Consider the following 55,524-nt stretch of genomic DNA (forward strand, 5'->3'; position numbering starts at 1 on the left):
GCGGTTACACCGGCGGCGCGAGCTCGAAGGCGTCGACGTCGCGCAGCAGGGCGACGAAGGCCCGCGCGCCGTGGTCGAGCGCGGCGCGGCCGGCCTCGGCCGTGCCGAGCCGCGCGTCGCCCATGGCGCCCGAAGCCTGGAGGTCGCCGGCCTTCCACGCGAAGGCGGCGGGCCGCCCGGCGCGCAGATGGGTGAACGCGCGGGTCATCGACAGCGTGCGCGGCGGGAAATCCGCGACCCGGTCGGTCCGGACGAGGTCCGGACGCAGGGCCAGCATCAGCGCCGTCTCGATGCCGCCGGCATGGATGCCGTGGGCGATCTCGTCCGCCGGGAACAGGCTCTCGGGATAGCCGAGCCGCGCCCAGGACGTCGTGACCGCGACCATGTCGAACCGGGCGCGCAGCTCGCCCGCCACGAGGTCGATGAGCGCGCTGTTGCCGCCGTGGCTCGTGACGATCACCAGCTTGCGGCAGCCGGCGCGGTGGACGGCCGCGCCGATCCCCGTCCAGGCGGCCAGCGCCGTGCCGGTCTCCAGGGAGAGCGTGCCGGGAAACGCGTCGTGCTCGTCGGACTTGCCCACCGGCTGGACCGGCAGCAGCAGCACGTCGAGATCCGCCGGCACGCCGTCGCGCACCCGGGCGAGGTAGCCCTCGGCGATGAGGGTGTCGGTGGCGAGCGGCAGGTGGGGGCCGTGCTGCTCGATGGCGGCCACCGGCAGGACGGCGATCGCGCGACCCATGTCGCGTCGGGTGAAGTCTTCGGTGGTGAGCTCGGACCAGAACTGCGCCGTCATCGCTGCCGCGGCCTCCGCCCGCCCCGCATCGCGGCGGGTCCGGAAGGCGGTCTAGCCGGTCAGCCGCAGCCGAGTCGACCGCCACCGAGTCGACCGCCACCGTGTCGACCGCCGCGCAGGCGACGATTCCCCCGGCGGCCGAGCCCGCGCCGGTCCGGGTCAGGCGAACAGCGCGTCGATGTCGTCCTGGGAGGGCATGGCGTCCACGGCCTGCGGGCCGTTCAGCATGAGATCCTCGGCCCGGGTCCGCCGGGCGCGCTCGGCGGGATCCATGGAGGCCGCGTCGCGGGCCTTCACGGCGCCGACGAAGCGGGCGAGGCGCTGCTCGAACAGGCGCAGCGATTCCACCACCTTGGCGATGCGCTGGCCGGTGATGTCCTGGAACGCGCAGGCCTCGAAGATCGTGTTGATGCGCTCCTCGACCGCGTCGCGGTAGCCCGGCCCGTCGGGCAGGCCGAGCATCGCCTCGGCGGCCTCCATGATCGTGTTGGTGGCACCGGCCGTCGCCTCCACGACGCTGCCGAGCTCCTCGTGCGCCATGGGAATCCGGTCCCGGCTCATCTCGTTCGCGCGCAGCGCCCCGATCTCCTCGCGGAGATGGGCGATGTAATCCGCGATCTCGATCAGCTCGGAGATCACGGTCTGCGGCTCCCGAAGCCGCAGATCGGGCTGCCGTGCGGCGGCTGACGACATGCTCTCCTCCTCGGATCTGTGGCCGTCCTGGCCGGCCACGCCACGTCTCGGCGTCCGGCGGCGCGGGAGCGATCCGTCCGGACGCGCGGTGGTCGAAGACGCGAGGCCGGTCAGCTGCCGCAGACCGCCTCGATCTTGGACTTCAGCGTGGCCGCGTTGAAGGGCTTGACGATGTAGTTGTTCACGCCGGCCTTCTTGGCCGCGATCACGTTCTCGGTCTTCGATTCGGCCGTCACCATGATGAACGGTGTCGTGCGAAGATTTTCGTCGGCGCGCACGTGGCGGAGCAGCTCGTAGCCGGTCATCGGCTCCATGTTCCAGTCGGAGATGACGAGCCCGTACTTGCGCCCCTTCAGTCGCGCGAGCGCCTCGGTCCCGTCGGAAGCGTCGTCGACCTCTTCGAAGCCGAGCTGCTTCAGTAGATTGCGGATGATGCGGACCATCGTCTGGTAATCGTCGACAACGAGGATCGGCATGCTCAGGTCGAGAGCCATCGAACAACTGCTCCGTATTGCCCGGCGGGAAGCCGCGGCGGCTCCCGGATAGATTAACGCTTCGCTAACGCTGCAATTTAGCTGCGCTGCACAGCATTTCAAATAGGGCACGCGCATTGCGAAGCCGTTAATCGGCGCGGCCCGCGCATGGCCGCCCGCGTGGGCCGCCTCGCTTGACCCTCCGGGCGCCTTTGGGCAGGGTCCGGCCGCGTCGGGCCCCTCGCGGCATGTCAGGCGACCCTATCCGACCCTTCCGAGCACTCGACCCGAACCGATGGCCACAGGCGACGACACGGCCGCGCGACCCTTCACGATCTGCCGCGCCGACGCCCCCGTCCCGCCGGCCCTGGCGGGCGCCGTGGCGGCGATCGGCAACTTCGACGGCGTCCATCTCGGGCACCGGACGCTCGTCGACAGCGTGCGCGCCGCCGCCCGCGCGGCCGGCCGGCCGTCCGCGATCCTGACCTTCGAACCGCACCCGCGGGCCTACTTCATGCCCGACGCGCCGATGTTCCGGCTCACCGGCCTCGCCGCGAAGGAGATCGTGTTCGCGCATCTGGGCCTCGACGGGCTGATCGTGCGCCGCTTCGACGGGGACCTGGCCGAGACCGGCGCCCGCGCCTTCGTGCTCGACTTCCTGAAGGGATCGCTGGGCCTGTCCGGCGTCGTCGTCGGACACGATTTTCATTTCGGCCGTGGCCGTGAGGGCACGCCCGCGATCCTGGCCGACCTCTGCCGGGAGGCGGGGATGAGCTGCCGCATCGTGGCGCCGGTCGCCCTCGGCGACGAGACCGAGCCGGTCTCCTCGAGCGCGATCCGCGCGGCCCTCGCGGCCGGCGACGTCGCCCGCGCCAACGCGCTGCTCGGCTATCGCTGGTTCGTCCTCGGGACGGTCCGCCACGGCGACAAGCGGGGCCGCCAGCTGGGCTTCCCCACCGCCAACGTGATGCTGCCCGATTGCGGGCTCGCGCACGGCATCTACGCGGTGCGGGTCCGCCTGGCCTCGGGCGCGTTCCGCGACGGCGTGGCGAGCTACGGGCGCCGCCCGACCTTCGACGACGGCGCGCCGCTGCTGGAGACCTACCTGTTCGACTTCTCCGGCGATCTCTACGGGCACGACATCGCCGTGGAGTTCGTCGGGTACATCCGCGGCGAGGAGCGGTTCGCCAGCGCCGCGGCCCTGGTCGAGCGGATGCACGTCGACGCGGCCACGGCCCGGACCCTGCTGGCGCGGGACGAGACCCCGTCGATGCTGACCTGAGCCCCGCGGGCATCGCGGCGCGCGCGGATCGTGTAGAAGGCACCATCGAGCAGGAGGCGGACGTGCTGGGTCGTTACGAGCGCGCGAACAACGGCGAGGCGGTCGTCGAGTACGGCGACGGCACCATGCGGGTGGTCAAGCCCGGCAGCTTCGTGCGCTGCGCGGTGACCGGCGAGCCGATCCCGCTCGACTCCCTGCGCTACTGGAGCGCCGCCCGCCAGGAGGCCTACGTCTCCCCCGAGGCGATCCTCAAGCGGCTGAAGGAAACCGGCCGCCCCTGACGGTCGCCACCGGCGGTCACGGGGCGGCGAGCGCGCCGCGGATCTGCCGGCGCAGGGCGTCCGCGTCGTCGAACGCGAGGCGGACGCGCAGCACCCGCACGCCCGCCGCGAAGGCTTGCGGCAGGCGCACCGCGTCCTTCTCGGTGGTCACGAGCTCCGCGTCGAGGCGCCGGGCCGCCTCGGACAGCGCCGTCAGCGCGCGCGCCCGGTAGGGATGGTGGTCCGGGTAGGAGCGCGTCCCGACGATCACCGCCCCCGCCTCGGCCAGGGTCGCGAAGAACTTCTCCGGGCGGCCGATCCCCGCGAAGGCGAGGCAGCGGCGGCCGGCCAGATCGTCCGTCTCCCGGACGAGGCGCGCCCTGTGGACCGGCAGGCCGCGCCGCTCGGCGGCCCGGGCGACCGCGTCGCCCCCGGCCCCGTCGCCGATCACGATCAGACCAGCGACGTGCGGCCATTGCCGGGCGAGCGGCGCGCGCAGCGGACCCGCCGGGAACGGCAGGCCGTTGCCGAGACCGGCGGGTCCGTCGACCACCGCGAGGCTGAGGTCCTTCGCGAGGCTCGGGTTCTGGAGGCCGTCATCCATCACGATGACGTCGGCGCCGAGGCTCCGGCACAGGGCGGCCCCGGCCGGGCGGTCCCGGGCGACGACCGCGGGCGCGAGGCGGGCGAGGAGCAGCGGCTCGTCACCGACATCGGCGGCGGCGTGGTGCGCGGGATCGACCCGCACCNCGCGCCACCGCCCCCTCGAACGGCTCCAGGGCGCGCTGCCCGGCGCGGGCCATGTCGGAGAGGCGCGCCCGGTCACCGAGGAGTTCGGCGGCGACCGCCGCCAGCTCGACGCCGTCGCGCACCGGCATCGCGCCGCCGGCGCGGTCCAGGGCCCGGTAGATCACGCCGAAATTCTCGGTGTGCGGCCCGTGCAGCACCGCCGAATCGAGGCGCAGGGGCTCGATCGGGTTCTGGCCGCCCCGCGGAACGAGGGAACCGCCGAGGAACACCAGGGGGCTGAGGCGGTAGAACAGCCCCAGCTCGCCGATCGTGTCGGCGACGTAGACCTCGATCGAGGGATGGGGGCGACCGCCGCTGGACCGCCGCGCGCTGCGCAGGCCGACGGCGTTCGCGCAGGCGACGGCCTCGCTTCCCCGGGCCGGGTGGCGCGGGGCGACGATTGTCAGGAGCTGGGGGAACTGCGCCTTCAGCATCGCGTGCGCGTAGGCGACCATGGCCTCCTCGCCGGGATGCGTGCTCGCCGCGACCCAGACCGGCCGGCCCGCCATCATGGATCCCAGATAGGCGAGCTGCTGCGCGTCGGCCGGCGGCACCGAGGCGTCGAATTTCAGGTTGCCGGCGATGCTCACGCGCGGCGCGCCGAGCTTGGCGAAGCGCTCGCCGTCCTCCTGGGTCTGCGCGAGGCAGATCGCGATCCGCGACAGGAGCGCCTTGGCGGTGCGCGGGCAGCGCTCCCAGCCCCGGAACGAGCGCTCCGACATGCGCCCGTTGACCAGGATCAGCGGGATCTCGCGCTCGTCGAGCGCCAGGATCGTGTTCGGCCAGATCTCCGACTCGGCGATCACCGCGAGGTCCGGCTGCCAATGATCGAGGAAGCGCCCGACCCAGCGCGGCGCGTCCAGGGGCATGTACTGGTGCACCGCGCCCGGGGGCAGCCGGCCGCCGACCAGCTCGGCGGCCGCGCGCGTGCCCGTGGTGACGAGGACCGAGAAGCCGCGGGCGATCATGCCCTCGACGAGCCCGATCAACGACAGGGCCTCGCCCACGCTCGCGCCGTGCATCCAGGCCAGCGGCCCGACCGGCCGGGCTCGCCCGGGCAGGCCCCGCCGCTCCGGGAGCCGGCGCGGATCCTCCTTGCCGCGCTGCGCGCGCCACGCGAGCAGACCGGTCAGCGCCGGCTCGCCGATGCGCAGGCCGGCCCGGTAGGCCTGCAGCGGCAGGGTCACGGACGGGCGCCTCACGCGAGGTCTCCCACCGGCGCGCGCGCCGTCTCGGGGAGGGGGTCGCGGTAGAGCGCGGCCCGGTCGGCGCGCCCGACGAGCGCGTAGGCACGGGCGTGGACCCGGTTCATCTCGGCCTCGACGAAGCGGCGGAGCGTCTCGAACGCCTCGCCCTCGCTGTCCCGCGGGACGTAGATCGGGTCGCCCAGCACGATCGCGCCGCGGCCGAAGGGCAGCCCGAGGCAGGCCCGGTCCCAGGAGTTGAAGCGCAGGTGCCGGCTCGTCACCACGGCCGCCGGGACGATCGGCCGGCCGGAGAAGCGCGCGAGGGTGAGGATCCCGGCGTCGCATCGGCGCGAGACCTTGGGCACGTCGGCGCTGAAGGCCACGGATTCGCCGGCCTTCAGGGCCCGCAGCATGGCCCGCAGGCCCTCCGCGCCGCCCTTGGCGCGCTGATCGGTGGCGCGCCCGCGGCCGCGGGCGCCGGAGGCCCGCATCACCCGCACGCCGAGGTGCTCCAGCGCGATCGTGTTGATGTTGCCGTCCGGATTCTTGGAGATGATCGTGGCGACCCGATCGCCCGGCCTGCGCATGAAGGGCATCATGATGTGCTGCCCGTGCCACATGCCGGCGATGAGCGGCAGTTGCGCGTCGATCCACCCGTCCGCGGCGCCCGCGGACACCTCGCCCGCCCGGATCTCGAAGCGGTTGGTGAGGCGCACCAGCCGGAGATAGGCCGCCGCGAGTCGGCCGAGGAGGCGCTGAACGGGCGGGCTGCGGAGGAGACGCTTACCGAGGCTCATGTCACGCTTGGGTCGGGCCGGCGCGCCGCCGCCCGAGGAGTTCCGGACCGAATCCGACCGCGCATGGTCTAGCCCCCGCTCCGGAGACGAGACAATCGGCCTCGCCCACAACCACACGGATAGGCCGCCGGGACGGGCCGCCCTTCCGCCGCCGCGGATGCTCCCGCGGCGCGGCGAAAACACGGCGGCGCCTCTTGTTTAGATCAATTCCAGACTGTAGATTGGAATTGGTCAAAAGAAGGAGACTCGCATGGCCGCCGTCCTCGACAGCGCCGCAGAACTGCACGCCGAAGCCCGCCGCACCTTCGTGCTGCGCTACGTGCAGCCTGGCCTCGCCGGCCTGATCGACGGCTCGGTCTCGACCCTCGCGCCGATCTTCGCGGCGGCGTTCGCCACGGGTCACAACGGCGCGACCTTCCTGGTGGGGCTCGCGGCCTCGGTCGGCGCCGGCATCAGCATGGGGTTCACCGAGGCCCTGTCGGACGACGGCGCGGTCACCGGCCGCGGCGATCCGTGGATGCGCGGCCTGGTCTGCGGGGCGATGACGACCCTCGGCGGCCTCGGCCACACGCTGCCCTACGCGATCCCCGACACCCTCCCGGCCGGCTGGCCGAACCCGTTCGTCCTGGCCACCAGCCTCGCGGTCCTGGTGGTGATCGTGGAACTCGTGGTCATCGCGGCGATCCGCACGCGCTTCATGGCGACGCCGTTCTGGCGCGCGGCCCTGCAGGTCATGCTCGGCGGCGCGCTCGTGCTCGTCGTCGGGATGCTGATCGGAAGCGCTTGACGGGACGCGCCGCGCCCGCGATGCGGGACGCCTCTCCCGGTCTCGAGGGTGCCCACCGGCGTTGACCTTCCGCCTCGCCCATCTCAGCGATCCGCATGTCGGCCCCCTCGGGCCGGTGCGTCTCCGCCAGCTCATCGGCAAGCGCGCCACCGGTTACGCCAACTGGCGGCGGGGGCGCTCGCGCAGTCACGACATGACCGTGCTGGAGGCCCTGGTCACCGACCTGAAGGCGCAGGGGGCCGCGCACGTCGCCTGCACGGGCGACCTGTGCAACATCGGCCTGCCCAGCGAGTGGGAGACCGCCCGCACCTTCCTGGAGGCCCTGGGGTCCCCCGACGCGGTGAGCTTCGTGCCGGGCAACCACGACGCCTACGTCCGCGGCTCCCTGGAGGGCCTGCTCGCCGCCTGCGGCCGCTACACGGGGGACGATTCGGGCTCCTGGGGCCATTTCCCGTACCTGCGGCGGCGGGGCCCCCTGGCCCTGGTCGGCCTGTCCAGCGCGATCCCGACGAAGCCCTTCGTGGCGACCGGCCGCCTCGGCGCGTCGCAGCTGGCCGCGGCCGAGACCCTGCTCCGCGCCCTGGCCACCGAGCCCGGCCGGCCGTTCCGGGTGGTGATGATCCACCATCCGCCGCAGCCCGGCGGCGCCTCGCCGGGGCGCGAGCTCAAGGACGCAGCGGCGTTCACCGCGATGATCGGACGGGCCGGCGCGGACCTGATCCTGCACGGTCACAATCACGTCACCAGCACCGCCCGGATCGCGGGGCCGGACGGGCGGACCGTTCCGGTCATCGGGGCGCCCTCCGCGTCGGCGCGCGCGGACGGCCACGGGGCGATCGCGTCGCGCCGGGCCTCCTACCTGCTCTACGAGATCGGCCGGGCGGACCAGGGCTTCACGGTCGCGGCCCGTCGGCGCGGCCTCGACGCGTCGGGCGCCGTGGGCGACCTCGGCACGCTGGACCTCGACGCGCCGAACCGCGCCTGAGGGCGTGAGCCGGCACGGCCGCGACGACGGCGGCGCCGGCCCGGTGTACGGCGACGATGCGGTTCAGATGCCGGCGACCGCGAGGTCGGCGCGCTGCTGTCGGCTGAGACTTGCTTCGTAGCGCTCGGCCTGGAGGCGGGTGAGACCGCATATCAACGCGAGTGTCCCGCGATACACGGTATAGGTGCCGTCGTGAGTCGGCCTGACGCGAATCACCTCTGCCATGGGAGCCTGCCTTATGCTGGAGGGTGCCTGCTTTCGTCTGAGGAAGTCGTCCCTTCTCACTGGTTTGGCCGGTCGAACGCGCGAACGAGGGCGAGGTTATCAGTCGTTCCCAGGGTGGCAAGGGTTGTATACGTCGAAATGCTTAGGCGCTTCCGCTGCAGCGCGGCAAAGCCTTGGCCGGGCTCGCGATCCGCGGATGCGCAAAAAAGCGGCCGCCGTCTTGCATTTTGAATATGCTGCGCGGGCCGGCCGGGAGCCGCCCGGGCGGTGCGAATCGTAGGATGGATCCCGCCCGTCCGGGCGCGAAAGGAACACCCATGCAGCTCTGGCGTCTGACGGCGACCGACCTCGCGGCCCGGATCCGCTCCGGCCAGGTCTCGGCCCGGGAGGTGGCGCGGGACGCCCTCGACCGGCTCGACGCCGTCAACGGGCGGATCAACGCCGTGGTCGAGCACCGCCCCGAGGACGTGCTGGCGCAGGCGGACGCGGTGGACGCCGCCCGGGCGCGGGGCGAGGCCCCCGGTCCGCTGGCGGGCGTGCCGGTCACCGTCAAGGTCAACGCCGACCAGCGCGGCTTCGCGACGACGAACGGCCTGCGCCTCCAGCGCGACCTCGTGGCGACGGACGACAATCCGGTCGTCGCCAACCTGCGCCGGGCCGGCGCCGTGCTGCTCGGGCGGACCAACACGCCGGCCTTCTCGCTGCGCTGGTTCACCACCAACCAGCTCCACGGCGACACCAGGAATCCCCGCGACCCGGCGCTGACGCCCGGCGGCTCGTCGGGGGGCGCCGGCGCCGCGGTGGCGGCCGGGATCGGGGCGATCGCGCACGGCACAGACATCGCCGGCTCGGTGCGCTACCCGGKCTACGCCTGCGGCGTGCACGGGCTGCGCCCGAGCCTGGGCCGGATCCCGGCCTGGAACGCGTCCTCGCCCGAGCGCGGCATCGGCCCCCAGCTGATGGCGGTCTCCGGTCCGCTCGCCCGCAGCATCGCCGACCTGCGCCTCGGCCTCGAGGTCATGGCCGCACCCGACCCGCGCGACCCGTGGTGGGTGCCGGCGCCGCTGGACGGCCCGCCGGTCGCGCGCAAGGTCGCCCTCTGCGTGCGGCCCGGGGGTCTCGCCACAGCACCGGAGGTCGAGGCCGCGCTGCGCGAGGCCGCGCGGCGCCTCGGCGAGGCCGGGTGGGAAGTCACGGAGATCGCCGACACCCCGCCGATCCGGGAGGCGAGCGAGCTGCAGCTCCAGCTCTGGCTCGGCGACGGCTACGCGGCGGTCCGGGCCGCGGCGGAGCGGGAAGGGGATCCGGCGGCGATCGGTCTCCTGGAGAGCTTCCGGCCGCGGGCCGAGGCGATGGCGCCCGATTCCATCGCCCGGGCGCTGACCCGCCGGGCGACGCTGGCGCGGGACTGGGCGGTGTTCCTCGCCGAGACCCCGGTGCTGCTCGTCCCGGTCTCGGGCGAGCTGCCCTTCCCGGACGGTCTCGACCGGACCGGCGATGCCGGGATCGCCCGGGCCTTCGAGGCGAACCTGCTGCAGGTCGGGCTGGCGCCGATCGGCGTCCCGGCGCTCACGGTGACGACCGGCCTCGTCGGGCGCACGCCCGTCGGGGTGCAACTGGTCGCCGCCCGCTACCGGGAGGACCTCTGCCTCGCGGCCGGGGCGGCGATCGAGGCCGGCGGCGTGCCGGAGATGCCGGTCGATCCGGCCTGAGGCGGATCCGTGTCGACCGGGCCCGAACCGTGGCCGCGCCCGAGAGCGGCGCGGCCGGGCTCAGGCCCGGCCGGCGGCGCCGAGATGGGCCAGCAGGGCCGCGAACAGCCGGGCCCGCTGCGGCAGGGTCTCGATCAGCACGTGCTCCTCCAGGGTGTGGTAGCCCTGGCCGAGCGGCCCGAGCCCGTCGAGGGTCGGGATGCCGTTGGCGCCGGTGAAGTTGCCGTCCGAGCCGCCGCCGGCGCTGCGATGGGGCAGGGGCTGGCCAAGCGCCTCGCTCAGCGCGCGCGCCCGCTCGTAGAGCGCCATGCAGCCCGCATCCGGCTCCCAGACGGGCCGGGTCACGCCGCGCGTCACGGTGAAGCGGACGCCGTCCTCCTCGCCCGACAGGGCCAGCATCCGCTCGACGCCGCGGTCGAGGTCGGCCTGCCGCTTGGCCATGCTGAGCGCCTGCCCGCGGCAGACGGTCGGGACGCAGTTCACCCACTGCCCGCCCGAGACGATCCCGGTCGAGACGGTGCAGTCGGCATCCGACAGCGCGTCGATGGCGAGGATCTTCCGCGCCATCGCGCGGATCGCCGAGCGCCCCTCGTGGGGCGAGGCGCCGGCGTGGCTCGGGCGGCCCAGGGCCTCGAGGTCGAAGCGGGCGATGGCGTAGCGCCCGGTGACCACCCCGTTCCCGGGCTGGCCGGGTTCGGGCACCAGCACGACGGCGTGGCGGGCGGCCTCCGCCTCGATCAGGTCGCGGGTGGAGGGGCTGCCGACCTCCTCGTCGCCGGTGAACAGGACGGTCACCGGCAGCGGCGTCCCGATCCCGGCCGCCGCCAGCGCGCGGATCGCCGCCAGCGCGATGACGTTGCCGCCCTTCATGTCGAGGATGCCGGGACCGTAGGCGCGGTCGCCCTCGATCCGCCAGGGCAGGCTCCCGAGGGTGCCGACCGGGTGCACCGTGTCGAGGTGGCCGAGCACCAGGATGCCGGGGGCGCCGCGATCCGGGTGCGGGAACCGGGCGCGGACGCAGTCGCTGAGACCCATGCGGCCCGGGATCGTCTCGACGGTCGCCCCGAGGAGGGCGAGGTCGCGGGCGGCGACGCTCATCATGCGGTTGACCGCCGCCGCGTCGTGGGTCGGGCTCTCGCACAGGACCCAGGGCTGCAGGGTCGCGAGGATGTCGCGCGCGTCGAAGGGCAGGTCCTGGATCGTCTCCGGGATCGTCTCCGGGATCATCGGGCTCTCTCCTCGACGAACGGATCGGCGACGCGCGGCCAGTAGAGGCCGGACCGCTTGGTGTAGGGGATCGCGCCGTAATCCGGGGGCACGGCGCCGGGCGCCGCGACGTAGCGGACCTCGCTCGCGATCGGCGCGAAGGCGGCGTAGAAGTGCTGCATCGACTTCACCACGACGATCCGCTTGTCGTCGAGGCTCAGGCCGAGGCCCGTGAACGCGTCGGGCGCGAAGGCCTGCTGGCGCTTGTGGGTCAGCACCACGTGGATCCCGTCCGCCTCCACCCAGGCCGCGGGGCCGAGATGGGCCCGGCCGCCGCTGAGGCCGGTCTGGCTGTGGTCGTCCGAGAGGCCGCGGACCGTGACGCGCAGGTCCACCGGGTTCCCGGAGGTCACGCCGCACTTGCCGCCGATCCGGAGGGTGAAGGTCGCCCCGAGGCCGGCCTCGTGGCAGATGCCGACGGCGCCGGGATCCCAGATCAGGCCGAGCGCCACGTCCGCGATGCCCCGCTCGGCGAGGCGGGCGAGGATCGCGGTGTTGTCGGAGGGCGCGCCCGCGCCGGCATTGTCGGCGAAGTCGGCGAGCACCATCGGGCGCGGGTCGCCGGAGGCGAGCGCCCGGTCGATGGCCGCGTCGATCGTGTCGCAGTGGCTCGCCGCCTCCTCGCGCATCGCCCAGACGGCACCGGCCAGCTCGTCGGCCAGCGCCTGCGCCTTGCCGGCATCGCCGTCGGCCACGACCAGCATCTTGGCGCCGACATCGGCCACGTCGCCCCAGGGGAAGCCGTGCCCGAAGGAGACCGACAGGATGCCGTCGCGCCCCTCCAACGCCTCCATGCGGCGGACGAAGCCCGCGACCGGCTCGCGGCTGGTGCGCCACATGTTGACGATCCGGCAGTCGGCGTAGGCCATCACCGGCCGGATGTCCTTCGCCACGGTCCGGACGACCAGCGGGTACAGGTCGCGGGCGCGGTCGACGATGTCGGTGTGCGGGTATTCCTTGTAGATCACGATGACGTCGGCGCTGGCCCGCATCGTCTCGGTGAGGTGGCAGTGGAGGTCGAGCTCGACGCCGATCGTTGCCTCCGGGCCGACGATGGCGCGGACCCGCTCCAGAGTGTCGCCCTCGCAGTCGTCGTACCCCTCGGCCACCATGGCGCCGTGCATGAACAGCAGCACCGCGTCGACCGGCATCGCGGCCTCCAGGTCCGCCAGCAGGGCGTCGCGCAGCTCCTCGTAGACGCCCCGCAGGGTGATCCCGCCGGGCTGCGCGAAGGTCGAGAGGCTCTCGACGACCGCGTGCCCGTCCGCCTCGGCCAGCGCGCGCCAGGCCTTGAGGCCGATATTGCTGAGGCTCGGCGGGTTCCGGCTGCCGTCCCGGCGGGCGAAGTCGGCGTGGAACGCCGACCGTCCGGTGGGCAGCGGCGCGAAGGTGTTGGTCTCGGTGGCGAGGCCGGCGATGAAGATCTTCAAGGTCCTGTCCCAATCCGTCCCGGCCGCCGGGTCAGGCGGGGCTCGGGGTCAGCGTGATGAGCGTCTCGGTCGCCGCGTCCACGGCCGCGCGGCCGTAGAGCATCGGCACGTAGTCCTGGCGCCCCCAGACCGGGGCCAGGTCGGCGTAGTGCGGACTGCCCGGGTTCCCCGACTGGCCCGGCACGTTGATGAAGACCGAGCGGTCCCAGTCGCCCACGTCCACGACCATGCGGAACGAGGCGCCGTGGGTGAGCCGGAACGTGTCGGTCCGGTACTCCGCGTGCATGACCGATGCCGCGGCGCCGCCCACGGGCAGCGGGCCGACATCCCAGCCGGATCCGGGCGCCAGGGCCGTCAGCGGGTGCTTGAACAGCGCGTGGTGCAGCCGCCCCCAGGACCAGTCCGCGGGGTCGCTGCCCATCCGGTCCCGGCAGGTGCGAAGGCCGGCGCCGAGGGCGTCGGTGAGCAGGGACGCGCGCGTCGCCGGGTCGAGACCGGTCTCCAGCCGCTCGATCAGGCTCTGCGTATCGCCGGGCGGGAGGAGGCGGCGCGTCCCGGCATCGGGCACGAGCGCCGCGAGCAGGGCCGGGCGGAGGTGCCGGACCCAGACCACCTCGATGAGGGCGGCCGCCGCGGAGCCGTGGTGCAGCGCGCCGTCGAACGCGGCCAGCGCGGTCCGGGCCGCGGCGGCGTCNACCGGTCTCCAGCCGCTCGATCAGGCTCTGCGTATCGCCGGGCGGGAGGAGGCGGCGCGTCCCGGCATCGGGCACGAGCGCCGCGAGCAGGGCCGGGCGGAGGTGCCGGACCCAGACCACCTCGATGAGGGCGGCCGCCGCGGAGCCGTGGTGCAGCGCGCCGTCGACCGCGGCCAGCGCGGTCCGGGCCGCGGCGGCGTCGGGATCGAGCGCCGCCGGCAGGGCCCGCACCAGGTCGGCCAGCCGCCGGGCCGGCTCGGAGACGACGTCGCCCTGGAGTGCCCGCGAATCCGCGAAGCTGTGCCGGTCCTGCCCGCCGAGGACCGCCCGGATGCGGCGGGCGCGCCACGGCTCGGCCCACTCGAACCCGACCCTCCGGTCCTCCACGGGATAGTCCGGCGGCAGGTTCATCTCGTTGGCGGTGGCGAGCCAGCCCGCTTCCGGATCGACGCTCCGGGGCAGTGCGGCGGGATCTTGGAAGCCGGCCCAGTCGTAGCGGCCGTCGCCCGGCACCGGCAGCAGGCCGTCATGGCCGGGCCGCACCGGCGCCTTGCCGGCCATGAACCACGCGATCCGCCCCGCCGTGTCGGCGTAGAGCTGGTTCACCGAGGGCGCCGACCAGTGGCGCAGGGCCTCGCCGAAGGCCTCGGGCGTCGTGGCGCCGAGATAGGCGAGGCTGCCGAGATAGGCGGCAGCGCCGGCCTCCGACCACACGGTCCGCAGCGCGAAGGCGCGGCCCCCGTCCTCGCGGAGGACAGGCCCGTGCCGGGTGAAGCCGAGGATCACGGTCTCGTCCGGCCCGCCGCGCACCGGGATCCGCTCCGCGACGCGCGCGATCGGGGCCCAGCCGTCGCCGGAACGGTAGCGGTCGGGATCGGCCGGGTCGATCGCGCAGACGAACAGGTCCTCCTGATCGATCGGCGCGATGGTGAGGCTGAACGCGGCCCGGCCGTTATGGCCGATGGAGATGCCGGGCAGGGCCGGCTCGCCCGCCCCGATCACGTCGAGCCCCGGCGCGGTGAGGTGGACGGCGTAGCGCAGCGAGGGCTGCAGGTAGACCCGGTGCGGGTCGCTCGCCAGGATCGGCCGCCCGGTGGCGGTGCGGGACGGCCCGACAACCCAGTTGTTCGAGCCCTCGGCCGGCTCCTTCGCCGCGCCGCGGGGGCCGCGCGTGACGGTCCCGTGCGCGTCGACCTTCGACCAGTCCCAGGCCTCCGCGCGGGACGCCGCCATCCGCTCGGGGCTGAACCCGACCGGCGCCGTGGCCAGCCGGAAGGCGTCGAGGAGGTCGTCCGGCCAGTCGGCGGCGTCGAGGCCGTCGGGGATGACCGGGTCGTGCGGCGGGCTGATCCGCTTGCGCAGGTCGTCCGCGGCCAGCCCGTCCGCCGGGCTCCGGCCGCGGGCGAGGACCCGCGCGCGGGCGACCTCGGACAGGACGTTGCGGATCAGCGCGTGGCTGCGGATGCGCACCACGTCCTCCGGCTGCCACAGGGCCGGGCGCGTGTCCGTCACGGCGAATTCCGGCGGGCGCAGGTCGGGCCGCGCCTCGGTGAGCGCGACGAACGCGTTGATCCCCGCCACGAAGGCGGTGACGATGGCCCGCGTGTCCTGCGGCCCGTAGGCCGCCCACTCGGCCGCCATGTCGCCGCGGTAGAGGAACAGCCGGGCGGCCCGGTCCTGCGCGAGGTAGCCCGGCCCGAAATCCGCCGCCAGCAGGCCGAGGCCGCGCTTGCGCCACAGGTCGAGCTGCCAGAGCCGGTCCCGCGCCGCGTTGAACCCCTGCGCCCGGAAGGCGTCGAGCGCGCTGCCGGCACGGATATGCGCCAGTCCCCAGCGGTCGACGCGGATCTCCGCCGGCCCGTCGAGGCCGGGGAGGGCGTACGTTGCCCCGCTCACAGAGCCACTTCGATGAGGTGCGGTCCCTTGTTGGCCAGCCCGTGCTGGAACGCCTCGATGAAGTCGGGCAGGGTCTCGACCCGCCGCCCGGCGACGCCGAAGCCTCGGGCGAGGCTCACCCAATCGACGGCCGGATCGTCGAGGCTCAGCATGCCGAGCGCCTTCGGGCCGGGATTGAGCGCGCCGACATTGGTGAGTTCCGCCCGCAGGATCGCGTAGGAGCGGTTCGACCAGACGAGCGTCACCACGTCGAGATGCTCGCGGGCCTGGGTCCAGAGCGCCTGCACCGTGTAGAGCCCGCTGCCATCGGCCTGCAGGTTGATGACCTTGCGGTCGGGGCAGGCCACGGCGGCGCCGGTCGCCATCGGGATGCCGAGGCCGATCGAGCCGCCGCTGAGCTGGAGCCAGGTGTGGGGCGCCGCGTCCCGGGTCAGGGCGAAGAAGTTGCGGCCCGTGGTAATCGACTCGTCGCAGATCACCGCGCCCTCGGGGATCAGCGCGCCGAGCACCTGCCCGATCGTGTCCTGGTCGAGGGGGCCGGAGGTCGGGAGCTTCGGCCGCGGCCCGACGGCGACCGGCTCGGCCGCCGGGGCCGCGACGGCCTCGGCGAGCCGCTCGAGGGCGTCGATCTGGTCCTCCTCGGGCGTGGCCAGCGAGATCGTGGTGCTGCCCTCCGGCGCCAGCAGGCTCGGCTTGCCCGGATAGGCGAAGAACCCCACCGGCGGGGTCGCGCCGATCAGGATGATGTGGCGGAAGTCCTTGAGCGCCGCGATGCCCTGGTCGATCGGGTAGGGGAGGCGCTCGATCGGCACGGTGCCGGCGCCGCGGTCGATCCGGGCGTTGGAGGTCATCGCCATCAGCCGGGCGCCGGTCTTGCGGGCGATCCGGTCGGCGAGAACCCGGCCCTCGCCGCGCACGGCCCGGTCGCCGAGATGCAGGAGCACCGGCTCGCCGCTCCGCAGGGCCGTCACGGCCGCCGCGACCATCGGCGGCACCGGCGCGGGCCCGGCGCCGGGATCCCAGGCGGTGTTGGCCGGCAGGATCAGGGTCGCGACCTGACCGGGGGCGGTCCGGGCGGCCGCGATGGCGGCGGCGCCGTCGGAGCCGATCTCGGTCGCGCTCATGCCCGTCCGCACCCAGGAGGACATCGGACGGGCCAGCCCCTCGATGTCCGAGGTGAGCGGCGCGTTGTACTCGCGGTGGTAGGTCGCGTGCTCGCCGACGATGTTGACGACGGGGGTGCGCGCCTTCTTGGCGTTGTGGAGGTTGGCCAGCCCGTTGGCGAGGCCGGGCCCGAGATGCAGCAGGGTCGAGGCCGGCTTGTCGGCCATGCGCGCGTAGCCGTCGGCGGCGCCGGTCGCCCCGCCCTCGAACAGGAACAGGACGCAGCGCATGCCCTCGACCCGGTCGAGGGCGGCGACGAAGTGCATCTCGGAGGTGCCGGGATTGGTGAAGCAGACCTCGACCCCGCCCTCCACCAGGGTCCGGACCAAGCTCTCGGCCCCGTTCATGGCGCGCGGCGTCTCGTCGGTCACGGGCGTCTCCTTCACGGGCCGGCCGTCCCGGCTGGCGACTCGCATTTTTTATTATCGTGGCGCAGCCGGCGCCACGCGCAAGGGGCGACGCCCGGCATCTTCTGTTCGCTGGACGCAGGGACTAAGCCTGAGCGTGGCGCGGGAATTGCGCCCGGCGCGCCGCAACTTCGACGATTGGGATCCGGATGACATTTCGCCGCCTGATTGCCGCCGCCCTGGCGGGTACCGTGGCCCTGACGGGGCCGGCCAGCGCCGAGAGCGTCCTGCGCATCGCCATGACGGCGAGCGACATCCCCACCACGACGGGCATGCCCAACAACGGATTCGAGGGGATGCGCTTCCTCGGCTACCCGATCTTCGAGGGGCTGGTGCAGTGGGACCTCAGGAGCACCACCAAGCTCGCCGGCATCGTCCCGGCGCTGGCCGAGCGCTGGGAGCAGGATCCGAACGACAAGGCGGTCTGGACCTTCCACCTGCGCCAGGGCGTGACGTTCCACGACGGGACGCCGTTCAACGCCGACGCGGTGATCTGGAACCTCGACCGCTACTTCAAGAACGACAGCCCGCAATTCGAGCCGCAGGGCGCCGGCATCTCCCGGGCCCGGGCGCCGCTGGTCGGGAGCTACAGGAAGGTCGACGATTCGACCGTGCAGATCACCACCACCCAGGTCGCCTCCTACTTCCCCTACATGGTGGTCTACCTGCTCTTCACCTCGCCCGCCTCCTTCGAGAAGGCCGGGCGTGACTGGAGCAAGGTCGCGGCCCTGCCGGCGGCCGGGACGGGTCCGTTCAGGATCACCCGCGTCGCCCCGCGGGAGGCGGTCGATCTCGCCAGGTTCGACGGGTACTGGGATCCGAACCGGATGGCCAAGGTCGACAAGGTCCGGCTGCTGCCGATCCCGGAGGCCAATGCCCGCGTCGCGGCGCTGCGGGCGGGCCAGGTCGACTGGATCGAGGTGCCGGCGCCCGACGCGATCCCGTCGCTGAAGCAGGCGGGCTTCACCATCACCACGGGCTCGTACCCGCATGTCTGGCCCTACATCTACAACATGGGCGCCAAGGACAGCCCGCTGAAGGACATCCGCGTCCGGCAGGCGCTCAACTACTGCATCGACCGCGCCGGCATCGTCGAGCTCCTCAACGGCACCGCCGAGCCGGCCTCCGGATGGCTCAACGACAAGGATCCGAATTTCGGCGCGCCGAAGAACCGCTACACGTTCGACGCCGCCAAGGGGAAGGCGCTGCTCGCCGAGGCCGGCTACACCGACAAGAAGCCGCTGAACCTCAAGGTGATGATCTCGTCATCGGGCTCCGGCCAGATGCTGCCGATGCCGATGAACGAGTATCTCCAGGAGAATCTGAAGCAGGCCTGCAACGTCGATCTGAGCTTCAACGTGGTCGAGTGGCAGGTGCTGCTGAATTCCAGCCGGGCGCTGCCGGATGCGCCGAGCCTCCAGGGCGCGATGGCGCTCAACGTCTCCTCGCCCTCCTCGGATGCCGCCGTGATGGCGCGCTACTTCGCGGGGGACAGGTTCCCGCCGGCCGGCTTCAACTTCCCCAACTGGAAGGACGACGCGTTCGACGCGGCCCTCAAGGCGCTGGCCGAGACAACCGACGCGAAGGTGATCGACGCCCAGACCAAGGTCGCCCACGAGCGCCTCGTGGACAATCCGCCCTGGCTGTTCGTCGTCCACGACCTCAATCCCCGCGGGATGTCCAAGAAGGTCCAGGGTTTCGTCTCGCCGCAATCCTGGTTCGTCGACCTCACCCTCGTCAGCGTGCAGTAACCCCATGTCCGACATCGATCCCGTACACGCCTCCGCGGCCGAGCTCGCTCGGGCGATCCAGGCGCGGACCCTCTCGCCGGTCGAGGCCGTCGACGCCCTCCTCGGGCGGATCGACCGCCTGGAGCCGAAGCTCCGGGCCTTCACGGAGGTCTTCGCCGCCGACGCCCGCCTCGCCGCCGAGGGGGCTGACCGGGCGATCCGGTCGGGCCACGCCGTCGGGCCGCTCCACGGCGTTCCCGTCGTGCTCAAGGACCTGATCGACCTGGAGGGCCGGATCACCATGGGCGGCTCGGCCGCCCACCGGGCGCGCCGGGCCGAGCGCACCGCGACGATCGCCCGGCGCCTCATCGGTCAGGGCATGATCGTGCTCGGCAAGACCCACACGGTCGAGTTCGCCTACGGCGGCTGGGGCACGAACCAGCATCTCGGCACGCCGTGGAATCCCTGGGATCCGGAGACGCCGCGCACCCCCGGCGGGTCGAGCAGCGGCACCGGCGTGTCGGTGGCGGCCCGCATGGCGCCCTGGGGCATCGGCACCGACACCGGCGGCTCGGTGCGCCTGCCGGCCTCCTTCTGCGGGCTGACCGGCCTCAAGGTGACGGTCGGGCGCGTCTCGACCTGGGGGATCGTGCCGCTCTCGATGACCCTCGACACGCCCGGGCCGCTGGCCCGCACCGTGGAGGACACCGCGCTGCTCTACGAGGCGATCTCCGGCCCCGATCCCCGCGACCCGACGACCCGCGGCGTCGCGCCGGACGCGCCCTGGCCGGCGCTGAACCGCGGGGTCCGCGGCCTGCGCCTGGGCCGGATGCCGGCCTCGGAGCGGGACGGGGTCGCCCCCGACATGCTGGCCGCCTACGACGCGGCCCTCGATCTCCTGGCCGGCCAGGGCGCCGAGATCGTCGACGTCGCCCTGCCGTTCCGCTTCAGCGACTGCGTGGCCATGAGCCAGATCACCAACGCGGAGGCCTATTTCGTCAACGGGGCCCTCGCGGAGGATCCGTCCGCACAGCTCGGCGACGCCGTCCGGGCGCGGATCCTGGCCGGCGCGAACGTCTCGGCCCAGGAGTATCTCGGAACCCTCCACCGCCGGGCCGCGATGAAGCAGCAGTACGACGCCGCGCTCGCGGGCATCGACGCCCTCCTGACGCCGACCACGGAGAGCGCCGCCGTCGCGCTCGACGCCGTCGACGAGGCGCACCTGCCGTCGCGCTTCACCCGGTTCGGCAACCTGCTCGACCTCTGCGCGCTGGCGCTGCCGAACGGCTTCACCGCGTCCGGGCTGCCGCTCTCGCTGCAGATCGTCTGCCGCGGCTACGAGGAGACGACGGCCCTGCGGATCGGACAGGCCTACCAGCGCGCGACCGACTGGCACCTGCGCCGGCCGCCGGCGTGAGACCGGCGGAGTCCCGGCTCCACCGGCATCCGGCAGCGGGCCTGCCGCCGCCCGCGTGACGCAAGTTCCCGCCGACGATCCGGCGACGGGATCCACGACCCCGTCACGCCCGCCAGAAGGTCAGCAGCCACCAGACGCTCGTCAGAATGAACCAGATGAACCTCACGCTTCTGATGAGTTCGTTGATCCCGAGGTACTCCATCAGGTAGCCGACGAGGCAGGCCACGTAGATGAAGGCGATGACCGTGGCCGTGGCCGGCGTGAGGATCCCGAGTCCCCAGACGGCGGCGACGACGGCGAGGCCGAAGGCGCACAGACCGAAGGCGAGAAGGACGGGATGCGCGGCGCACCACTGCGCCAGCCGGTCGTTGTCTGCGGACAAGTCTTGCACGGGCCCACCCCGAATCGATGACTGACATCGATCATACGGGCCGCGGCTTCCGGTCTCCGTGAGGACGCGCACGGGATCGGCGGGCCCGGCGTCGGATCCACATCCTCTGCGCGGCGGCTCCGCGCGGCGGCTGCGTGCGGCGGCGCCGGGTCACCTCGCGCACGGTGCCGGAACGAGGCCGCGTCGGGCTGTACGGTACTGGGAAGGATCGATCAGCCGGCCGGAGCCTGCCCGGCCACCACGACGCCGAGCGTGTCGAGGAGCGACGACCGGGCCCGGCTCACCCGGCTCTTCACGGTGCCGACCTGGCAGCCGAGCATGACCGCGGCCTCCTCGTAGGTGTGTCCCTCGGCGCCCACCAGCAGCAGCGCCTGGCGCTGCGCCGAGGGCAGGCCGCCGAGACGCTCCCAGACGGCCTTGAGGGTGCTGGCATCCTCCTGGTCGGACGGGCTGGTCATCTGACCGGCATGCGTCCCGTCCACGTCCTCCACCTCGCGCCGCGTCTTGCGAAGGTCGGTGTAGAACTGGTTGCGCAGGATCGTGAACAGCCACGCGGTGAAGTTGGTGCCGGGCCGGAACTTCTGCTGGTTCGCCCAGGCCTTCACGAAGGTCTCCTGCACTAGGTCGTCGGCGCGGCTCACGTCACCCACGAGCGACAGGGCGAAGGTGCGCAGCGCCGGCAGGGCCTTGATGATGTCGCCGCGGAAATCGAAGGGGACGGTCTCGCCGTGCGCCGTGACCGCCGCCTCGAAGCGTAAAACCAGGGCGGCGAGCTGCGCCGGCAGGGGCTCGAGCTCGACGACCTTGAAATACTCCCGGATCGGCAGGGCGAGGTGCTGGCCGATCGAAGCGGCGTAGCCGGACCCGTCCCGGGTGCCGGCAGCTGCAACTGACCGGTCCGCAGCGTCCTCAGTCATGAACGTTTCCGCCTCCCACGCTGGTATACTGGAATCGCTCTAACGGCGGTAGCGGGGAAATTCTGAACCGATGCCAAACGCTCCCGAATATGACAGGGAATTTAGGCATGGTGACCGGGGTGACAACGCCGGCCGGGTCCGCGCCCCCGGGCTGGCGGCGACCGGCCGGCCGATGCAGAGTGCGGACAGCCAGGAGAGCGGGATGAGCCACGATCACGCGCAGCACTCGCACGACCGCGACGATCACACCCACGATCACACCCATGATCATCACGCGGATCACCACGGCAGCGACCTGTCGCCGGTCGAGGCCCGGGTGCGCGCGCTGGAATCCCTGCTCACCGAGAAGGGCTACGTCGATCCGGCGGCCCTCGATGCCCTGGTCGAGCTCTACGAGACCAAGGTCGGCCCGCACGCGGGGGCCCGCGTGGTGGCCCGGGCCTGGACCGATCCCGCCTTCCGGGCGCGGCTCCTGGCCGACGCCACGCCGGCCATCGCGGAGCTGGGGATCGGCGGCCGCGGCGGCGAGCACATGGTGGTTGTCGAGAACACGCCGGAGACCCACAATCTCGTCGTCTGCACCCTGTGCTCCTGCTACCCCTGGCCGGTGCTGGGCCTGCCCCCGGTCTGGTACAAGGCGCCGCCCTACCGGGCCCGGGCGGTGATCGACCCGCGCGGCGTGCTCGCCGAGTTCGGGGTGACGCTGCCCGAGACAACCCGCATCACCGTCTGGGACTCGACCGCCGAGACCCGCTACATGGTCCTGCCGATGCGGCCTGCCGAGACCGATGGCTTCTCCGAGGAGGCGCTCGCCGCCCTCGTGACCCGCGATTCCATGATCGGCACGGGGTTGCCCAAGGCGATGCCGGTCGCGCCCGCGGAGATGCCGGTATGAACGGGGCCCAGGATCTCGGCGGCGCGCACGGCTTCGGGCCGGTGGTGCCGGAGCCGGACGAGCCGGTCTTCCACGGCGCGTGGGAACGCCGCGTCTTCGCGCTGGCCATGGCCATGGGCTACACGGGCGCCTGGAACCTCGACGGCAGCCGGGCCAGCCGCGAATCCCTTCCGCCCGCGGAATACCTCGCGTCGAGCTACTACGAGATCTGGCTCAGGGCGCTGGAGAAGCAGGTCGTGGCCACCGGGCTGGTGACGCCGGCCGAGCTCGCGCGCGGCCGATCCGCGGAGCCGGCCAAGCCCGTCGCGCGGGTGCTCGCCCGCGAGGGCCTGGAGCAGCGCTTCCGGGCCGGCTTCCCGAGCNGCGGTGGGCGACGCCGTGCTGGCGCGCAACGCGCACCCGACCGGCCACACGCGGCTGCCCCGCTACGTCCGCGGCAAGCGCGGCCGGATCCTGCGCGTCGACGGGGTCTTCGTCTTCCCCGACACCAACGCCGACGGGTCGGGCGAGAATCCGACCTGGCTCTACACGGTCGCCTTCACGGCGCAGGCGCTGTGGGGCGAGAGCGGCGACCCGGGCGGGATCGTCACGGTGGCGGCCTTCGAACCGTACCTGGACCCCGCGTGACCGCGCCGTCGCCCAGCCCCTTCGCGGCGCCCTGGGAGGCGCAGGTCTTCGCGCTGGTGGTCTCCCTGCGCGAATCCGGGCTGTTCACGTGGTCGGAATGGGCGGACCGCCTCGGCCGGCAGATCCGGCCGGCCGAGTCTCCCGAGCAGGCGGCCGATTACGGCGCGTGGCTCGCGACGCTGGAGGCCCTGCTGGCCGAGCGCGGCGTGGCGGGACCCGAGAGCGTCGCGGCGCGGACCGACGCCTTCCTGCGGGCCGCGGAGGCGACGCCCCACGGCCAGCCGATCCGCCTGGAGAACGACCCGCTCTACCGGCCCTGAACGTTCAGGCTCTCCAGGGGGACCGGGGCCGCGTGCGACCGGCCGCTCATCAGCTGATCGAGGAGCGCCAGGACCTCGGGCCGCCCGCAATTGCGGGCGGGCTCGAACGGCGTCCAGGTCTGGGCGAAGTCGAGGCGCTCGAACACGTCGCGGTAGCGGCGCAGCTCGCTCGGCGTGAGCGGGACCCCGCGCACGAAGGCCTTGTGGGCCGAGATCGTGGTGGCGCGGCGGAAATCCGCGGGGTCGAGCTCGAATTTCAGCGCGTCGCCGCAGAAGCAGATTTTTCGCCCACGGTCGTACAGGATGGCGTGGCCATCGAAATGGCCCGCGGTGCGGTGCAGCTCCAGCCCCGGCAGCGGCTCCAGGAAATCGTCGTAGGGCCAGCTCACCTGGAGCGCGGCGCTCCAGGTGAAGTCGGCCGCCGGCAGGCACAGTTCCGGGTCGAACCGGTCCTGGAGCTGCGGCAGCGCCCCGTAGGAATGCGGGTGCGAGGCCGAGAGGACCGTCATCCCGCCGAGCCGCTCGATCTGGTCGAGGGCGGCCTCGCTGAAGACCGGGCAGCCCTCGAAACCCATGTTCCCGTGCTCGGTCTGGATCAGGTAGGCGGAGGGCCCGATGCCGGAGACCGGCTCGTTCCAGAAGCGCCAGATCCCGGGCTCGAGCTCCTGCCAGTGGCAGGGGAAGGCCTCCTGCGCCTCGCGGGCGGTGCGGAAGCGCCAGCCGTCCTGCGGCACGACGTGCCGGGCGTCGAGGCACATCGGGCAGGCGGCCGGCGCCTCGAAGTGCCGCTGCCAGAACCCGCAATTGTCGCAGGTATAGGCGGGCAGCTTCAGGGCGCCCGCGAAGGGCAGATAGCCGGGCATCGTCTGGGACCTTCCTCGGGAGCGGTGCGTGCGATACGGCCCTAGTCGAACCCGCCGCCCCCGTCATCGCGAGCGCAGCGAAGCGACCCAGGGCAGAGGGCGTTCTCCGGGCGGGGCGTCACCGTGGATTGCTTCCCCCCGCTCGCGAGGACGGTGGCAGGCCTGTCGACGGGATCGGGCTCGGCAGCCGTCAGGTCCGCCCGGGCAGGCGGCGCGCCGACCGGGCGGCGTGGACGGTGCCGGCGAGGCCGACGAGGGCGAGGCCGACGAGGCCGCCGACCACGACGTCGCGGGTGCGGCTCGTGACGAACTCGGCGCGGCCCGCCTTGGTCCGGCCGGAGAAGCGCCCGTCGATCCCGGCCGGGCCGGGCACGGGGGCCTCGAGATTGCCCGCCATCTCGGGGACGGTCTCGTCGGAGAGCTGCGCCGACCACATGGAGGCGGCCTTGCGGTCGGCGAGCGCCGGCGCCAGCGCCTGGGCGGCGGCCATCATCACCGACGACCGGCCGACCCAGACCTCGCGGCGCGGGTGCTCGACCGCGTACAGGATCGCCTCGGCGCAGAGCCGCGGGTCGAAGACCGGATCCGGCGCGTACTGGCGGTGGCCGGTGCGGTTGCGCGCCCAGTTGAACTGCGGCGTGTTGACCGCCGGCAGGTAGATCACGCTGAGGCTGACATTGACCCGGTCGTGCAGCAGCTCGCAGCGCAGGGCGTCGGTGAAGCCCGAGACCGCGAACTTCGCCGCGCAGTAGGGCGCCTGCAGCGGCGCCGCCCGGATCGCGAGGCCCGAGGAGACCTGGATGATCGCGCCGCGGTCGCGCCGCTTCATGTAGCGCAGGGCCGCGAGCGTCCCGTAGACCTGGCTCAGATAGGTGGTCTCGGTCACCCGCCGGTACTCGTCCGGGGTGATTCGGTCGGCCGGATTCACCACCGTCGACATGGCGTTGTTCACCCACGCGCGGATCGGGCCGAGTTCGCGCTCGACCCGCTCGGCGGCCGCGTCCACGGCCTCCGAGTCGGCGACGTCGGCGCCGATCGCCAGCACCGGCTGGCCGTAGGCCGCGAGCGCCCGCTCGGCCGCGGCGAGACGGCCGGGATCCCGCGCGATCACCGCCACCGACCAGCCGCGCGCGGCGAAGGCGTGCGCGGTGGCGAGCCCGATTCCGGCCGTGCCCCCGGTAACGACCGCAACCCGTGCCATACCCACCTCATCCTCGAGAGACCGAACCGGCAACACGGAACGGCGCGCTCGGTTGCGCCGCCGGACCGGGCCCGAACGTCACGGGGATGCCGATCGCGATGCCGATTTCCCGGCCCGAGACGCAACGTCCGACGGTGGCCGCTGTTGACTGCCTGTACCGCGTCATGCCGAACCATCGAGGGTCGCAGCCATGCGCACTGGACGACGCTTCTCCCTGTTCTCGCTGCCGATCGATCCCTGGCCGCAGGCGTCCCTGGCCGAGCGGACCGCCGTCGGGATGGTCCTGACCGGCCTGCTGCTCGTGCCGGCCTGCGCGGTCGGGGCCGCGCTCCTCGTGTTCACGACGCTCGCGGCCCACGTGTACTGGTCCTACGATCTCGGCGCGTCCCTCCGCGCGTTCATCACCCGCCACGCCGGGGCCGCCGTCGCGCGGCGCGGCCGGCTCGTCCACAAGGCCTGACGCGCGGGCGGGCGCGGCGCGCTGGCCGGGCGGCGCCGAGCCGTGCCGGTCCGCACGACCCGGCCGCGCGACCCCCGCGATCCCTGTGCGTTCGCCTCGGTCCGATTTGACCTGACCGTCCCTCGTGGGCCAGTCAGGCTCGGAACCGAGAGATCGCCATGTTCCGTACCCTGATGACTGCGCGGCGCTTCGCGCCGCTGTTCTGGTGCCAGTTCTTCTCGGCGTTCAACGACAATTTCCTGAAGAACGCGCTCGCCTTCCTGATCCTGTTCGGGATCGGCGGCCAGGCGGACGCCCATGCCGGCGTCCTCGTGACGCTCGCGAGCGCGGTGTTCATCGGGCCGTTCTTCATCCTGTCGGGTCTCGGCGGCCAGTGGGCCGACCGCTACGACAAGGCGCTCATGGCGCGGCGGCTCAAGTTCGCCGAGATCTTCGCGGCCGGCACCGCCGTGCTCGGCTTCCTCCTGCACTCGATCCCGGTGCTGTTCGTGGCGCTCGGCCTGTTCGGGACGATCGCGGCGCTGTTCGGCCCGATCAAGTACGGGATCCTGCCGGACCATCTCCGGCGCGAGGAGCTGCCCGCCGGCAACGCCCTCGTGGAGGCGGCGACCTTCCTGGCGATCCTTCTGGGCACGATCGCGGCCGGCGCGGCCTCGGCGATGGGCGGCTCGGGACTCGTGTTCGGCGTCCTGGTGATGGGCTTCGCCGTCCTGTGCTGGCTCTCGGCCCGGATGATCCCGGCGACCGGCGAGGGCGCCCCGGACCTGCGCGTCGACCCGAACGTCGCCCGCTCGACCTACGCGCTGCTGCGCGACCTCTGGGCCGACACGCGGCTGTGGCGCGGCTCGCTCACGGTGAGCTGGTTCTGGCTGGTCGGCGTGGTGGTGCTGTCGCTGCTGCCGGTGCTGGTGCGGGGCGCCTTCAACGGCACCGAGACGGTGATCACGCTGCTGCTGGCGCTGTTCTCGATCGGCATCGCGGTCGGGTCCGGCCTCGCCTCGTGGCTCGCCAGCGGCCGGATCGTGCTGCTGCCGACCCCGGTCGGCGCGGTGCTGATGGGCCTGTTCGGCCTCGACCTCGCCTGGACGGTCGGCCACCTGCCGGCACCGCCGGCCGAGCCGATCGGCCCCCTCGGCTTCCTGCAGACCGGCCACGGCCTGCGCACCGGGATCGACTTCCTCGGACTGGCGATCTCCGGCGGCCTCTACATCGTCCCGTCCTTCGCGGCCGTGCAGGCCTGGGCCGAGAAGGCGATGCGCGCGCGGATCATCGGCGCGGTCAACGTCATGACGGCGGCCTTCATGGTCGCCGGCACCCTGGCGCTCGCGGCGCTGCAGGGCGCCGGCCTCACGATCGCGAGTCTCCTCGCGGTGGTGGCGGTGCTGAACCTGATCGTCGGCGCGGTCGTGTTCGCGACCCTGCCGACCAGCCCGTTCCGCGACTTCCTGTCGATCCTGTTCCGGGCCTTCTACCGGCTGGAGGTCCGCGGCTTCGACAACCTCGCGGCGGCCGGGCCGAACGCCATCGTGGCCCTCAACCACGTCTCGTTCCTCGACGCGCCGCTCGCCCTGTCGCTCCTCGAGCAGGAGCCGGTCTTCGCCATCGACAGCGGCATCGCGCAGCGCTGGTGGGTCCGCCCGTTCCTGCGCGTCACGAAGGCGATGCCGCTCGACCCGACCCGTCCGCTCGCCACGAGGACGCTGATCAACGCCGTCAAGGGCGGCGAGACCCTGATCATCTTCCCCGAGGGCCGGCTCACGGTCACCGGCAGCCTGATGAAGGTCTACGACGGCGCCGGGCTGATCGCCGACAAGTCGGGCGCGATGGTCGTCCCGGTGAAGCTCGACGGGCTGGAGCGCACCGTCTTCTCGCGCCTGTCGCGCGGGCAGGTGCGCCGCCGCTGGTGGCCCAAGGTGACCGTGACGGTGATGCCGCCGGTGCGGCTGACCGTGGACCCCGCGCTCAAGGGCAAGGCGCGGCGGCAGGCGGCGGGCGCCGCCCTCTACGGGATCATGTCGGACCTCGTGTTCCGGACCGCCGACATCGACCGCGGCCTGATGGCGGCGCTGATCGAGGCGGGCGAGCGCCACGGCTGGGGCCGCAACGCCCTGGAGGATCCGGTCGGCGGCCGACTCAGCTACAGCCGGCTCGTGATGGGCGCCAACATCCTCGGGCGCAAGCTGATGCCGCTGGCGCCCGTGGGCGGCCGGATCGGCGTCATGCTGCCGAACGCCAACGGCGCCGCGGTGACGCTGTTCGCCCTCGCCTCCGCGGGCCGGGTGCCGGCGATGATCAACTTCTCGGCCGGCCCCGCCAACGTGCTCTCGGCCTGCCGGGCGGCGGAGGTCAGCCGGATCCTGACCTCCCGGGCCTTCATCGAGAAGGGGCGGCTGGGCCCGCTCGTCGAGGCGATCCGCGGCTCGGTCGAGCTGATCTACCTGGAGGACGTGCGGGCCGGCATCACGACGGGGGACAAGATCCGGGGGCTATTGGCGCCGCGCCGCCCCCTGGTGGCGCGCGCCGGCGAGGATCCGGGGGCGGTGCTGTTCACCTCGGGCAGCGAGGGCACGCCGAAGGGCGTGGTGCTGGCCAACCGCTGCATGCTCGCCAACGTGGCGCAGGTGGCGGCCCGGATCGATTTCGGCCCGATGGACAAGGTGTTCAACGTCCTGCCGGTGTTCCACGCCTTCGGGCTCACGGCCGGGCTGGTCCTCCCCCTGGTCTCTGGGGTGCCGGTCTACCTCTACCCGTCGCCGCTGCATTACCGGATCGTGCCGGAGCTGATCTACGGCTCGAACAGCACCGTCCTGTTCGGGACCGACACCTTCCTCACGGGCTACGCCCGGGCGGCCCATTCCTACGACCTGCGCTCGCTGCGCTACGTCGTGGCCGGCGCCGAGGCGGTGAAGGAGACCACCCGGAAGACCTGGGCGGAGAAGTTCGGGCTGCGCATCCTGGAGGGCTACGGCGTCACCGAGTGCGGTCCGGTCGTCGCGCTCAACACGCCGATGTTCAACCGGTTCGGCACGGTCGGGCGGATCCTGCCGGGCATCGAGACCTGCCTGGAGCCGGTGCCGGGGATCGACGAGGGCGGCCGCCTGTCCCTGCGCGGGCCGAACATCATGCTGGGCTACCTGCGCGCCGAGAAGCCCGGCGCGCTGGAGCCGCCGCCGGGCGGCTGGCACGACACCGGCGACATCGTGGCGATCGACCCGATGGGCTTCGTCACCATCAAGGGCCGGGCCAAGCGCTTCGCGAAGATCGCGGGCGAGATGGTGTCGCTCGCGGGGATCGAGGCGCTGGCCGCCGAACTCTGGCCCGACCGCCCGAGCGCCGTCGCGGCGGTGCCGGACGCGCGCAAGGGCGAGCGGCTGATCCTGTTCACGCAGGAGAAGGGGGCGACCCGGGCCGCCTACCAGGGCTTCGCCAAGAGCCGCGGCGCCTCCGACGTCGCGATCCCCGCCGAGGTGACGGTGCTGGACGCGATCCCGATGCTCGGCACCGGCAAGGTCGACCAAGTGGCCGTCACCAAGCTCGCGCTGGAGCGGGCGAAGGAGAACGCGGCGGCCTGACGGTCGCGACCGCGCGCGCCGCGTCACCCAAACGGGGGATGCGGGGCACCCCGGGATCCGCTCGTATCGCGAATACAGCCGTGATTCGAATTGCTTGACGCGTTCGGGGCACGGGTCTGCAGGGGGACTCGGGGCGCAACGGCGAGGGACAGATCATGCAGAAGGGCAGGCGAGTTCCGGCTTGGCTGGCGAGGCGGACCTACTTCAAGCGGATCGAGCGCTGGGTGAAGCCCGGCAAGGCGCGCAAGGCGGCGCAGCCCCCTGAGACGACGACCGCCGCGATGCCCTCCAACGTCGTGCCGTTCCCGATCCGGGTGAATCGCCCGGATCGCCCCGCCTTCGAGGACCTGCGGGGCGTCGGCACGGCCTAGAAGCCGGCCCCGGCCGGACCGGGGCCCGGCGCCGGAGGCGCGGATCGGCCCGGGGGCTTGTCGATCGCGCGGGAACACGGAATCCTGCGCTGTCGGAGCTGAAGCCGGGAGGATGCGTGCCGCACGACGGGTCGGATCCGCGCGCGTCGGCGCCGCCACGGAGGCGGGTCACGGGCCTGCGCGCGGCGCTCGCGGCGGCGGCGCTNGCGGCGGCGCCGCGGTGGCGTGGCTGTTCGCCGAGTGGGCCCTCAAGGGCAAGCCGTCCCTGCTCGGCATGCTGTCGGGCGCGGTCGCCGGCCTCGTCGCGGTCACCCCGGCCTCCGGCTTCGCCGGCCCGATGGGCTCGATCGTGCTCGGCCTCGTCGCCGGCGTGGTCTGCTTCGTGATGTGCTCCACCGTGAAGAACGCGCTGGGCTACGACGACTCGCTGGACGTCTTCGGCGTCCACTGCATCGGCGGCATCCTGGGCGCCCTGGCGACCGGCATCCTGGTCGCCTCGCAGGATTCCAGCGCCGCGGCGAGGCGCGCCGCGCTGGCCGCGGACCCGTAAGACAGGTTGAGGACAGTGACGAGGATCCCGACGCTCACGAGCACGCCGAGCGCGGCCGCGCCGAGCAGCACGGCGGTGATCAGCCGGTTGCGCCGCAGATCGGCGGTGAGCGCCCGGATGAGGTCCCGGTTGTGTTCGGCGAGACCGTTCCGCGCCGCCACCAGCTCGTTGTACATGTTGGTGATGGCGTTGGTGGACATGTACACTAGCAACAGGTGGACGACGAAGTCGTCGTCCGTCGTGGTGTTGAGGGCGGCCGCGATCCGCACCGCGAGCTGGCGCTCCCAGGGCTGGAGATCGCGGCCGTGGACCGACCGGTAGAACCGCTCGAGGTTGGTCACGGCCGGAGCGCATCCCGCCACGCCGTGTGGAAGTTGCGCCGCAGGCGGCGGCCCTCGACCCGCAGGCGCATCGGCGCGCTGTTCGCCAGGCCCTGCCAGGTCGTGTTCTGGACCCGCAGGGCCTCGATCAGCCGCTCACCGATCCGCTCGATCTCGATGACGCGGAAGTTCGACTGCTTCCGCAGGGACCGCACGAGGTCGGACGATTCGAGATAGTCGAAATTGGTCGCCTGGGCGGTGTTCTTCGCCAGGATCGCGCGGTCGCACTCGATCAGCATGGGCCGGAGTTCCCGCAGGACCTCCAGGGCGGTGGGATCGACCGCGCCGGCCGCGACGACCACGGCGAGCCGGATATTCGCCTCCCGGCAGCTCTCCACGATGATCTCCGTGCAGCGGCGGGTCGTCTCGGTGTCGCCGGCCGGGAAGTCGACCACGACGAAGCGCTCGGCCGCCTCGATCACGCGCTCGATCAGGTCCTGGCACAGGGTCGGGTCGACGCGGCCCGTGCTGTCCTCGGCGCGCAGGCGCTGCCGCACGGCGGTGATGCCGGGGCGGCGCGGGACGAAGTTGTCGCTGCCGGGGACGGTCTCCTGCATGAGCGCCGTGTGGAAGTGCCGGTTGGCCGGGTCGGTGTCGATCGCCAGCACCGGACCGGCCTCCGCGCAGAGATCGGCCACCTGGAGGGCGATGGTCGTCTTGCCGACACCGCCCTTGCCGCCGAGGCAGAGAACGAGAACCTTCGCGGCGGCGCCCAGGAGATCGCGCTGGATGTCGTGGATCTCGTCCGGGCTGTACCAGGCCGGAACCTTGATCTGCGTCGTGTCGGTCATGCGGTCTCTCCTTGCTGATACGTGCCGGGTGGCCGCGGCGCGCGGCACCGGCCTGCGGGATCTCGAGGATTCACGGGGTCGCGGCGGGACAGGCGGTCCGCGGCGGCGGGCCGCGCAGCGCGACCCCGTGAATCGGGCGGTGCCGGCCCGGCCGTGCCCGGCGCCTACCCGGACGTCACCGCGCCGCGGCGAGGGGCGCGAACACGTCGATGAGGCCGTTCACCAGGATCTGAGTCCCGACGCACAGGAGCAGGAAGGCGAAGAGGCGGCCCATCACCCGGGCGCGGGCCGGGCCGATGAAGGCCACCACCCGGTCGGCGGACGCGTAGAGGACCGCGACCGTGGCGGCGACCGCGAGGGCCGCCAGCGTGACGCCGACGTAGAAGCCGAAGCGCTCCGCGTAGGCCTCGGGCCGGTTGGCGCCGAGGGTGATGGCGACCGCGATCGTCCCCGGCCCCGTGGTGAACGGGAGCGTCAGGGGGAAGAAGGCGATCTCGGCGAGGGGACCGGGCGCCGGATCGCCCGGCGGCTCCGCCGGGACCGCCCCGCGGCCCGCCGAGCCCGAGGCCTCGGCCTGCTTGCGCGCCTCGCGGGCCTCCGGCCGGTTCAGCTGGGTCCAGGCCGACGACATGACCACGAGGCCGCCGGCGATGCGCAGCGCGCCCAGGGTGACGCCGAAGAAGTTCAGGATCGGCGTGCCGGCCCAGAGGGCCCCGAGCATCACCAGGGCGGCGTAGACGCCGATCCGGCGCGACAGCAGCACGCGCTCGGCGTGGCTGAAGGCGCCCGCCACCTGCGCGAAGATGAAGGCGCCCCCGACCGGGTTCACGATGGAGAAGAGGGCCGACAGGGCGAGCAGGAACTGCTGGGTCGTGAAATCGAGGCTCATCGGGGTCAGCCCGGGGAGGGGGCGGGCACCAGGACCCGGGCCGGCGCGAGGCGGCGGGCGCGCCGCACCTGCTGGACGGCCACCGGCCGGTAGAGCTGCTTCGTCGCGTCGACCACGTGCAGGCCCGCGAAGGGCAGGGACAGGCCGGTGCCGAGCCATTCCCAGGCGGGTCCGGTGCGCAGCATCAGGCGCGAGCGGGCCGGCGGCATGTACAGCGTCTCGGCCCAGCTCACCGGCGAGAACAGCGTGTCGCGCATGAGCCGCCCGAGCTGCGAGCGGCTGTAGGGCTGGCCGTGGCCGAACGGCGTCGCCTCGCGGCGCGCCCAGACGCCCCGGCGGTTCGGCACGACGAGGATCATGCGGCCGCCCGGCGTGAGCGTCCGCCAGACCTCCTGCAGCAGCTCCGTCGGGCTCTCCACCGATTCGAGGGCGTGGACCAGGATGACCCGGTCGATGGCGGCCTCCGGCAGCGGCATCATGGTGGGATCGGCGAGCGCCGCGCAGGAGCGCCCGGTGCCCGGCCAGTTCACCACGCCCTGCGTGGCCGGCATGAAGGCGAGGGTGCGCTCGGCGATGCAGTGGACCGGCCCGAGATACGGCGTCGCGTAGCCGATCCCGAGGACGCGCAGCCCCGAGACCGAGCCCAGGAAGTCGTGGAGCGCGCGGCCGACCACGCGATGCGTCGTGCGGCCCAGAGGGCTGGCGTAGAAGGCCCGCAAGCCGTTGACGTCGAGACGCATGGGAGAACAGGAGATCGCGGACGGAACGGTCGACGTAACCAATGGTGAGCCGCGCGCCGCGCGGCAAGCGCCGGAGGAACCCGGCCGGACCATCACCTGTTCACGGCAACAGATTTCGCGCCGCCTTGTGCCCGTCCGCGTTCCTGGGAGACCCCGTCCGATGGCCGCCGAGACCGAGATTCGCACCTTCCTCTGCCGCAGCGACAATATCGGCGTGCTGATCCGCGATCCGCAGACCGGCGCCTGCGCGGCGATCGACGTGCCGGAAGCCGGGCCGGTCCTCAGGGCCCTCGACGAGACGGGCTGGCGGCTGACCGACATCCTCGTGACGCACCGGCACGGCGACCACGTCGAGGGCATTCCGGAGGTGAAGCGGGCGACCGGCGCCCGGGTGGTCGCCCCCGCGAAGGCCGGCGACGCGGTCCCGCAGGTGGACGCGACGGTCCGGGAGGGCGACACGGTCGCGGTCGGCCGCCTCGAGGCGCAGGTCTGGGAGACGCCGGGCCACTGTGCCGACCACGTGACCTACTGGTTCGCGCAGGCCGGCCTCGTCTGCGCCGGCGACACCCTGTTCACCCTCGGCTGCGGACGCGTGATGGAGAGCCCGCCCGAGATCCTCTACCGCTCGCTCCGGCGCTTCGACGACCTGCCCGACGCGACGCGGGTCTTCAGCGGCCACGACTACGTACTCTCCAACGCGCGCTTCGCCCTCGCGGCCGATCCGGACAACCCCGAGCTCCAGAAGCGGCTCGCCGAGGCCGAGCGGGCCCGGGCCGAGGGGCGGTTCCTCATCCCCTCGACCATGGGCGCCGAGCGGGCGACCAACCCGTTCCTGCGCAGCGGGGAGCCCGCCCTGGCGAGATCCGTCGACCTACCTCCGGAGAGCGATCCCGAGGCGGTGTTCGTCGCCTTGCGGGCGTGGAAGAACCGCTTCTGACGCAGGTGATAACGAGAAAAATTTGTTGCCTTCTCAAGGCAAACTGACACATAGGGGTATTTAAGCGGTCCTAATCCGCTCGGTAACCGGGCTCCCGGGGGGAAGCCGTAACGTCAACGCGAAGCGCCGGGACGCTTCAGCCGGTCTGATGGGGGTCCGTCTCGCCCTACCACCTGTCCACTTCCCGCCTTCCGCTTCCTTTCCTTAAACCAGAGTCCGACGGGTCCAAGGAGGAGGCGCTCAGCGCCAAGGCCAAGATCTCCGTCGCCGACGCCGAATCCGGCACACTCCGCGAGAGCGGCGACGCGGCCAGTCCCGCCCGTCCGCGGGCGCCGGTCGCGGCCGACGTGCGGCTCCTCGGGATCGCCACCGAGCACCTCTCGCGGCTCGGGCCCAAGCGGGTGACGGTCGTGGCCGTCGCCGCCGAGGCCGGCATGACGCACGCGAACGTGTACCGCTACTTCCCGTCGAAGGACGCGCTCCTCGACGCGGTGGCGGGCCGCTGGCTGCGCGAGGTCGAAGCCCGGCTCGCCGGCATCGCCGACGCCCCCGATCCCGCCGACGACAAGATCGAGCGCCTCCTGACCGCCCTCGCGACGGTCCAGCGGGACGCCCTGTTCGACGAGCCGAACCTGTTCGCGGTCCATCTCGACGCCACCGTGTCGGCCCGGCCGATCGCCCGGCGGCATCGCGTCCGGCTGCGCAGCCTCGTCGAGCGCGTCGTCGAGGAGGGGATCACCTCGGGGATCTTCTCGGCCCGGGACCGGGAGCGGGCGATCGCCTACATCTTCGACGCGAGCTACCGCTTCACGCATCCGCTGGCGATCCAGCACGATGCCGAGGTGCCGCGCGACCTGATCGAGGCCCGGTTCGGCGCCGTCATCCACGCGATCCAGCGGGTCCTGCGCTCCGGCATCCTCTGATCCACCGCGCCCGCACGGGATATCGCGAAGGCCCGGACACCCCGTCCGGGCCTTCGTCGTTTCCGCGATCCGGCGTCCCGGGCCGCTCGCGGAGACCCGAAATGACAGGTTTTCAGATCTGTCATCGCGCCCCGGAAGCGGCCGCGCGGCCGGGTGCACTGCACCTAAAACACTCGCGACGTTGACGTTTCCGAGGGGCCGTCGGGCTCCCCGCGGGCGTCCGGAAGCCCCGGACGCGCCGCCCGCGCACCCCGCATCGGGTTGAAGCCACGGTGCTTTTCCGCCACACAGCCGCGCAGATTTCAGAGTGGCGAATCCGGCCTCGGACCCCGGCGGACGAGCAGTCCCGGCCTCGCGCAACGCATCACCGAAGTCGAACGCAGCGGAGACACATCCGACATGGCTCGCAACAAGATCGCGCTCATCGGCGCCGGCCAGATCGGCGGCACCCTGGCCCTCCTGGCCGGCCTCAAGGATCTCGGGGACGTGGTGCTGTTCGACATCGTCGACGGCGTGCCGCAGGGCAAGGCCCTCGACATCGCCGAGGCCGCCCCGGTCGAAGGGTTCGACGCGACCTACGCGGGCGCCAGCGACTACGCGGCCATCAAGGGCGCCGACGTGGTGATCGTCACCGCCGGCGTGCCGCGCAAGCCCGGCATGAGCCGCGACGACCTGATCGGCATCAACCTCAAGGTGATGCAGGCGGTCGGCGAGGGCATCAAGACCCACGCGCCGGACGCCTTCGTGATCTGCATCACCAACCCGCTCGACGCCATGGTGTGGGCGCTGCAGAAGTTCTCGGGACTCCCGACCAACAAGATCGTCGGCATGGCCGGCGTGCTCGACTCGGCGCGCTTCCGCCACTTCCTGGCCGAGGAGTTCAAGGTCTCGGTGGAGGACGTCACCGCGTTCGTGCTCGGCGGCCACGGCGACGACATGGTGCCGCTGACCCGCTACTCCACGGTGGCGGGCGTGCCGCTGACCGACCTCGTCAAGCTCGGCTGGACCACCCAGGAGAAGCTCGACGCCATGGTCGACCGCACCCGCAAGGGCGGCGGCGAGATCGTCAACCTGCTCAAGACCGGCTCGGCCTTCTACGCGCCCGCCGCCTCCGCCATCGCCATGGCCGAGAGCTACCTGCGCGACAAGAAGCGGGTCCTGCCCTGCGCCGCCTACCTCGACGGCGAGTACGGGGTGAAGGGCATGTTCATCGGCGTGCCGATCGTGATCGGCGCCAACGGCGTTGAGCGCGTGCTCGAGGTGACCTTCGACGCGGCCGAGAAGGCCATGTTCGACAAGTCGGTCGCGTCGGTGACGGGCCTCATCGAGGCCTGCAAGGGCGTCGACAGCAACCTCGCCTGACCGGTAAGCGGATACCGGGCAGCGCGTAGCGTTCGGAGATTCGGATCCCGATCGCTCGATCTCTCTACGCGCCGCCCGCTGCCACCTATTCGCTCCTCCCTACGAGGCTCCGATGAATATCCATGAATACCAGGCCAAGGCCGTGCTGAAGGAGTTCGGCCTGCCCGTCTCCCGCGGCGTGGCCATCTTCAACCCGTCGGAGGCCGAGGCCGCCGCCAAGGAGCTCGGCGGTCCCGTCTGGGTCGTGAAGAGCCAGATCCACGCGGGCGGCCGCGGGAAGGGCACCTTCAAGGGCGCGCCCGAGGGCGCCAAGGGCGGCGTCCGGGTCACCAAGTCGATCGACGAGGTGAAGCAGTTCGCCGGCGAGATGCTCGGCCAGACGCTGGTGACGATCCAGACCGGCCCGGCCGGCAAGCAGGTGAACCGCCTCTACATCGAGGAGGGCGCCCAGATCGCCGAGGAGTTCTACCTCTCGATGCTGGTCGACCGCGCCACGGGCGGCGTCGCCTTCGTGGTTTCCACCGAGGGTGGCATGGACATCGAGGCTGTCGCCCACGACACGCCCGAGAAGATCCACACGATCGCGGTCGATCCGGCCACGGGCGTGATGCCCCATCACGGCCGCGCCGTCGCCAAGGCGCTGGGCCTGTCGGGCGCCCAGGCCAAGGAAGCGGCCGCGCTGACCGAGAAGCTCTACGCGGCCTTCGTGGCCAAGGACATGAGCCTCCTCGAGATCAACCCGCTGGTGCTGACCGCGGACGGGCACCTCAAGTGCCTCGACGCCAAGATGGCCTTCGACTCGAACGCCCTCTACCGGCACGCCGACATCGTGGCGCTCCGCGACGAGACCGAGGAGGACGCCAAGGAGATCGAGGCGTCGAAGTACGACCTCGCCTACATCGCGCTCGACGGCACGATCGGCTGCATGGTCAACGGCGCCGGCCTCGCCATGGCGACGCTCGACATCATCAAGCTCTACGGCGAGGAGCCGGCGAACTTCCTCGATGTCGGCGGCGGCGCCTCGGAGGAGAAGGTCACGGCGGCGTTCAAGATCATCACCGCCGACCCGAACGTGAAGGGGATCCTCGTCAACATCTTCGGCGGGATCATGAAGTGCGACGTGATCGCCAACGGCGTGATCGCCGCCGTGAAGGCGGTGGGCCTGCAGGTGCCGCTGGTGGTGCGCCTCGAGGGCACCAACGTCGAGCAGGGCAAGGCCATCATCCGCAACTCGGGCCTCAACGTGATCCCGGCGGACGACCTCGACGACGCCGCCCAGAAGATCGTCGCCGCCGTGAAGGGAGCCTGATCATGTCGGTGATGATCGACGCCAACACCAAGGTCATCTGCCAGGGCTTCACCGGCAAGAACGGGACCTTCCACTCGGAGCAGGCCATCGCCTACGGCACCAAGATGGTCGGCGGCACGAGCCCCGGTAAGGGCGGCTCCAGCCATCTCGGCCTGCCGGTCTTCGACACGGTCGCCGAGGCCCGCGAGGCCACCGGCGCCGAGGCCTCGGTGGTCTACGTGCCGCCGCCCGGCGCCGCCGACGCGATCTGCGAGGCGATCAGTGCCGAAGTGCCGCTGATCGTCTGCATCACGGAGGGCATCCCGGTGCTCGACATGGTGCGGGTGAAGCGGGCGCTGACCGGCTCGAAGTCGCGCCTCGTCGGGCCGAACTGCCCCGGCATCGTCACGGCCGGCGAGTCGAAGATCGGCATCATGCCGGCCAACATCTTCCGGCCGGGCTCCGTCGGCATCGTGTCCCGCTCGGGCACGCTGACCTACGAGGCCGTGTTCCAGACCTCCAACGCCGGCCTCGGCCAGACGACGGCGGTCGGCATCGGCGGCGACCCGGTGAAGGGTACCGAGTTCATCGACGTGCTGGAGCTGTTCCTGGCCGACCCGAAGACCGAGTCGATCGTGATGATCGGCGAGATCGGCGGCTCGGCCGAGGAGGAGGCCGCCCAGTTCCTGAAGGACGAGGCCAAGCGCGGCCGCAGGAAGCCGATGGTCGGCTTCATCGCCGGCCGCACGGCGCCTCCGGGCCGCCGCATGGGCCATGCCGGCGCGATCATCTCGGGCGGCAAGGGCGGCGCCGAGGACAAGATCGCCGCCATGGAGGCCGCGGGCATCCGCGTGTCGCCGTCGCCGGCGCGGCTCGGCTCCACGCTGGTCGAGGTGCTCAAGGGCTGAGGCCCCGCGCGCCTGCGTTGCGGCCATCGCGGGGCCGCAACGCCCATATCGGGCGTGCAGACGATCTCAGCGGGGCGGTCACCCGCCCCGTTTCGGTTTGAGGGCGATCCGCCGCGCGGACGGGGAGCCCGGAGGGCAGGGGAGCCTGCCCGCGCGATCAGGATGGACGCACCATGGCACGCCAGGACGTGAACGAAGCGCTCCTCGAAACCTCGTTCCTCTACGGCGCCAACGCCGCCTACATCGAGGAATTGCAGGCGGCCTACGCCCGCAACCCGTCCTCGGTGGATCCGGAGTGGCAGACCTTCTTCAAGGGGCTCGGCGAGGACGAGACCCTGGTCGAGAAGAACGCCGCCGGCGCGTCCTGGGAGCGGCCGAACTGGCCGGTGCCGCTCAACGGCGAGCTGGTCTCGGCGCTCGACGGCAACTGGGGCGCCCTGGAGAAGGCGATCGGCGACAAGATCGTCGCCCGCGAGGGCAAGGACGCCAAGCCCGGCAAGCCGCAGGACAGCGTCACCGCCACCACCGGCGTCTCGGTGGAGCAGGCCACCAAGGACTCGGTGCGGGCGATCATGCTGATCCGCTCCTACCGCATGCGCGGCCACCTGCACGCCAAGCTCGACCCGCTGGGCCTCGCCCCGCGCGGCGACCACGAGGAGCTGCACCCGCAGCATTACGGTTTCCAAGAGAGCGACTGGGACCGTCCGATCTTCCTCGACAACGTGCTCGGCCTCCAGTTCGGCACGATCCGCGAGATCGTCGACATCCTGGAGCGGACCTACTGCCAGACGCTCGGCGTCGAGTTCATGCACATCTCCGACCCCGCCGAGAAGGCGTGGATCCAGGAGCGCATCGAGGGCAAGGACAAGGAGATCTCCTTCACCCCCGAGGGCCGTCGGGCGATCCTCAACAAGCTGATCGAGGCCGAGGGCTTCGAGAAGTTCCTCGACCTCAAGTACACCGGCACCAAGCGCTTCGGCCTCGACGGCGGCGAGTCGATGATCCCGGCGCTGGAGCAGATCATCAAGCGCGGCGGCGCGCTGGGCGTCCGCGAGATCGTGCTCGGCATGGCCCATCGCGGCCGGCTCAACGTGCTGACCAACGTGATGGCCAAGCCGTTCCGGGCGGTGTTCCACGAGTTCAAGGGCGGCTCGGCCTCCCCGGCCGAGGTCGAGGGCTCGGGCGACGTGAAGTACCACCTGGGCGCGTCCTCGGACCGCGCCTTCGACGGCAACAACGTCCACCTGTCGCTCACCGCGAACCCGTCGCACCTGGAGATCGTCGATCCGGTGGTGCTCGGCAAGGTCCGCGCCAAGCAGGACCAGTGGGCCAAGCCCAACATCGAGCGCCGCACGGTGCTGCCGCTCTTGATCCACGGCGACGCCGCCTTCGCGGGCCAGGGCGTGGTGGCGGAGTGCTTCGGCCTGTCGGGCCTGAAGGGCCACCGCACCGGCGGCTCGGTGCACTTCATCATCAACAACCAGATCGGCTTCACGACCGATCCGCGCTTCTCGCGCTCCTCGCCCTACCCGTCCGACGTCGCCAAGATGGTCGAGGCGCCGATCTTCCACTGCAACGGCGACGACCCGGAAGCCGTCACCTTCGCCGCCAAGGTCGCGGTCGAGTACCGGCAGAAGTTCGGCAAGCCGGTCGTCATCGACATGCTCTGCTACCGCCGCTTCGGCCACAACGAGGGCGACGAGCCGGCCTTCACCCAGCCGAAGATGTACCAGCGGATCCGCAAGCACCCGTCGGTGCTGGAGAATTACGGCCGCAAGCTCGTCGAGAACGGCTCCGTCACCCAGGAGGCGCTCGACGCCCGCAAGGCCGAGTTCCGCGGGATGCTCGACAGCGAGCTCGACGTCGCCACCAACTACAAGGCGAACAAGGCCGACTGGCTCGACGGCCGCTGGTCCGGCGTGAAGGCCGTGCACGAGGACGTGGACGATCCCCGCCGCGGCCGCACCGCCGTGCCGGCCGAGACCCTGCAGGAGATCGGGCGCAGGATCACGCAGGCGCCGCCCGGCTTCCACCTGCACCGCACGATCCAGCGCTTCATGGACAACCGCGCCAAGGCGGTGGAGACGGGGGTCGGCATCGATTGGGCGACCGCCGAGGCCCTGGCCTTCGGGGCGACGCTCCTCGACGGCAACCGGGTCCGCCTCTCGGGTCAGGACGTGGAGCGCGGCACCTTCTCGCAGCGCCACGCGGTGGTGATCGACCAGGAGAACGAGCAGCGCTTCACGCCGCTCAACGCCATCCGCGAGGGGCAGGCCGCGATCGAGATCATCAACTCGATGCTCTCCGAGGAAGCGGTGCTCGGCTTCGAGTACGGCTACTCGCTCGCCGAGCCGAACGCCCTGGTCCTCTGGGAGGCCCAGTTCGGCGACTTCGCCAACGGCGCCCAGGTGGTGATCGACCAGTTCATCGCGTCCGGCGAGCGCAAGTGGCTGCGCATGTCGGGCCTCGTGCTGCTGCTGCCGCACGGCTACGAGGGCCAGGGCCCCGAGCACTCCTCCGCCCGCCTGGAGCGCTACCTCCAGGCCTGCGCCGAGGACAACATGCAGGTCGCCAACGTCACGACGCCGGCAAACTACTTCCACATCCTGCGCCGGCAGCTGAAGCGCGACTTCCGCAAGCCGCTGGTGCTGATGACGCCGAAGTCGCTGCTGCGCCACAAGCGCGCCGTGTCGAGCCTCGACGCGCTGGCCGAGGGCTCGACCTTCCACCGCGTCCTCTGGGACGACGCCGAGGAGGAGGGTGCGCAGAACAAGCTCGTGCGCGACGACAAGATCCGCCGCGTCGTGCTCTGCTCCGGCAAGGTCTACTACGACCTCCTGGAGGAGCGGGAGAAGCGCGGCCTCAACGACATCTACCTGATGCGCGTCGAGCAGCTCTACCCGTTCCCCCTGAAGGCCCTGGCCAACGAGATGGCCCGCTTCCGCAACGCCGACGTGATCTGGTGCCAGGAGGAGCCCAAGAACATGGGCGCTTGGTCCTTCGTCGAGCCCTACCTCGAGTGGGTGCTCGGCCAGGCCGGCTCCGCGGTGAAGCGCGCCCGGTACGTCGGGCGTCCGGCCTCCGCCTCCACGGCGGTCGGCCAGATGTCGAAGCACCAGGCGCAGCTTCAGGCCTTCCTCAACGAGGCCCTGGCGGTCTGAGCGTCCGGCCATGGCCTATTTCCTGCTCCGCCTGGAACCGCCCCGCCCGAGCTTCCCGTTCGACGCGACGGAGACCGAGAGGGCGCTGTTCTCGGCGCATTCCGGCTACTGGATGGAGCGGGCGGCCGCTGGAGCCGCCATCGCGGTCGGACCCGTCTTCGAGTCCGGCGGCACCTGGGGCCTGGCCCTGGTCGAGGCCGACGACGCGGCCGAGGCCGAGGCGCTCGGCGAAGCAGATCCCGTCCTGATGGCGCAGGCAGGCTTCCGGTACACCGTCTCGCCCGTTCCGTCCCTGATCCTGCGGCGCTGACGTCGCGGCCCGACATCCAGAGGAGGCCCCCCAGGGGGCAGAAGAGAGCATGGCAACCGACATCCTCGTCCCGACCCTCGGCGAATCCGTCAGTGAGGCCACGATCGGCCGCTGGTTCAAGAAGCCCGGCGACACGGTCGCGGCCGACGAGCCGATCGTCGAGCTCGAGACCGACAAGGTCACGCTGGAGGTGAACGCGCCGGCGGCCGGTCAGCTGGGCGAGATCCTGGTCAAGGACGGCGAGACCGTGGAGCCCGGCGCCCTGCTCGGCTCGATCGTCGAGGCCGGTGCCGGTGGCGGCAAGAAGGCCGCCCCGAAGGAGGCCGCCGAGACCAAGGCCGAGACCCGGAGCGAGGCCCCGAAGGCCGCCGCGCCCGCGAAGGCCGAGGCGCCGGCCCAGGAATCCTCAGCCGGCTACGGCAACCACGGCGAGGCCGCCCCCGCGGCCCAGCAGCGCCCGGTGGGCGACAACGGCCCGGCGGTGGCGAAGCTCGCCCGCGAGTCCGGCGTCGATCCGTCGTCGGTGAACGGCTCCGGCAAGGACGGTCGCGTCACCAAGGGCGACATGCTCGGCGCCATCGCCAAGGGACCCTCCGCCGCCCCCGCCAAGGAGGCCCGCCCGACCCTGCCGCGTGCCCCCTCGGCGCCGGACGACGCCGCGCGCGAGGAGCGCGTGCGCATGACCAAGCTGCGCCAGACCATCGCGCGCCGCCTCAAGGACGCGCAGGACACCGCGGCGATGCTGACGACGTTCAACGACGTCGACATGTCGGCCGTGATGGCGATGCGCAGCCAGTACAAGGACATCTTCGAGAAGAAGCACGGCACGAAGCTCGGCTTCATGGGCTTCTTCACCAAGGCGGTGATCGGCGCCCTCAAGGACGTGCCGGCGGTCAACGCCGAGATCGACGGGCAGGATCTCGTCTACAAGAACTACTACCACATCGGCATCGCGGTCGGGACCGATAAGGGCCTCGTCGTGCCGGTGGTGCGCGACGCCGACGACCTGTCGATCGCCGGCATCGAGAAGAAGATCGCCGGCTTCGGAAAGAAGGCCCGCGACGGCAAGCTCTCCATCGAGGAGATGCAGGGCGGCACGTTCACGATCACCAACGGCGGCATCTACGGCTCGCTGATGTCGACGCCGATCCTCAACGCGCCGCAATCGGGCATCCTCGGCATGCACCGCATCGAGGAGCGCCCGGTGGTCCGCGCCGGCAAGATCGAGGCGCGGCCGATGATGTACCTCGCCCTGTCGTACGACCATCGCATCGTCGACGGTAAGGAGGCCGTGACCTTCCTGGTGCGGGTCAAGGAGGCGCTGGAGGATCCGGCGCGCCTCGTGCTGGACCTCTGAGGCTGTCATGTCGGGCGCTGAGAACAGGGTCGCGATCGTCACCGGCGGCAGCCGCGGCATCGGCCGCGCGGTGGCGCTGCTCCTGGCGGAGCGCGGCTACGCCGTCTGCCTGAGCTACGTGTCGGACGCGGAAGCGGCGCAGGGCGTGGTGGATGCGATCGTGGCCAAGGGCGGACAGGCGCTCGCCGTGCAGGGCGACGTCGGCGACGAGGCCGACGTCATCGCCCTGTTCAGGGCGGCCGACGGCCTCGGCCGCCTCGCGGCGCTCGTCAACAATGCGGGCGTGGTCGACGTGAAGTCGGACGTCGCCGACATGAGCGTCACCCGCCTGCAGCGCATGATGACCACCAACGTGGTCGGCAGCTTCCTGTGCGCGCGAGAGGCGGTGCGGCGCATGTCGACCAAGCGCGGCGGGGCCGGCGGCGCGATCGTCAACCTGTCCTCGGTGGCGGCCCGCCTCGGCGGCCCCGGCCAGTTCGTGGACTACGCCGCCTCCAAGGGCGCCATCGATTCGCTGACGATCGGACTCGCCCGCGAGGTGGCCGCCGACGGCATCCGCGTCAACGCGGTGGCGCCCGGCATCATCGCCACCGACATCCACGCCAGCGGCGGCGAGCCCGACCGGGTGGAGCGCCTCGGCCCGGGCGTCCCGATGAAGCGGGCCGGCACCGCCGAGGAGGTGGCCGCACCGATCGTGTGGCTCCTCTCGGACGAGGCCGCCTACACCACGGGCGCCATCCTCGACGTCGGCGGCGGCCGCTGATCCCGACCTGACATTCCCTGCCCGTCTCGCGCGCGGCACGACCGGAAGCGAATACACATGTCCTACGATCTCGTCGTCATCGGCACCGGCCCCGGCGGCTACGTCTGCGCGATCCGCGCGGCGCAGCTCGGCCTGCGGACCGCCGTGGTCGAGAAGCGCGCCACCCACGGCGGCACCTGCCTCAACGTCGGCTGCATCCCGTCCAAGGCGCTGCTCCACGCCTCCGAGGCCTTCGAGGAGGCCAACACGCATTTCGCCGATCTCGGCATCGACGTCGGCACCCCGAAGCTCGACCTGAAGAAGATGATGGCCTTCAAGGCCGAGGGAGTGGCCGGCAACACCAAGGGCGTCGAGTTCCTGCTCAAGAAGAACAAGGTCGAGACCTTCCACGGCACCGGCCGGATCGCCGGCGCCGGCCGCGTCGAGGTCATCGCCGAGGATGGCGGCAATCAGATGCTCGAGACCAAGAGCATCGTGATCGCCACCGGCTCGGACGTGGCGCGCCTGCCGGGCGTCACCATCGACGAGAAGGTCGTGGTCTCCTCCACCGGTGCCCTCGAGCTCGACCGGGTGCCGAAGAAGCTCCTCGTCATCGGCGCCGGCGTGATCGGGCTGGAGCTGGGCTCCGTCTGGCGCCGGCTCGGCTCCGAGGTGACCGTGGTCGAGTATCTCGACCGGGTGCTGCCCGGCATGGACGGCGAGGTCGGCAAGCAGTTCCAGCGGATCCTGACCAAGCAGGGCATCGCCTTCAAGCTGTCCACCAAGGTGACCGGCGTCGAGGTCGGCAAGAAGGGCGGCGCGACGGTCACGGTCGAGCCGGCCGCGGGCGGCGCGGCCGAGACGCTTCAGGCGGACGTGGTTCTCGTCTGCATCGGCCGGACGCCCTACACGGAGGGCCTCGGCCTCGACACGGTCGGCGTCCAGCGGGACGACAAGGGCCGGATCCTCACCGATTCCCACTACGCCACCAACGTCACCGGCATCTACGCCATCGGCGACGTCATCGCCGGCCCGATGCTCGCCCACAAGGCCGAGGACGAGGGCGTGGCGATCGCCGAGATGCTGGCCGGCCAGTCCGGCCACGTGAATTACGGCGTGATCCCGAACGTGGTCTACACGTTCCCGGAGGTCGCCTCGGTGGGCAAGACCGAGGAGGAGCTCAAGAAGGACGGCGTCGCCTACAACGCCGGCAAGTTCCCGTTCACGGCCAACGGCCGGGCGAAGGCGAACGGCACCACGGACGGTTTCGTGAAGGTGCTGGCCGATGCCCAGACCGACCGGGTGCTCGGCGTGCACATCGTCGGCGCGGATGCCGGCAACCTGATCGCCGAGGTGGCGGTGGCGATGGAGTTCGGCGCCTCGTCGGAGGACATCGCCCGCACCTGCCACGCCCACCCGACGCTGACCGAGGCCGTCAAGGAAGCCGCGCTCGCGGTGAACAAGCGCGCCATCCACGTCTGACGGGCGAAGACCCGGCGCGGGATCAGGCGATCTTGCGCCGGGGATTGGGCAGGTCGGCGATCCGCAGCAGCGCGCTCGGCGCGGGCGGGGCCGTCAGGGCGTTCAGGAGGTAGGGCCGGCGCAGGCCCAGGGCATTGTGCAGGGCGAGGTCGATGTCGCGGGCGTAGAACGGCATCCGCAGCACGGCGTCGACGCCGAAGTAGCGGCCGGCCTGGGCGACGGGCTCCAGCTCGGACGTGGTCAGCAGGGTGATCCGAGTCGCGAGACCCAGGGGCTGGATCTGGCAGGCCAGTTCGAGCCCGTCGATGCCGCCGAGCTTCACGTCGATGAAGGCGAAGTCGTAGGCGGCGAGCTTCATCTGCTTGAGGGCGTGGCGCCCGTCATCCGTCTCGTCGAGCTCGATCGCGAACCCGCTGCGCGCCACGACGCGGCTGATGGCCGAGCGCCCGGCCGGGGTCGAGCAGGCGAGCAGGGCCCGGGTCGGCGACCGACGGCGGGCATCCGCGTGGAGCAGCGGCTCGATATGGCTCGGGTCGAGGGGCGTCTTCAGGACCTCGTAGGCCCCGAGGCTCGTGGCGATCTCCTGCCATTGGGGCAGCACGCGGGTCGCGACCAGCACCAGGCAGGGGGGCTCCGCACCCGCCCGGCGCGCCACGGCGACCGCCTCGGGTCCGCTGAGGTCGTCGAGCTGCATCCCGACGAAGGCCAGGGTCGGACGCCGGCGGAGGAGGATCTCGCAAAGCGCCTGACCCGAGGTTGCCTCATCGATCACGGCGCGGGGGTCGAATCGCAGGACGATCTCTCTCAGGGAGACGCGGCGGCCCGGATCGCAATCCGCGATCACGACACGTGCCGGCGCCCCTCCATCCTGAAGATCCATGACGCCCGCCCAAGCCGATCCCGTTCGTTGCCCATATTGGCCGAAGATCGTGACGAAGCTCTTAAAGAGCGCGGATGTGCACTGGGCGAACCGGATGACGCACCTATAGCGGATGATGAGCGCTCTCGAAATCGAGGTTTTTAGCAATCTTGCTCAATGGCCGGCCCTCGGATGGGCCGCCGCGTAGGCGCTCATGAGACGGGCGGCGTCGACCTGCGTGTAGAGCTGCGTCGTGGAGAGCGAGGCGTGGCCCAGGAGTTCCTGGATGGCGCGCAGTTCCCCCTGGCGCGCCAGCAGATGGGTTGCGAAGGAATGCCGCAGGGCATGCGGTGTGGCGCTCTCGGGCAGACCCAGGGCGCCGCGGGCGCGCGCCACGGTGTACTGGATGATGCGCGGCGAGAGCGGGCCGCCGCGGGCGCCGAGGAACAGCGGTCCGTCCGGCGGCAGCGGCAGGGGACAGGCCGCGACGTAGTCGGCCACGGCCTGCGCCACGACCGGTAGAATCGGGACCATGCGCTGCTTGCCACCCTTGCCGAGCACGGTGACCTGATCGAGGCCGGGCAGGGGCGCGTCGCGCCGGGTCAGACCCAGCGCCTCGGAGATGCGCAGCCCCGCGCCGTAGAGCAGCGCCAGCACGGCGGCGTCCCGGGCGAGGACCCAGGGCTCCCGCTCCTCGCCGGCGCGGATCGCGGTATCGGTCAGCGCCACCGCGGCGGAGACGGGCAGAGGACGGGGCAGCCGCCGCGGGACCTTGGGCGAGCGCACGCCGCCCAGGGCCGAGACGGTGCCGAAGCCCTCCCGCTCGAGGAAGCGCGCGAAGGAGCGCAGACCCGCCAGCATGCGCATCAGCGAGCGCCCGGAAACCTCGTCGGCCCGGCGCGCGGCCATGAAGGCGCGGATGTCCCGCACCTTGAGCCCGACCAGCATCGGGATCGTCGGCACCCCCTGGCGGGACGCGAGGTGGTGGAGGAACTGACGGAGATCGCGCCCGTAGGCCTCGACGGTGTTGGGCGACATCCGCCGCTCACGCGCCAGCGCCTCGATCCAGGCCAGGACGGCGTCGCGAAGGCGGGCGTCTGCCGGAAACAGCAGCCGGTCGCCCTGGGTCTCGTGCGTGCTCGCATGCGTGCTCATGGCGACACTCGACCGGATCCTCCTTGCCGGGAGCTTAATGCCGGTCGCGCTCCGCCCCCAGGGCCGGGCTCGTCCAGCGCGGCGCGCCGTGCCAAGCTGATCCGATGAGCCTCCTCGCCTACGCGGCCGCCGCCCTCGCCGAGATCGCCGGCTGCTTCGCGTTCTGGGCCTGGCTGCGGCTCGGGCGGTCGGCCTGGTGGGCGCTCCCGGGCCTCGCCTCGCTGGCGGCCTTCGCGGCCCTGCTGACCCTCGTGGACAGCCCGGCGGCGGGGCGCGCCTTCGCGGCCTACGGCGGCGTCTACGTGGCGGCCTCGGTCCTGTGGCTGTGGCTCGCGGAGGGGCAGCGGCCCGACCGCTGGGATCTCGCGGGCAGCGCGGTCTGCCTCGCCGGAACGGCCCTGATCCTCCTCGGCCGCCGGGGATGAGAGCGGCGCGGCAGCGCGCCAGGTCGTGACGGAAGCGGCCAACAGCCTCCGCGACCGGAACCTTGGTGAAACCGAGCGTTCACGATACGTACGGCAGCCTCGGGCCGTTCACCGAGCCGTGGAGCCCCATGACCAGCCCCGTCCGCATTCTCGGCATCGATCCCGGACTCCGCCGCACCGGCTGGGGCGTGATCACCGCGCAAGGCACGAAACTCACCTACGGCGATTGCGGGGTCGTGACCTCGGACGGCGAGCTCCCGCTGGCGCTGCGCCTGCGGGAGCTGTTCGAGGGGATCGGCCGCGTGGTCGAGGCCGTGCGGCCCGACGAGGTCGCTGTGGAGGAGACCTTCGTCAACAAGGACGCCCAGGCGACGCTCAAGCTGGGCCACGCGCGGGCGATGGCACTGCTCGTGCCAGCCCTCGCCGGGCTGCCGGTGTTCGAGTACGCCCCCAACCTGATCAAGAAGACCGTGGCGGGCTCCGGCCACGCCGAGAAGGCGCAGATCCAGGCGATGGTCCGGTTCCTTCTGCCGAAGGCCGAGTTCCGCGTCGCGGACGCCGCCGACGCGCTGGCCATCGCGATCACCCATGCTAGTCACCGGGACAGCCACGCGCTGCGGCGGGCGCATCTGCCGGGGGCCAAGCGCCGCTCGCTCACCGGCCAGGCGGCCGCGGGACAGAGTCTCGAAGGGAAGGGCTTCTCCGCCGCCGCGGCCGCGCGCATCGAGGCCGCGCTGGCGAAACAAGGCTGACGGGATCGGGAAGAACTTGGTGGGGGAAGTAGGACTCGAACCTACGAAGCTTACGCAGCGGATTTACAGTCCGCCCCCTTTGCCGCTCGGGACATTCCCCCAAGGCGGGCATCGCCCGCGGCGCCCTTATGGTGAGGGGTGGGCCGGGTGTCAACGCTTATGGTGCACCGATCCGGCCCGTCGGGTGCGGCAATCGTGGAGAGCGGGGCGGTTTCGCTCGGAAGCGCCGCGATCCGGAAGGCGGCGCGTCCCGAAGCGCCCCATCCCGCCGGGTCCGGCCTCGCGGCGCCCGCGGCTCCGGCGCCGGGACGAAAACGCGAACGTTCCGCGACTCCGGGGATTCACAAAGGAATCCGGATCGGCCACGGTGTGCCGATGTCGCCCTGCTTCGTCGGCCCTTGACCCGTCCCGCCCCGTCCCTGAGGTCGCACCAGCGCACGCTGATGGCCCTGGTCGCGGCCATGGCGAGCGGGGAGGCGGCCCATGTCCGGAAGATCCTGGCCGCGGTCACCCCCGGCGGCGGGAAGTCGCTGCTCCCGGTCATCGCCGCGCACCGGCTGATCGCCGCGGGGCTCGTCGAGCGCGTGGTCTGGGTGGTGCCGCGGGATTCCCTGCGGCTGCAGGCCGAGGAGGCCTTCGCCGACCCGCGTTGGCGCGCGGCCCTCGGGCACGCCCTCAGCGTGCGGGCCGCCGACAACGAGCGCGACCCGGCACGGGGTCTGGCCGGCTACGTCACCACCTATCAGGCGGTCGCCGCAGCCCCGGCGCTCCACCTCGCGGAGGCGCGGGCGCACCGCACCCTCCTGGTGGTCGACGAGGTCCATCACCTGCCGGTCCCCGGCCGCCCGGGTGCCGACGAGACCGCCGCGGAGGACGCCGAAGCCGGGGCGTGGTCCCGCGCGATGCTGCCCGTCATGGAGGCGGCGGCCGTGCGCCTGTACCTGTCCGGGACGCTGGAGCGGGCCGACGGGCGTCGGATCCTCGGGCTGCCCTACCAGCCCGCCGCGCCCGGCCGCGGTCCGGACCTCGACCTCGACGCCCCCGGCCTCGCGGTCATCGGCTACTCGCGGGCGCAGGCGCTGGCCGAGCGGGCCGTGCTGCCGGTGACGTTCGGCGCCATCGACGGCGAGGCGAGCTGGCTGGAAGGCGGACGGATCGCCGGCGACAGCCCGCGCGTCGGGCCGCACCGGCTGGGCGCGGGCGCGGTCCGGATCACCACCCGGCCGGCGCTGTTCACCGCCCTGCGAACGGGGTTCGCCCGCGACCTGCTGAGCGAGGCGTTCTTCGCCACCAAGCGCCTGCGCGCCCGGCGCCGGGCCGAGCGCGATCTCCCGCCCGGTGAGCCGGCCCGGGGTCTCGGAAAGCTCCTCGTGGTGGCGCCCGATCAGGCGAGCGCGCGGGCCTACCTCGCGACCCTGCGGGACTGGATGCCGGCCGGGCAGGGCGCGCGCGATGTCCGCCTCGCGACCTCCGGCCAGGGCGACGCCCACGCGGCTCTGGCGGCGTTCCGGCTCACGCCGGAGCCGGCCGTGCTGGTGACGGTGGCGATGGCCTACGAGGGTCTGGACGCCCCGGAGGTCGCGGTGGTCGCGGCCCTGACGCATATCCGCTCCCGACCCTGGCTCGAGCAGATGCTCGCCCGGGCCACCCGGGTCGATCCCCATGCCGGCCCCTACGACGGGCAGCAGGCGCTGATCTTCCACCCCGACGACCCGCTCTTCGCGCGGTTCCGCCTCGAACTCGAGACCGAGCAGGGCAGCAGCGTCCGGCCGCCCCGCGAGCGGCCGGCGAGCGCCGTCGTGCCCGAGCGGACCCGCTGGCGCGACGACGAGCCGGGCGGGATCACACCCCTGGAGAGCAACGCGATCGGCATGCGCTACGCCCTGCTCCGACCGCGTCTTCCCGGACCGGGCCCCGCGGCGCCCGCGCCCGAACCGCCCTCCGTCAGCGAGCGAACCCTGCGCCAGCGGCTCGCCGCCGCCGTCGCCGCCCAGGCGGTGGAGGACGAGACTTCCCTGCGCGTGCCCCGCGGCGGAAATCTCGCGCACCGCTACAACGCCGTTCTCAAGCGCGTGCTCGGCAAGGGCCGCGCGACCATGACCCTCCCGGAACTGGAGGCGGCCCTGTCGTGGCTCGAGCGCAACCGCCTCTCCGACCACCTCGACCGCCTCGACGGCGATGCGCGCTACGCGTGGTCCGCCCGCCAGCGCCGCGGCCGCTGGCAGCCGGAGCGCGCCGCCGGCCGCTGAACTGCCCGGAAGGAGACAGCGATGACCGAGAACCTGCCCGCCAGCTTCGCCGCGACACTCACCGGGTCCGAGCCGCCGACCGGCTGGCCCGCCCCGCTCGCCGCACTCTGGTGGCTCGCCCGGGACGCGTCCGGCCCGGCCTCCGCGGCCTGGGAGCGGGCGCACCGTCTCGTCCAGGACGCAGGCGGGCCCGACGCGGCCTGGGTCCACGCCCATCTCCACCGGATCGAGGGCGATGACGGCAACGCGCGCTACTGGTACGCCCGCGCCGGCCGCCCGGTCCCGGACGGCGCGCTCGCGGCGGAGCGGACAGCGCTCGTCGCCGCCCTGTGGGCAGCATCCTGAACGCTCCGAGCGCCGCCGCGCCGACCGTCCCGAGCCCGCCGGATCGCGGAACGCCCAGGCTCACAGCCAGTTGAATGGCCGCCCGGCGCGGAGATCGGGCCTCGTTTATCGGAGCGGATCCATGAGCCTCCTCGGCAGCATCGTCAGCAAGATCCTCCATCCGTTCGGTGGCGGCACCGCGGACGCCGCCCCCGCGCCCACCGCCGGCTCCGGCGGCCCGGCCGGCACCAGCACGCCCTCNCCTGGGTCTGAAGCTCCGCGGGCGCCGCGCCCGACTGGGTGATCGTCACCGAGACGATCGGGATGTCGATGTTGGGGAACCGGGTGATCGGCAGCGAGCCGGTGGACGTCGCGGCGGTGCTCACCGGCCTCGCCGAGAAGAACCCGCAGACGCTCGACTGGCGCCACTCCATCGTCGACCTGATGAAGCTGCTGGGCCTCGATTCCGGCCTCGCCTCGCGCAAGCAGCTCGCCGACGAGCTCCACTACACCGGCGACAAGGACGATTCGGCCAGCATGAACATCTGGCTGCACAAGCAGGTCATGCAGAAGCTCGCCGAGAACGGCGGCAAGGTTCCGGACGATCTGAAGCACTAGAGCGCCGATCCCGGCCTCGACGCGCATCGCCGCGGACGGTCTCGACCCGTCCGCGGCGATGGCGTTTCTCACGCCCGTCATTCGCTGCCGAGTCACCCCGCGGCGACACCTGCGGGATAGTCTTCCCAGGACGGCTCTTGCCGCACCCCTGTCTTTCTCGATCACATGGCCCGCGTCACGCAGCGCCGAATCAGGCGGCGTCGAGGAGCGAACCGTCATGGAGATCCCGACCGGGGACAATCGCGGCGCCTTCGCGGCGTCCCCTCTCGCGGCGCTCGCCGCAGCGGTCGCGCGCGATGACGTGGCGTGCATCGCCGCGCTGGCACCCGACCTGGATCTCTCCCTCCGCGGCGAACGGAACCTCACCCTGCTCGAATGGGCGGTCTGGAACGCGCGGCCGCGCGCGGTGGTGGCCCTGCTCGACGCCGGCGCGGACCCGTCCGTGCGGGGGCTCGATCAGGAGACCGTGCTGCACATGGCGGCGATGGTGGAGGACCCGACCTACCTGGAGATCCTGCTGCGGCACGGCGCGCCGGTCGACCCGGTGAGCCCGCGCGGCCAGTGGACGCCGCTGTTCCGCGCCGTCCAGAACCGCCGCGAGGCGCAGTTCGCGCTGCTGCTGCGGGCCGGCGCCGACCCGAACCGGGTCGACGCCACCGGCAACTCGCTGCTGCACGTGGCGGCGCAGGTCGGCGCGGCCAATCCCTGGGTGTTGAGGCTGCTCGAGGCCGGGATCGACCCGACCCTGCGCAACGCGCAGCGGAAGACCTTCCAGCCGTACTTCTTCACCACGCCCGAGCGCCTGCTGAACGATTCCGGGCGGGAGACCCGCGCGGCGGTCCGCGCGTGGCTCGCCCGCAGCGGCATCCCGGTGGATCCGGAACGCTGACGGAGCCCTCCGGCGCCGATTCGCGTCAGCGCCCGGTGCGGACCCGGGTCCAGAGGCGGGTGACGAAGCGCTGGGTGCGGTCGTCCCAGGCGGTGTTGATGGACAGGCGCTGCATCGTCGCCTCGTCCGGATAGATGCCGGGATTGCTCAGGATCTCGGGCTTCACGAACCTCTTCGCCGCCAGGTTGCCGCTGGCGTAGGACACGAAGTTGGTGTTGGCCGCCGCCACCTCTGGCCGCATCATGTAGTCGATGAAGGCCAGCGCCTCGGCCGGGTGGGCGGCATCCTTCGGGATCGCGAAGGTGTCGAACCACATCAGCGCGCCTTCCTTCGGCACGACGTAGGCGATGTCGATCCCGTTCTTGGCCTCCTCGGCCCGGCGCTTGGCCTGCATGATGTCGCCCGAATAGCCGACGGCCAGGCAGATATCGCCGTTAGCCAGCGCCTGGATGTATTCCGACGAGTGGAACTTCCGCACGGCGCCGCGCACCTTGTAGAGGGCGTCGGTCACCAGGGTCATGTCGTCCCAGCGCTTGGAATCCGCCTTCGCGCCGAAGGCCGGGAGCATGCTGGGGATCAGGTCCTCGGGGCTGTCGAGCATCATGATCCCGCACTCCTTCAGCTTGTTCGCCGAGGCGGGATTGAGGACGACCGACCACGAATTCACCGCCGCGTTGGCGCCCAGGCGCTCGCGCACGGCGGCGACGTTGTAGCCGATGCCGGTCGTGCCCCACATGTAGTCGACGGCATAGGTATTGCCGGGATCGTAGGCCGCCAGCCGGCTGGTCACCTCGGGCCAGAGATTGCCGAGGTTCTTCAGCTTGGACTTATCGAGGGGCAGGAAGGCGCCGGCCCGGATCAGTCGCTGCAGGTAGGGCCCGGACGGCACGACGATGTCGTAGCCCGACCGGCCGGCGAGCAGCTTGGTCTCCAGGATCTCGTTGTTGTCGTAGGTGTCGTAGACGACCTTGATCCCGGTCTCCCGGGTGAAGGCCTCGAGCACCTGCGGGTCGATATAGTCCGACCAGTTGTAGATGTTGACGACCCGCTCCTCGGCGGCCGGTGCCGGCCGCACGAGGGGCAGGATCGCCAGGAGCCCTCCCGCGAGGACGGCCGCGGCCGCCGCCAGGAGGGTCCGGCGCGGGCCGCTCACCGGCTCCTCGCGGCCACGACCACGATCTCGACCAGGTATTCCGGCGCGGCGAGCTTGGCCTCGACGGTGGCGCGGGCAGGCGGATTCTCGGGGGAGACCCAGGCGTCCCAGGCGGCGTTCATCTCCGCGAAGGTCGCGATGTCGGCGAGGTAGATCGTGGCCGAGAGGATCCGCGCCTTGTCGCTGCCGGCGGCGGCCAGGAGCCGGTCGATCTCCGACAGGATCTGCTGGGTCTGGATCGTGACCCCGGTGCCGACCGTGTCGGAGGCGACCTGCCCGGCGAGGTAGACCATGTCGCCGAAGGTGACGGCCTGCGACATCCGCTTGCCAGGCTCGATCCGCTGAATGTCCATACCCGTCTCCACATCCTCGAGAACCGGCGTATCTGCCGTCGCGCCGGCCTGGCCGTAAAGGGCTGCGCGCGCACGCGCCGCGGGAACCCGAGGAAAATCGTCATCGGCAGCCGGGGTGCGGGCAACCGTCGCGGGCCTCGAAGCGTTCTGCCGCCATCGACAATCACGCCTCGGGGTCAGTCATGGGTATTCTCTGGACCATCATCATCGGATTTCTCGCCGGCGTCGTCGCCAAGTTCCTCATGCCGGGCCCGAACGAGCCCGCCGGCTTCATCCTGACCACGATCCTCGGCATCGTCGGCGCCTTCGTGGCGACCTTCCTGGGTCAGGCGATCGGCTGGTACGGGCCGAACCAGGGCGCGGGCTTCATCGGTGCGATCGTGGGTGCGGTGGTCGTGCTGTTCATCTACGGCCTGATCGCCGGCCGCCGCACCACCACCTACTGATCCGCCCGGCAGGTCCTGATACGACGAGGGGCGCCCCGCGGGACGCCCCTTTCTCATTGTCGGTCTGCCGCATTCCGGTGGAGAGCGCCCACTCGAGCGCTCCTCCGTCATCACGAGCGTAGCGACGTGACCCAGGGCAGCGCGACGATGTCGAACGTCGCGCTGCCTGGATTGCTTCGCAGCGCTCGCAAAGACGGTGGCGTTGGGGCCCTCGAACGGCTTGGGCTCAGAGATGCTCGGAGGCAGCCTTCACGGCGCAGTGGCCGGTCGCACCGCGCACCGCCAGCCCGACGCCGACCACGAGCGCCAGCAGGCTCAGGAGCTTGTTGGGCCGGGGCTGCGCGGCCGCAGCGGCGATCCCGAGCCCGAGCGCCACCGAGACGGCGCGCTCCGTGGTGGACAGGTTCGGCTGCCCGCTGAAGATGTCGTGCATCATGTCGTTGGCCATGAGGGTCTCCGGTTGGGAAGTCGCCGGGGAACGCGGGATACGGCGCCCCGTTCCCGACCGAGGAACCGGGACGGCCTGGTTGGCGGCACCACGAAAAAGGGCGCGGCCCCTGAGGACCGCGCCCGTGTCGGAAGTCCCGCACCGGCCGGAGCCGGCGCGTTCGTTCGCGCGACTTACTCGCCCGCCTCGCGGCGGCGCTCGCCGCGGTGGCGGCCGCCNGCTCGCCGCGGTGGCGGCCGCCCTCGCGGGGCTCGCGCGGCTCGTCGCCGCGCTCGGCCCGCTCGGCGTCGCGCTGTGCCTTCACCTTCTCGGTGATGTCCTCGCCGGTCTGCTGATCGACGACCTTCATGGACAGGCGGATCTTGCCGCGGTCGTCCTGACCGAGGAACTTGACCTTGACCTTGTCGCCTTCCTTGACGACGTCCGTC

51 protein-coding genes, 1 tRNA gene and 6 pseudogenes (1 of these 58 only partly in view) are annotated in these 55,524 nt (G+C 72.2%); 31 read left to right on the forward strand and 27 right to left on the reverse strand.

What is annotated here, in order from left to right; translation table 11 throughout:
- Nucleotides 1-4 precede the first annotated feature (4 nt).
- From MMR14E_RS09540 to MMR14E_RS09550, 3 genes are all read right to left on the reverse strand, one after another.
- Complete coding sequence (locus MMR14E_RS09540; protein ID WP_331313859.1) at nt 5-793, reverse strand: creatininase family protein; 789 nt, start codon at nt 791-793, stop codon at nt 5-7.
- 159 nt (nt 794-952) lie between these two features.
- Entirely contained in the window at nt 953-1,486 is a 534-nt protein-coding gene (locus MMR14E_RS09545) for a protein phosphatase CheZ (RefSeq protein WP_331313860.1), read from the reverse strand.
- Nucleotides 1,487-1,596: 110 nt separating this feature from the next.
- The gene (locus tag MMR14E_RS09550) at nt 1,597-1,980 is read right to left on the reverse strand and encodes a response regulator (protein ID WP_012317888.1); all 384 of its coding nucleotides are present in this window, start codon (nt 1,978-1,980) and stop codon (nt 1,597-1,599) included.
- A 274-nt stretch (nt 1,981-2,254) separates the two neighbouring features.
- On the opposite strand from MMR14E_RS09550, the gene MMR14E_RS09555 reads away from it, so the two are divergent.
- Nucleotides 2,255-3,241, forward strand: a complete 987-nt coding sequence (locus MMR14E_RS09555; protein ID WP_331313861.1) for a bifunctional riboflavin kinase/FAD synthetase — start codon at nt 2,255-2,257, stop codon at nt 3,239-3,241.
- A gap of 62 nt (nt 3,242-3,303) precedes the next feature.
- Nucleotides 3,304-3,522, forward strand: coding sequence for a DUF2093 domain-containing protein (locus MMR14E_RS09560; protein WP_331313862.1), 219 nt, complete (start codon nt 3,304-3,306; stop codon nt 3,520-3,522).
- A gap of 16 nt (nt 3,523-3,538) precedes the next feature.
- On the opposite strand, the pseudogene lpxK reads toward MMR14E_RS09560, so the two are convergent.
- The 3 genes and pseudogenes from lpxK to MMR14E_RS09575 all read right to left on the reverse strand — a co-directional run.
- Nucleotides 3,539-4,249: pseudogene (lpxK, locus tag MMR14E_RS09565) on the reverse strand (tetraacyldisaccharide 4'-kinase); the annotation flags it as partial.
- Nucleotides 4,206-5,492 carry a 3-deoxy-D-manno-octulosonic acid transferase gene (locus tag MMR14E_RS09570; RefSeq protein WP_331313863.1) on the reverse strand — a complete coding sequence of 429 codons (1,287 nt, stop codon included), beginning with the start codon at nt 5,490-5,492 and terminating at the stop codon, nt 4,206-4,208. The gene MMR14E_RS09570 and the pseudogene lpxK, both read right to left, overlap by 44 nt.
- On the reverse strand, nt 5,489-6,274 hold the full coding sequence (locus tag MMR14E_RS09575) for a lysophospholipid acyltransferase family protein (RefSeq protein ID WP_331313864.1): 786 nt from the start codon (nt 6,272-6,274) through the stop codon (nt 5,489-5,491). The genes MMR14E_RS09570 and MMR14E_RS09575 overlap by 4 nt, the downstream gene beginning before the upstream one ends.
- Before the next feature lie 271 nt (nt 6,275-6,545).
- Here MMR14E_RS09575 and MMR14E_RS09580 point away from each other — a divergent pair.
- Both MMR14E_RS09580 and MMR14E_RS09585 read left to right on the forward strand, forming a co-directional pair.
- A pseudogene (locus tag MMR14E_RS09580) lies at nt 6,546-7,061 on the forward strand (VIT1/CCC1 transporter family protein); the annotation flags it as partial.
- A 61-nt stretch (nt 7,062-7,122) separates the two neighbouring features.
- On the forward strand, nt 7,123-8,046 hold the full coding sequence (locus MMR14E_RS09585; RefSeq protein WP_331313865.1) for a metallophosphoesterase: 924 nt from the start codon (nt 7,123-7,125) through the stop codon (nt 8,044-8,046).
- Between the two features lie 63 nt (nt 8,047-8,109).
- Here MMR14E_RS09585 and MMR14E_RS09590 read toward each other — a convergent pair whose 3' ends face one another.
- Nucleotides 8,110-8,271 (reverse strand): hypothetical protein, encoded by a 162-nt coding sequence (locus MMR14E_RS09590; protein ID WP_012317896.1) that lies wholly within the window; start codon nt 8,269-8,271, stop codon nt 8,110-8,112.
- 317 nt (nt 8,272-8,588) lie between these two features.
- Between MMR14E_RS09590 and MMR14E_RS09595 the strand changes: the two genes are divergently transcribed.
- On the forward strand, nt 8,589-9,983 hold the full coding sequence (locus MMR14E_RS09595; RefSeq protein ID WP_331313866.1) for an amidase family protein: 1,395 nt from the start codon (nt 8,589-8,591) through the stop codon (nt 9,981-9,983).
- Between the two features lie 60 nt (nt 9,984-10,043).
- Here MMR14E_RS09595 and MMR14E_RS09600 read toward each other — a convergent pair whose 3' ends face one another.
- The 5 genes and pseudogenes from MMR14E_RS09600 to MMR14E_RS09620 form a co-directional block, all read right to left on the reverse strand.
- Nucleotides 10,044-11,210, reverse strand: coding sequence for a M20/M25/M40 family metallo-hydrolase (locus MMR14E_RS09600; protein WP_331313867.1), 1,167 nt, complete (start codon nt 11,208-11,210; stop codon nt 10,044-10,046).
- Nucleotides 11,207-12,679: a M81 family metallopeptidase gene (locus MMR14E_RS09605; protein WP_331313868.1), complete on the reverse strand. Its 1,473-nt coding sequence runs from the start codon at nt 12,677-12,679 to the stop codon at nt 11,207-11,209. The genes MMR14E_RS09600 and MMR14E_RS09605 overlap by 4 nt, the downstream gene beginning before the upstream one ends.
- A 31-nt stretch (nt 12,680-12,710) precedes the next feature.
- Nucleotides 12,711-13,292 (reverse strand): penicillin acylase family protein, encoded by a 582-nt coding sequence (locus MMR14E_RS09610; protein WP_419539332.1) that lies wholly within the window; start codon nt 13,290-13,292, stop codon nt 12,711-12,713.
- 211 nt (nt 13,293-13,503) lie between these two features.
- Nucleotides 13,504-15,270 (reverse strand): annotated as a pseudogene (locus tag MMR14E_RS09615) (penicillin acylase family protein); the annotation flags it as partial.
- Complete coding sequence (locus tag MMR14E_RS09620; protein WP_331314398.1) at nt 15,267-16,781, reverse strand: acetolactate synthase large subunit; 1,515 nt, start codon at nt 16,779-16,781, stop codon at nt 15,267-15,269. The pseudogene MMR14E_RS09615 and the gene MMR14E_RS09620, both read right to left, overlap by 4 nt.
- 209 nt (nt 16,782-16,990) lie before the next feature.
- On the opposite strand from MMR14E_RS09620, the gene MMR14E_RS09625 reads away from it, so the two are divergent.
- Nucleotides 16,991-18,592, forward strand: coding sequence for an ABC transporter substrate-binding protein (locus tag MMR14E_RS09625; RefSeq protein ID WP_331313869.1), 1,602 nt, complete (start codon nt 16,991-16,993; stop codon nt 18,590-18,592).
- Between the two features lie 4 nt (nt 18,593-18,596).
- Nucleotides 18,597-19,988 (forward strand): amidase, encoded by a 1,392-nt coding sequence (locus MMR14E_RS09630; protein WP_331313870.1) that lies wholly within the window; start codon nt 18,597-18,599, stop codon nt 19,986-19,988.
- A gap of 103 nt (nt 19,989-20,091) precedes the next feature.
- Here MMR14E_RS09630 and MMR14E_RS09635 read toward each other — a convergent pair whose 3' ends face one another.
- Both MMR14E_RS09635 and MMR14E_RS09640 read right to left on the reverse strand, forming a co-directional pair.
- Complete coding sequence (locus tag MMR14E_RS09635; protein WP_331313871.1) at nt 20,092-20,379, reverse strand: hypothetical protein; 288 nt, start codon at nt 20,377-20,379, stop codon at nt 20,092-20,094.
- Nucleotides 20,380-20,591: 212 nt separating this feature from the next.
- On the reverse strand, nt 20,592-21,296 hold the full coding sequence (locus tag MMR14E_RS09640; protein ID WP_331313872.1) for a sigma-70 family RNA polymerase sigma factor: 705 nt from the start codon (nt 21,294-21,296) through the stop codon (nt 20,592-20,594).
- A gap of 202 nt (nt 21,297-21,498) precedes the next feature.
- On the opposite strand from MMR14E_RS09640, the gene nthA reads away from it, so the two are divergent.
- The 3 genes and pseudogenes from nthA (at nt 21,499) to MMR14E_RS09655 (ending at nt 23,138) form a co-directional block, all read left to right on the forward strand.
- Complete coding sequence (gene nthA, locus MMR14E_RS09645; RefSeq protein WP_331313873.1) at nt 21,499-22,191, forward strand: nitrile hydratase subunit alpha; 693 nt, start codon at nt 21,499-21,501, stop codon at nt 22,189-22,191.
- Nucleotides 22,188-22,818: pseudogene (gene nthB, locus MMR14E_RS09650) on the forward strand (nitrile hydratase subunit beta). Before nthA ends, nthB begins: the two are co-directional and overlap by 4 nt.
- The gene (locus MMR14E_RS09655; protein ID WP_331313874.1) at nt 22,815-23,138 is read left to right on the forward strand and encodes a nitrile hydratase accessory protein; all 324 of its coding nucleotides are present in this window, start codon (nt 22,815-22,817) and stop codon (nt 23,136-23,138) included. Before nthB ends, MMR14E_RS09655 begins: the two are co-directional and overlap by 4 nt.
- Here MMR14E_RS09655 and MMR14E_RS09660 read toward each other — a convergent pair.
- A complete protein-coding gene (locus MMR14E_RS09660) occupies nt 23,126-24,001 on the reverse strand; it encodes an MBL fold metallo-hydrolase (protein ID WP_331313875.1) in 876 nt (291 codons plus the stop codon). The two genes, MMR14E_RS09655 and MMR14E_RS09660, sit on opposite strands and share 13 nt — an antisense overlap.
- A gap of 190 nt (nt 24,002-24,191) precedes the next feature.
- Nucleotides 24,192-25,202, reverse strand: coding sequence for an SDR family oxidoreductase (locus MMR14E_RS09665; RefSeq protein ID WP_331313876.1), 1,011 nt, complete (start codon nt 25,200-25,202; stop codon nt 24,192-24,194).
- A gap of 190 nt (nt 25,203-25,392) precedes the next feature.
- Between MMR14E_RS09665 and MMR14E_RS09670 the strand changes: the two genes are divergently transcribed.
- The 4 genes and pseudogenes from MMR14E_RS09670 to MMR14E_RS09685 form a co-directional block, all read left to right on the forward strand.
- A complete protein-coding gene (locus MMR14E_RS09670; protein ID WP_331313877.1) occupies nt 25,393-25,662 on the forward strand; it encodes a hypothetical protein in 270 nt (89 codons plus the stop codon).
- Nucleotides 25,663-25,820: 158 nt separating this feature from the next.
- Nucleotides 25,821-29,234 carry an acyl-[ACP]--phospholipid O-acyltransferase gene (locus MMR14E_RS09675; RefSeq protein ID WP_331313878.1) on the forward strand — a complete coding sequence of 1,138 codons (3,414 nt, stop codon included), beginning with the start codon at nt 25,821-25,823 and terminating at the stop codon, nt 29,232-29,234.
- Nucleotides 29,235-29,389: 155 nt separating this feature from the next.
- A complete protein-coding gene (locus MMR14E_RS09680) occupies nt 29,390-29,605 on the forward strand; it encodes a hypothetical protein (RefSeq protein ID WP_331313880.1) in 216 nt (71 codons plus the stop codon).
- A gap of 202 nt (nt 29,606-29,807) precedes the next feature.
- Nucleotides 29,808-30,098: pseudogene (locus MMR14E_RS09685) on the forward strand (ammonia channel protein); the annotation flags it as partial.
- On the opposite strand, the gene MMR14E_RS09690 reads toward MMR14E_RS09685, so the two are convergent.
- The 4 genes from MMR14E_RS09690 to MMR14E_RS09705 form a co-directional block, all read right to left on the reverse strand.
- Nucleotides 30,020-30,496 (reverse strand): hypothetical protein, encoded by a 477-nt coding sequence (locus tag MMR14E_RS09690; protein ID WP_331313883.1) that lies wholly within the window; start codon nt 30,494-30,496, stop codon nt 30,020-30,022. The pseudogene MMR14E_RS09685 and the gene MMR14E_RS09690 overlap by 79 nt on opposite strands.
- Nucleotides 30,493-31,326 (reverse strand): ArsA-related P-loop ATPase, encoded by an 834-nt coding sequence (locus MMR14E_RS09695; RefSeq protein ID WP_331313884.1) that lies wholly within the window; start codon nt 31,324-31,326, stop codon nt 30,493-30,495. The genes MMR14E_RS09690 and MMR14E_RS09695 overlap by 4 nt, the downstream gene beginning before the upstream one ends.
- A 175-nt stretch (nt 31,327-31,501) precedes the next feature.
- On the reverse strand, nt 31,502-32,215 hold the full coding sequence (locus tag MMR14E_RS09700; protein ID WP_331313885.1) for a MarC family protein: 714 nt from the start codon (nt 32,213-32,215) through the stop codon (nt 31,502-31,504).
- Between the two features lie 5 nt (nt 32,216-32,220).
- Complete coding sequence (locus MMR14E_RS09705; protein WP_273562738.1) at nt 32,221-32,955, reverse strand: class I SAM-dependent methyltransferase; 735 nt, start codon at nt 32,953-32,955, stop codon at nt 32,221-32,223.
- A gap of 160 nt (nt 32,956-33,115) precedes the next feature.
- Between MMR14E_RS09705 and gloB the strand changes: the two genes are divergently transcribed.
- From gloB to lpdA, 10 genes are all read left to right on the forward strand, one after another.
- Nucleotides 33,116-33,892, forward strand: a complete 777-nt coding sequence (gloB, locus tag MMR14E_RS09710) for a hydroxyacylglutathione hydrolase (protein WP_331313887.1) — start codon at nt 33,116-33,118, stop codon at nt 33,890-33,892.
- Between the two features lie 347 nt (nt 33,893-34,239).
- Entirely contained in the window at nt 34,240-34,815 is a 576-nt protein-coding gene (locus tag MMR14E_RS09715) for a TetR family transcriptional regulator (protein WP_012317921.1), read from the forward strand.
- 399 nt (nt 34,816-35,214) lie between these two features.
- Nucleotides 35,215-36,177, forward strand: coding sequence for a malate dehydrogenase (gene mdh / locus MMR14E_RS09720; RefSeq protein WP_331290984.1), 963 nt, complete (start codon nt 35,215-35,217; stop codon nt 36,175-36,177).
- 112 nt (nt 36,178-36,289) lie between these two features.
- Nucleotides 36,290-37,486: an ADP-forming succinate--CoA ligase subunit beta gene (gene sucC, locus MMR14E_RS09725; RefSeq protein WP_012317923.1), complete on the forward strand. Its 1,197-nt coding sequence runs from the start codon at nt 36,290-36,292 to the stop codon at nt 37,484-37,486.
- Between the two features lie 2 nt (nt 37,487-37,488).
- Nucleotides 37,489-38,373: a succinate--CoA ligase subunit alpha gene (gene sucD / locus MMR14E_RS09730; protein WP_331313890.1), complete on the forward strand. Its 885-nt coding sequence runs from the start codon at nt 37,489-37,491 to the stop codon at nt 38,371-38,373.
- Between the two features lie 173 nt (nt 38,374-38,546).
- Complete coding sequence (locus tag MMR14E_RS09735; RefSeq protein ID WP_331313893.1) at nt 38,547-41,534, forward strand: 2-oxoglutarate dehydrogenase E1 component; 2,988 nt, start codon at nt 38,547-38,549, stop codon at nt 41,532-41,534.
- 10 nt (nt 41,535-41,544) lie between these two features.
- A complete protein-coding gene (locus tag MMR14E_RS09740) occupies nt 41,545-41,844 on the forward strand; it encodes a YciI family protein (protein ID WP_331313895.1) in 300 nt (99 codons plus the stop codon).
- 49 nt (nt 41,845-41,893) lie between these two features.
- Nucleotides 41,894-43,201, forward strand: coding sequence for a 2-oxoglutarate dehydrogenase complex dihydrolipoyllysine-residue succinyltransferase (odhB, locus tag MMR14E_RS09745; RefSeq protein WP_331313896.1), 1,308 nt, complete (start codon nt 41,894-41,896; stop codon nt 43,199-43,201).
- 7 nt (nt 43,202-43,208) lie between these two features.
- A complete protein-coding gene (locus MMR14E_RS09750) occupies nt 43,209-43,964 on the forward strand; it encodes an SDR family oxidoreductase (protein ID WP_331313897.1) in 756 nt (251 codons plus the stop codon).
- A 57-nt stretch (nt 43,965-44,021) separates the two neighbouring features.
- Nucleotides 44,022-45,425 carry a dihydrolipoyl dehydrogenase gene (gene lpdA / locus MMR14E_RS09755; protein WP_331313898.1) on the forward strand — a complete coding sequence of 468 codons (1,404 nt, stop codon included), beginning with the start codon at nt 44,022-44,024 and terminating at the stop codon, nt 45,423-45,425.
- Between the two features lie 22 nt (nt 45,426-45,447).
- On the opposite strand, the gene MMR14E_RS09760 is transcribed toward lpdA, so the two are convergent.
- A complete protein-coding gene (locus tag MMR14E_RS09760) occupies nt 45,448-46,197 on the reverse strand; it encodes a response regulator (protein ID WP_331313899.1) in 750 nt (249 codons plus the stop codon).
- Nucleotides 46,198-46,458: 261 nt separating this feature from the next.
- A complete protein-coding gene (locus MMR14E_RS09765) occupies nt 46,459-47,439 on the reverse strand; it encodes a tyrosine recombinase XerC (RefSeq protein ID WP_331313900.1) in 981 nt (326 codons plus the stop codon).
- A gap of 104 nt (nt 47,440-47,543) precedes the next feature.
- Between MMR14E_RS09765 and MMR14E_RS09770 the strand changes: the two genes are divergently transcribed.
- Nucleotides 47,544-47,864 carry a YnfA family protein gene (locus MMR14E_RS09770; RefSeq protein ID WP_331313901.1) on the forward strand — a complete coding sequence of 107 codons (321 nt, stop codon included), beginning with the start codon at nt 47,544-47,546 and terminating at the stop codon, nt 47,862-47,864.
- 128 nt (nt 47,865-47,992) lie between these two features.
- A complete protein-coding gene (ruvC, locus tag MMR14E_RS09775) occupies nt 47,993-48,616 on the forward strand; it encodes a crossover junction endodeoxyribonuclease RuvC (RefSeq protein ID WP_331313903.1) in 624 nt (207 codons plus the stop codon).
- Between the two features lie 17 nt (nt 48,617-48,633).
- On the opposite strand, the gene MMR14E_RS09780 is transcribed toward ruvC, so the two are convergent.
- Nucleotides 48,634-48,717: transfer RNA gene (locus MMR14E_RS09780), tRNA-Tyr, on the reverse strand.
- A 297-nt stretch (nt 48,718-49,014) separates the two neighbouring features.
- On the opposite strand from MMR14E_RS09780, the gene MMR14E_RS09785 reads away from it, so the two are divergent.
- The 4 genes from MMR14E_RS09785 (at nt 49,015) to MMR14E_RS09800 (ending at nt 52,696) form a co-directional block, all read left to right on the forward strand.
- The gene (locus tag MMR14E_RS09785) at nt 49,015-50,865 is read left to right on the forward strand and encodes a DEAD/DEAH box helicase (RefSeq protein WP_331313905.1); all 1,851 of its coding nucleotides are present in this window, start codon (nt 49,015-49,017) and stop codon (nt 50,863-50,865) included.
- A 21-nt stretch (nt 50,866-50,886) separates the two neighbouring features.
- Nucleotides 50,887-51,210 (forward strand): hypothetical protein, encoded by a 324-nt coding sequence (locus MMR14E_RS09790; protein WP_331313907.1) that lies wholly within the window; start codon nt 50,887-50,889, stop codon nt 51,208-51,210.
- A 309-nt stretch (nt 51,211-51,519) separates the two neighbouring features.
- Nucleotides 51,520-51,807, forward strand: coding sequence for a DUF3597 domain-containing protein (locus tag MMR14E_RS29210; RefSeq protein WP_419539326.1), 288 nt, complete (start codon nt 51,520-51,522; stop codon nt 51,805-51,807).
- A 217-nt stretch (nt 51,808-52,024) separates the two neighbouring features.
- On the forward strand, nt 52,025-52,696 hold the full coding sequence (locus MMR14E_RS09800; protein WP_331313908.1) for an ankyrin repeat domain-containing protein: 672 nt from the start codon (nt 52,025-52,027) through the stop codon (nt 52,694-52,696).
- A gap of 25 nt (nt 52,697-52,721) precedes the next feature.
- Here the strand turns inward: MMR14E_RS09800 and MMR14E_RS09805 are convergent, their stop codons facing one another.
- Nucleotides 52,722-53,849 carry a polyamine ABC transporter substrate-binding protein gene (locus MMR14E_RS09805; protein ID WP_331313909.1) on the reverse strand — a complete coding sequence of 376 codons (1,128 nt, stop codon included), beginning with the start codon at nt 53,847-53,849 and terminating at the stop codon, nt 52,722-52,724.
- Nucleotides 53,846-54,202: a RidA family protein gene (locus MMR14E_RS09810; protein WP_331313910.1), complete on the reverse strand. Its 357-nt coding sequence runs from the start codon at nt 54,200-54,202 to the stop codon at nt 53,846-53,848. The genes MMR14E_RS09805 and MMR14E_RS09810 overlap by 4 nt, the downstream gene beginning before the upstream one ends.
- 182 nt (nt 54,203-54,384) lie before the next feature.
- Between MMR14E_RS09810 and MMR14E_RS09815 the strand changes: the two genes are divergently transcribed.
- On the forward strand, nt 54,385-54,648 hold the full coding sequence (locus MMR14E_RS09815; protein WP_331313912.1) for a GlsB/YeaQ/YmgE family stress response membrane protein: 264 nt from the start codon (nt 54,385-54,387) through the stop codon (nt 54,646-54,648).
- A 226-nt stretch (nt 54,649-54,874) separates the two neighbouring features.
- Here the strand turns inward: MMR14E_RS09815 and MMR14E_RS09820 are convergent, their stop codons facing one another.
- Nucleotides 54,875-55,096: a YgaP-like transmembrane domain gene (locus MMR14E_RS09820; RefSeq protein WP_020093742.1), complete on the reverse strand. Its 222-nt coding sequence runs from the start codon at nt 55,094-55,096 to the stop codon at nt 54,875-54,877.
- A 277-nt stretch (nt 55,097-55,373) separates the two neighbouring features.
- Nucleotides 55,374-55,524 (reverse strand): annotated as a pseudogene (gene pnp / locus MMR14E_RS09825) (polyribonucleotide nucleotidyltransferase) (its annotated part continues 1,988 nt past the right edge of the window); the annotation flags it as partial.

It is taken from the genome of Methylobacterium mesophilicum (assembly GCF_036441335.1).
Lineage (GTDB): Bacteria > Pseudomonadota > Alphaproteobacteria > Rhizobiales > Beijerinckiaceae > Methylobacterium > Methylobacterium mesophilicum_B.

What these genes read in the sequence shown, in the direction of transcription:
- MMR14E_RS09540 (WP_331313859.1), bottom strand. Translation starts at nt 793, where the DNA reads ATGACGGCGCAGTTCTGGTCCGAGCTCACCACCGAAGACTTCACCCGA.
- MMR14E_RS09545 (WP_331313860.1), bottom strand. Translation starts at nt 1,486, where the DNA reads ATGTCGTCAGCCGCCGCACGGCAGCCCGATCTGCGGCTTCGGGAGCCG.
- MMR14E_RS09550 (WP_012317888.1), bottom strand. Translation starts at nt 1,980, where the DNA reads ATGGCTCTCGACCTGAGCATGCCGATCCTCGTTGTCGACGATTACCAG.
- MMR14E_RS09555 (WP_331313861.1), top strand. Translation starts at nt 2,255, where the DNA reads ATGGCCACAGGCGACGACACGGCCGCGCGACCCTTCACGATCTGCCGC.
- MMR14E_RS09575 (WP_331313864.1), bottom strand. Translation starts at nt 6,274, where the DNA reads ATGAGCCTCGGTAAGCGTCTCCTCCGCAGCCCGCCCGTTCAGCGCCTC.
- MMR14E_RS09590 (WP_012317896.1), bottom strand. Translation starts at nt 8,271, where the DNA reads ATGGCAGAGGTGATTCGCGTCAGGCCGACTCACGACGGCACCTATACC.
- MMR14E_RS09600 (WP_331313867.1), bottom strand. Translation starts at nt 11,210, where the DNA reads ATGATCCCGGAGACGATCCCGGAGACGATCCAGGACCTGCCCTTCGAC.
- MMR14E_RS09620 (WP_331314398.1), bottom strand. Translation starts at nt 16,781, where the DNA reads ATGAACGGGGCCGAGAGCTTGGTCCGGACCCTGGTGGAGGGCGGGGTC.
- MMR14E_RS09625 (WP_331313869.1), top strand. Translation starts at nt 16,991, where the DNA reads ATGACATTTCGCCGCCTGATTGCCGCCGCCCTGGCGGGTACCGTGGCC.
- MMR14E_RS09630 (WP_331313870.1), top strand. Translation starts at nt 18,597, where the DNA reads ATGTCCGACATCGATCCCGTACACGCCTCCGCGGCCGAGCTCGCTCGG.
- MMR14E_RS09640 (WP_331313872.1), bottom strand. Translation starts at nt 21,296, where the DNA reads ATGACTGAGGACGCTGCGGACCGGTCAGTTGCAGCTGCCGGCACCCGG.
- nthA (WP_331313873.1), top strand. Translation starts at nt 21,499, where the DNA reads ATGAGCCACGATCACGCGCAGCACTCGCACGACCGCGACGATCACACC.
- MMR14E_RS09660 (WP_331313875.1), bottom strand. Translation starts at nt 24,001, where the DNA reads ATGCCCGGCTATCTGCCCTTCGCGGGCGCCCTGAAGCTGCCCGCCTAT.
- MMR14E_RS09665 (WP_331313876.1), bottom strand. Translation starts at nt 25,202, where the DNA reads ATGGCACGGGTTGCGGTCGTTACCGGGGGCACGGCCGGAATCGGGCTC.
- MMR14E_RS09670 (WP_331313877.1), top strand. Translation starts at nt 25,393, where the DNA reads ATGCGCACTGGACGACGCTTCTCCCTGTTCTCGCTGCCGATCGATCCC.
- MMR14E_RS09675 (WP_331313878.1), top strand. Translation starts at nt 25,821, where the DNA reads ATGTTCCGTACCCTGATGACTGCGCGGCGCTTCGCGCCGCTGTTCTGG.
- MMR14E_RS09680 (WP_331313880.1), top strand. Translation starts at nt 29,390, where the DNA reads ATGCAGAAGGGCAGGCGAGTTCCGGCTTGGCTGGCGAGGCGGACCTAC.
- MMR14E_RS09695 (WP_331313884.1), bottom strand. Translation starts at nt 31,326, where the DNA reads ATGACCGACACGACGCAGATCAAGGTTCCGGCCTGGTACAGCCCGGAC.
- MMR14E_RS09700 (WP_331313885.1), bottom strand. Translation starts at nt 32,215, where the DNA reads ATGAGCCTCGATTTCACGACCCAGCAGTTCCTGCTCGCCCTGTCGGCC.
- MMR14E_RS09705 (WP_273562738.1), bottom strand. Translation starts at nt 32,955, where the DNA reads ATGCGTCTCGACGTCAACGGCTTGCGGGCCTTCTACGCCAGCCCTCTG.
- gloB (WP_331313887.1), top strand. Translation starts at nt 33,116, where the DNA reads ATGGCCGCCGAGACCGAGATTCGCACCTTCCTCTGCCGCAGCGACAAT.
- mdh (WP_331290984.1), top strand. Translation starts at nt 35,215, where the DNA reads ATGGCTCGCAACAAGATCGCGCTCATCGGCGCCGGCCAGATCGGCGGC.
- sucC (WP_012317923.1), top strand. Translation starts at nt 36,290, where the DNA reads ATGAATATCCATGAATACCAGGCCAAGGCCGTGCTGAAGGAGTTCGGC.
- sucD (WP_331313890.1), top strand. Translation starts at nt 37,489, where the DNA reads ATGTCGGTGATGATCGACGCCAACACCAAGGTCATCTGCCAGGGCTTC.
- MMR14E_RS09735 (WP_331313893.1), top strand. Translation starts at nt 38,547, where the DNA reads ATGGCACGCCAGGACGTGAACGAAGCGCTCCTCGAAACCTCGTTCCTC.
- MMR14E_RS09740 (WP_331313895.1), top strand. Translation starts at nt 41,545, where the DNA reads ATGGCCTATTTCCTGCTCCGCCTGGAACCGCCCCGCCCGAGCTTCCCG.
- odhB (WP_331313896.1), top strand. Translation starts at nt 41,894, where the DNA reads ATGGCAACCGACATCCTCGTCCCGACCCTCGGCGAATCCGTCAGTGAG.
- MMR14E_RS09750 (WP_331313897.1), top strand. Translation starts at nt 43,209, where the DNA reads ATGTCGGGCGCTGAGAACAGGGTCGCGATCGTCACCGGCGGCAGCCGC.
- lpdA (WP_331313898.1), top strand. Translation starts at nt 44,022, where the DNA reads ATGTCCTACGATCTCGTCGTCATCGGCACCGGCCCCGGCGGCTACGTC.
- MMR14E_RS09765 (WP_331313900.1), bottom strand. Translation starts at nt 47,439, where the DNA reads ATGAGCACGCATGCGAGCACGCACGAGACCCAGGGCGACCGGCTGCTG.
- MMR14E_RS09770 (WP_331313901.1), top strand. Translation starts at nt 47,544, where the DNA reads ATGAGCCTCCTCGCCTACGCGGCCGCCGCCCTCGCCGAGATCGCCGGC.
- ruvC (WP_331313903.1), top strand. Translation starts at nt 47,993, where the DNA reads ATGACCAGCCCCGTCCGCATTCTCGGCATCGATCCCGGACTCCGCCGC.
- MMR14E_RS09790 (WP_331313907.1), top strand. Translation starts at nt 50,887, where the DNA reads ATGACCGAGAACCTGCCCGCCAGCTTCGCCGCGACACTCACCGGGTCC.
- MMR14E_RS29210 (WP_419539326.1), top strand. Translation starts at nt 51,520, where the DNA reads ATGTTGGGGAACCGGGTGATCGGCAGCGAGCCGGTGGACGTCGCGGCG.
- MMR14E_RS09800 (WP_331313908.1), top strand. Translation starts at nt 52,025, where the DNA reads ATGGAGATCCCGACCGGGGACAATCGCGGCGCCTTCGCGGCGTCCCCT.
- MMR14E_RS09810 (WP_331313910.1), bottom strand. Translation starts at nt 54,202, where the DNA reads ATGGACATTCAGCGGATCGAGCCTGGCAAGCGGATGTCGCAGGCCGTC.
- MMR14E_RS09815 (WP_331313912.1), top strand. Translation starts at nt 54,385, where the DNA reads ATGGGTATTCTCTGGACCATCATCATCGGATTTCTCGCCGGCGTCGTC.
- MMR14E_RS09820 (WP_020093742.1), bottom strand. Translation starts at nt 55,096, where the DNA reads ATGGCCAACGACATGATGCACGACATCTTCAGCGGGCAGCCGAACCTG.